At 70.1% G+C, this 48590-nt stretch carries 40 protein-coding genes and 2 pseudogenes; 25 read left to right on the forward strand and 17 right to left on the reverse strand.

Annotated features, from left to right (window positions below; all coding sequences use genetic code 11):
* Positions 1 to 32 precede the first annotated feature (32 nt).
* The gene (glpX, locus tag ACH4DZ_RS10910; RefSeq protein WP_398286692.1) at positions 33 to 1064 is read right to left on the reverse strand and encodes a class II fructose-bisphosphatase; all 1032 of its coding nucleotides are present in this window, start codon (positions 1062 to 1064) and stop codon (positions 33 to 35) included.
* Positions 1065 to 1189: 125 nt separating this feature from the next.
* Between glpX and ACH4DZ_RS10915 the strand changes: the two genes are divergently transcribed.
* Entirely contained in the window at positions 1190 to 1708 is a 519-nt protein-coding gene (locus ACH4DZ_RS10915) for a DUF4245 domain-containing protein (RefSeq protein WP_398286693.1), read from the forward strand.
* Positions 1709 to 1819: 111 nt separating this feature from the next.
* Here the strand turns inward: ACH4DZ_RS10915 and ACH4DZ_RS10920 are convergent, their stop codons facing one another.
* The 4 genes from ACH4DZ_RS10920 to ACH4DZ_RS10935 all read right to left on the reverse strand — a co-directional run bounded on the left by ACH4DZ_RS10920 (position 1820) and on the right by ACH4DZ_RS10935 (position 6088).
* Positions 1820 to 2410, reverse strand: coding sequence for a malonic semialdehyde reductase (locus ACH4DZ_RS10920; RefSeq protein WP_398286694.1), 591 nt, complete (start codon positions 2408 to 2410; stop codon positions 1820 to 1822).
* A gap of 203 nt (positions 2411 to 2613) precedes the next feature.
* Positions 2614 to 2871 carry an exodeoxyribonuclease VII small subunit gene (locus ACH4DZ_RS10925; protein ID WP_398286695.1) on the reverse strand — a complete coding sequence of 86 codons (258 nt, stop codon included), beginning with the start codon at positions 2869 to 2871 and terminating at the stop codon, positions 2614 to 2616.
* A 221-nt stretch (positions 2872 to 3092) separates the two neighbouring features.
* On the reverse strand, positions 3093 to 4301 hold the full coding sequence (gene xseA, locus ACH4DZ_RS10930; RefSeq protein WP_398286696.1) for an exodeoxyribonuclease VII large subunit: 1209 nt from the start codon (positions 4299 to 4301) through the stop codon (positions 3093 to 3095).
* Between the two features lie 425 nt (positions 4302 to 4726).
* Positions 4727 to 6088 (reverse strand): APC family permease, encoded by a 1362-nt coding sequence (locus ACH4DZ_RS10935; RefSeq protein ID WP_398286698.1) that lies wholly within the window; start codon positions 6086 to 6088, stop codon positions 4727 to 4729.
* A gap of 105 nt (positions 6089 to 6193) precedes the next feature.
* Here ACH4DZ_RS10935 and ACH4DZ_RS10940 point away from each other — a divergent pair, with 105 nt between their 5' ends.
* Entirely contained in the window at positions 6194 to 7210 is a 1017-nt protein-coding gene (locus ACH4DZ_RS10940; RefSeq protein ID WP_398286699.1) for a 4-hydroxy-3-methylbut-2-enyl diphosphate reductase, read from the forward strand.
* A gap of 29 nt (positions 7211 to 7239) precedes the next feature.
* Entirely contained in the window at positions 7240 to 7986 is a 747-nt protein-coding gene (gene ppgK, locus ACH4DZ_RS10945; protein ID WP_398286701.1) for a polyphosphate--glucose phosphotransferase, read from the forward strand.
* Positions 7987 to 8084: 98 nt separating this feature from the next.
* Here ppgK and ACH4DZ_RS10950 read toward each other — a convergent pair whose 3' ends face one another.
* Complete coding sequence (locus tag ACH4DZ_RS10950; RefSeq protein ID WP_398286702.1) at positions 8085 to 8642, reverse strand: DUF6542 domain-containing protein; 558 nt, start codon at positions 8640 to 8642, stop codon at positions 8085 to 8087.
* 185 nt (positions 8643 to 8827) lie between these two features.
* Here ACH4DZ_RS10950 and ychF point away from each other — a divergent pair, with 185 nt between their 5' ends.
* From ychF to ACH4DZ_RS10965, 3 genes and pseudogenes are all read left to right on the forward strand, one after another.
* Positions 8828 to 9916: a redox-regulated ATPase YchF gene (ychF, locus tag ACH4DZ_RS10955; protein WP_398286703.1), complete on the forward strand. Its 1089-nt coding sequence runs from the start codon at positions 8828 to 8830 to the stop codon at positions 9914 to 9916.
* Positions 9917 to 9994: 78 nt separating this feature from the next.
* Positions 9995 to 10234: a type II toxin-antitoxin system Phd/YefM family antitoxin gene (locus ACH4DZ_RS10960; protein WP_398287070.1), complete on the forward strand. Its 240-nt coding sequence runs from the start codon at positions 9995 to 9997 to the stop codon at positions 10232 to 10234.
* Positions 10231 to 10293 (forward strand): annotated as a pseudogene (locus ACH4DZ_RS10965) (Txe/YoeB family addiction module toxin); the annotation flags it as partial. The gene ACH4DZ_RS10960 and the pseudogene ACH4DZ_RS10965, both read left to right, overlap by 4 nt.
* 537 nt (positions 10294 to 10830) lie before the next feature.
* Here the strand turns inward: ACH4DZ_RS10965 and ACH4DZ_RS10970 are convergent.
* Positions 10831 to 11439 (reverse strand): TetR/AcrR family transcriptional regulator, encoded by a 609-nt coding sequence (locus ACH4DZ_RS10970; protein WP_398286704.1) that lies wholly within the window; start codon positions 11437 to 11439, stop codon positions 10831 to 10833.
* Positions 11440 to 11541: 102 nt separating this feature from the next.
* On the opposite strand from ACH4DZ_RS10970, the gene ACH4DZ_RS10975 reads away from it, so the two are divergent.
* On the forward strand, positions 11542 to 12381 hold the full coding sequence (locus ACH4DZ_RS10975) for an SDR family NAD(P)-dependent oxidoreductase (RefSeq protein ID WP_398286705.1): 840 nt from the start codon (positions 11542 to 11544) through the stop codon (positions 12379 to 12381).
* 162 nt (positions 12382 to 12543) lie between these two features.
* Entirely contained in the window at positions 12544 to 13467 is a 924-nt protein-coding gene (locus ACH4DZ_RS10980; protein ID WP_398286706.1) for a lysostaphin resistance A-like protein, read from the forward strand.
* Positions 13468 to 13569: 102 nt separating this feature from the next.
* Here ACH4DZ_RS10980 and ACH4DZ_RS10985 read toward each other — a convergent pair whose 3' ends face one another.
* The 3 genes from ACH4DZ_RS10985 to ACH4DZ_RS10995 are packed head-to-tail and all read right to left on the reverse strand — an operon-like array spanning position 13570 to position 16315.
* Positions 13570 to 14232, reverse strand: coding sequence for a response regulator (locus ACH4DZ_RS10985; RefSeq protein ID WP_398287071.1), 663 nt, complete (start codon positions 14230 to 14232; stop codon positions 13570 to 13572).
* Between the two features lie 8 nt (positions 14233 to 14240).
* Positions 14241 to 15482 (reverse strand): sensor histidine kinase, encoded by a 1242-nt coding sequence (locus tag ACH4DZ_RS10990; RefSeq protein WP_398286707.1) that lies wholly within the window; start codon positions 15480 to 15482, stop codon positions 14241 to 14243.
* Positions 15479 to 16315 (reverse strand): lysostaphin resistance A-like protein, encoded by an 837-nt coding sequence (locus ACH4DZ_RS10995; protein WP_398286708.1) that lies wholly within the window; start codon positions 16313 to 16315, stop codon positions 15479 to 15481. Before ACH4DZ_RS10995 ends, ACH4DZ_RS10990 begins: the two co-directional genes overlap by 4 nt.
* A gap of 255 nt (positions 16316 to 16570) precedes the next feature.
* Here ACH4DZ_RS10995 and ACH4DZ_RS11000 point away from each other — a divergent pair, with 255 nt between their 5' ends.
* The 3 genes from ACH4DZ_RS11000 to ACH4DZ_RS11010 all read left to right on the forward strand — a co-directional run bounded on the left by ACH4DZ_RS11000 (position 16571) and on the right by ACH4DZ_RS11010 (position 21761).
* Complete coding sequence (locus ACH4DZ_RS11000) at positions 16571 to 17185, forward strand: rhomboid family intramembrane serine protease (protein ID WP_398286709.1); 615 nt, start codon at positions 16571 to 16573, stop codon at positions 17183 to 17185.
* 412 nt (positions 17186 to 17597) lie between these two features.
* Positions 17598 to 19427, forward strand: a complete 1830-nt coding sequence (locus tag ACH4DZ_RS11005; RefSeq protein WP_398286710.1) for a helix-turn-helix domain-containing protein — start codon at positions 17598 to 17600, stop codon at positions 19425 to 19427.
* Positions 19428 to 19532: 105 nt separating this feature from the next.
* Positions 19533 to 21761 carry a DEAD/DEAH box helicase gene (locus ACH4DZ_RS11010; RefSeq protein WP_398286711.1) on the forward strand — a complete coding sequence of 743 codons (2229 nt, stop codon included), beginning with the start codon at positions 19533 to 19535 and terminating at the stop codon, positions 21759 to 21761.
* A 223-nt stretch (positions 21762 to 21984) separates the two neighbouring features.
* Here ACH4DZ_RS11010 and ACH4DZ_RS11015 read toward each other — a convergent pair whose 3' ends face one another.
* Complete coding sequence (locus ACH4DZ_RS11015) at positions 21985 to 23094, reverse strand: threonine synthase (protein WP_398286712.1); 1110 nt, start codon at positions 23092 to 23094, stop codon at positions 21985 to 21987.
* 273 nt (positions 23095 to 23367) lie between these two features.
* On the opposite strand from ACH4DZ_RS11015, the gene ACH4DZ_RS11020 reads away from it, so the two are divergent.
* The 7 genes from ACH4DZ_RS11020 (at position 23368) to ACH4DZ_RS11050 (ending at position 32032) form a co-directional block, all read left to right on the forward strand.
* Positions 23368 to 24975 (forward strand): S8 family peptidase, encoded by a 1608-nt coding sequence (locus ACH4DZ_RS11020; RefSeq protein ID WP_398286713.1) that lies wholly within the window; start codon positions 23368 to 23370, stop codon positions 24973 to 24975.
* A 276-nt stretch (positions 24976 to 25251) separates the two neighbouring features.
* Positions 25252 to 26508 carry a DUF4190 domain-containing protein gene (locus ACH4DZ_RS11025; RefSeq protein ID WP_398286714.1) on the forward strand — a complete coding sequence of 419 codons (1257 nt, stop codon included), beginning with the start codon at positions 25252 to 25254 and terminating at the stop codon, positions 26506 to 26508.
* 146 nt (positions 26509 to 26654) lie between these two features.
* Positions 26655 to 27407 carry a GntR family transcriptional regulator gene (locus tag ACH4DZ_RS11030; protein ID WP_398286715.1) on the forward strand — a complete coding sequence of 251 codons (753 nt, stop codon included), beginning with the start codon at positions 26655 to 26657 and terminating at the stop codon, positions 27405 to 27407.
* A gap of 313 nt (positions 27408 to 27720) precedes the next feature.
* On the forward strand, positions 27721 to 27903 hold the full coding sequence (locus ACH4DZ_RS11035; RefSeq protein ID WP_398286717.1) for an SPOR domain-containing protein: 183 nt from the start codon (positions 27721 to 27723) through the stop codon (positions 27901 to 27903).
* A 56-nt stretch (positions 27904 to 27959) separates the two neighbouring features.
* Entirely contained in the window at positions 27960 to 28451 is a 492-nt protein-coding gene (locus ACH4DZ_RS11040) for a (deoxy)nucleoside triphosphate pyrophosphohydrolase (protein WP_398286718.1), read from the forward strand.
* 263 nt (positions 28452 to 28714) lie between these two features.
* Positions 28715 to 29113 carry an ATP-binding protein gene (locus ACH4DZ_RS11045; protein WP_398286719.1) on the forward strand — a complete coding sequence of 133 codons (399 nt, stop codon included), beginning with the start codon at positions 28715 to 28717 and terminating at the stop codon, positions 29111 to 29113.
* Between the two features lie 261 nt (positions 29114 to 29374).
* Positions 29375 to 32032, forward strand: coding sequence for a SpoIIE family protein phosphatase (locus ACH4DZ_RS11050; RefSeq protein ID WP_398286720.1), 2658 nt, complete (start codon positions 29375 to 29377; stop codon positions 32030 to 32032).
* Between the two features lie 26 nt (positions 32033 to 32058).
* On the opposite strand, the gene ACH4DZ_RS11055 is transcribed toward ACH4DZ_RS11050, so the two are convergent.
* From ACH4DZ_RS11055 to ACH4DZ_RS11070, 4 genes are read right to left on the reverse strand one after another with little or no spacing between them, the layout of a single operon-like run.
* Positions 32059 to 32835: a succinate dehydrogenase/fumarate reductase iron-sulfur subunit gene (locus tag ACH4DZ_RS11055; RefSeq protein ID WP_398286721.1), complete on the reverse strand. Its 777-nt coding sequence runs from the start codon at positions 32833 to 32835 to the stop codon at positions 32059 to 32061.
* Complete coding sequence (locus ACH4DZ_RS11060; protein WP_398286723.1) at positions 32832 to 34784, reverse strand: fumarate reductase/succinate dehydrogenase flavoprotein subunit; 1953 nt, start codon at positions 34782 to 34784, stop codon at positions 32832 to 32834. The genes ACH4DZ_RS11055 and ACH4DZ_RS11060 overlap by 4 nt, the downstream gene beginning before the upstream one ends.
* An 18-nt stretch (positions 34785 to 34802) precedes the next feature.
* On the reverse strand, positions 34803 to 35624 hold the full coding sequence (locus ACH4DZ_RS11065; RefSeq protein WP_398286724.1) for a hypothetical protein: 822 nt from the start codon (positions 35622 to 35624) through the stop codon (positions 34803 to 34805).
* 19 nt (positions 35625 to 35643) lie between these two features.
* Positions 35644 to 35934 (reverse strand): hypothetical protein, encoded by a 291-nt coding sequence (locus ACH4DZ_RS11070; RefSeq protein ID WP_398286725.1) that lies wholly within the window; start codon positions 35932 to 35934, stop codon positions 35644 to 35646.
* Positions 35935 to 36275: 341 nt separating this feature from the next.
* Here ACH4DZ_RS11070 and ACH4DZ_RS11075 point away from each other — a divergent pair, with 341 nt between their 5' ends.
* The 7 genes from ACH4DZ_RS11075 (at position 36276) to ACH4DZ_RS11105 (ending at position 47261) form a co-directional block, all read left to right on the forward strand.
* On the forward strand, positions 36276 to 38513 hold the full coding sequence (locus tag ACH4DZ_RS11075) for an ABC transporter family substrate-binding protein (RefSeq protein ID WP_398286726.1): 2238 nt from the start codon (positions 36276 to 36278) through the stop codon (positions 38511 to 38513).
* Between the two features lie 236 nt (positions 38514 to 38749).
* Positions 38750 to 40657, forward strand: a complete 1908-nt coding sequence (gene typA, locus ACH4DZ_RS11080; protein WP_398286727.1) for a translational GTPase TypA — start codon at positions 38750 to 38752, stop codon at positions 40655 to 40657.
* A 383-nt stretch (positions 40658 to 41040) separates the two neighbouring features.
* Positions 41041 to 42078: an ABC transporter permease gene (locus ACH4DZ_RS11085; protein ID WP_398286728.1), complete on the forward strand. Its 1038-nt coding sequence runs from the start codon at positions 41041 to 41043 to the stop codon at positions 42076 to 42078.
* A 100-nt stretch (positions 42079 to 42178) separates the two neighbouring features.
* Positions 42179 to 43981, forward strand: coding sequence for an ABC transporter substrate-binding protein (locus ACH4DZ_RS11090; RefSeq protein WP_398286729.1), 1803 nt, complete (start codon positions 42179 to 42181; stop codon positions 43979 to 43981).
* Positions 43982 to 44086: 105 nt separating this feature from the next.
* A complete protein-coding gene (locus ACH4DZ_RS11095) occupies positions 44087 to 45064 on the forward strand; it encodes an ABC transporter permease (RefSeq protein ID WP_398286730.1) in 978 nt (325 codons plus the stop codon).
* A 10-nt stretch (positions 45065 to 45074) separates the two neighbouring features.
* On the forward strand, positions 45075 to 46136 hold the full coding sequence (locus ACH4DZ_RS11100) for an ABC transporter ATP-binding protein (protein WP_398286731.1): 1062 nt from the start codon (positions 45075 to 45077) through the stop codon (positions 46134 to 46136).
* 12 nt (positions 46137 to 46148) lie between these two features.
* Positions 46149 to 47261 (forward strand): ABC transporter ATP-binding protein, encoded by a 1113-nt coding sequence (locus ACH4DZ_RS11105; protein WP_398286732.1) that lies wholly within the window; start codon positions 46149 to 46151, stop codon positions 47259 to 47261.
* Between the two features lie 138 nt (positions 47262 to 47399).
* Here ACH4DZ_RS11105 and ACH4DZ_RS11110 read toward each other — a convergent pair whose 3' ends face one another.
* Together ACH4DZ_RS11110 and ACH4DZ_RS11115 are read right to left on the reverse strand one after the other, a co-directional pair.
* The gene (locus ACH4DZ_RS11110; protein ID WP_398286733.1) at positions 47400 to 47948 is read right to left on the reverse strand and encodes a hypothetical protein; all 549 of its coding nucleotides are present in this window, start codon (positions 47946 to 47948) and stop codon (positions 47400 to 47402) included.
* A gap of 14 nt (positions 47949 to 47962) precedes the next feature.
* Positions 47963 to 48590, reverse strand: a pseudogene (locus ACH4DZ_RS11115) (hypothetical protein); the annotation flags it as partial.

Below are 48590 nucleotides of genomic sequence, written 5' to 3' on the forward strand. Positions count from 1 at the left end.
GGGCCGGCAAAGGCGGGCCAAACCCGGCGGAGCTACTTCGCCCTGTCGAAGTCGATCGCGCTGTAAGCCCGCAGCTTCGCCAACCGATGCTCCGAGCTGATCTGCCGAACGGTCCCCGACTTCGACCGCATCACGATCGAGTCGGTGGTCGCGGTCTCGGGCCGGTACCGAACCCCCCGCAGCAACTCCCCGTCGGTGATCCCCGTCGCCACGAAGAACACGTTCTCCCCGGACACCAGGTCATCGGTGAGCAGCACCCGGTCCAGATCGTGCCCCGCGTCCACGGCCCGTGCCCGCTCCTCGTCGTCCTTGGGCCACAACTTGCCCTGGATGGTGCCGCCGAGGCACTTCACGGCACAGGCCGAGATGATGCCCTCGGGCGTACCGCCGATGCCGAGCAGCAGATCGATGCCCGTGCCCTCGCGCAGCGCCAGGATCGAGCCGGCGACATCCCCGTCGGAGATGAGCTTGATGCGCGCGCCGGTCTCCCGGATCTCCTGGATGATCCCGTCGTGCCGCGGCCGGTCGAGGATGACGACCGTGACGTCCTCGGGCGTGACGCGCTTGGCCTTGGCGACCCGGCGGATGTTCACGGACACCGGGGCGTTGATGTCGACGAAGTCGGCGGCCTCGGGCCCGGTGACCAGCTTGTCCATGTAGAAGACCGCGGACGGGTCGAACATCGTGCCGCGGTCGGCGGCGGCCAGCACGGCGATCGCGTTGGTCATGCCCGCCGCGGCGAGGGTCGTCCCGTCGATCGGGTCGACGGCGATGTCGCACGCGGGACCCGTCCCGTCGCCGACGTTCTCCCCGTTGAAGAGCATCGGGGCCTCGTCCTTCTCGCCCTCCCCGATGACGACGACGCCGTTCATCGAGACGGTGGAGACGAGGGTCCGCATGGCCCGGACGGCCGCGCCGTCGGCGCCGTTCTTGTCGCCGCGGCCGACCCAGCGGCCCGCGGCCATCGCGGCGGCCTCGGTGACCCGGACGAGCTCAAGGGCGAGGTTGCGGTCGGGGGCCTCGGAGGGGACCTCTAGTTCGGACGGCAAGTGATGCTCGGTCATCGGAGCGCACCTTTCTGATACGGCGACGGCCGGATGAGGGTTCGGGCCGACTCTATCCTCAGTCCGACAAAATGAGCAGGGGGCCCCACGGATGAGCGGGGCAGTGCACCTGCGACGATGGGGGAGTGGCAGGCAGAAAAGGCAAGCAGTCGGTCCGGGACATGGTGCTGTCCCTGGGCCTGATCGGCATCGTCGCGGGCTTCATCTACGTCTTCATCCCCAAGGACGACTCGGAGCCCCCTCTCGAACGGGTCGACTACCGCGTGGAACTCCTCACGGCACGCCGTGCGGCCACCTATCCGGTGGCGGCGCCCGAGGGTCTGTCCACGGAGTGGAAGGCGACCTCGGTGCGGTTCCGTGGAGACGACTTCGACGCGTGGCACCTCGGCTTCCACGACCCCGACGGGGAGTACGTGGCGATCGAGCAGTCCACTCAGAAGCCCGTCACGTTCATCGAGGACGCCAGCCAGGGCGCCCAGGAGACGAACGTCACGCAGCGCATCGCCGAGAAGTCCTGGAAGCGGTACAAGGGTGCGAAGTACGACGCCCTCGTGCTCCGGGAGAAGAACTCCACGACCGTGGTCACCGGCACGGCGTCGTTCGCGAAGCTGACGAAGATGGCGGAGTCGCTCAGGACGTCGTGAGCACGGGCGGACGAGCGGACGGACGGACAGGCGAGAGGCCCCCAGCGATGCTGGGGGCCTCTCGCAGGGCTGGTGTCCTGTCCGCCCGTCCTGTCCGGGATCCCGTCCGGCTCAGACCGTCGTGATGACCTGGTCGGCCTCAAGGCGCGGGGAGCGCGGGAACCAGGCGTCCTCGGCGGGTCGGCCGATGTTGACCACCATCAGCGGGGTGTGGTCGCCGTCGAGGAACTCCTTCTGGACGCCCGCGAAGTCGAAGCCCGTCATCGGGCCGGCGGCCAGACCCGCGGCACGGACACCGATGATGAAGTACGCGGCCTGCAGCGCGGCGTTGAGCGCGGCGGCCCCCTCACGGGCCGGGCGCTCGGCGAAGAAGAGGTCCTTGGCCTGCGGGAAGTGCGGGAGAAGGGCCGGCAGTTCCTCGTGGAACTCGTTGTCAGCGGAGAGGATCGCGACGAGCGGGGCGGTGGCCGTCTTCGGCTGGTTGCCCTCGGCCATGTGCCGCACCAGGCGCTCGCGGGCCTCGGCGGAACGGACCAGGGTGATCCGCAGCGGCGACTGGTTGAAGGCGGTCGGGCCGTACTTGACCAGGTCGTAGATCGCCTGCACCTGCTCGTCGGTCACCGGCTCGTCGGTGAAGGCGTTGGCGGTACGGGCCTCGCGGAACAGCAGGTCCTGGGCGGCGGGGTCAAGAACGAGAGACATGAACAAAACCTTCTCGGAGCGTGCGTCGGATCCCGGGGGATCGGCTGGCTTGTACGACGCTACGCCGGTTAGGTTTAACTTTCAACCAAAACTGGACCAGGGTGATCCGCTTCACAGAATGCATGGCCAGACCAATTACCGCGAAGCGGGACGGCTGCCTGCGCCGGTGTCCCCATCGGGCACCCGGACATCGCCTCGGACGCCTACTCGGAGTCGGCGCCCTCCGCCGACTCGTCCTTCTCTTCCTCCGCCAGCGCCGCGTCGAGGCGGGCGCGGGCCCCGTCCAACCAGCGCCGGCACACCTTGGCCAGCTCCTCGCCGCGCTCCCACAGGGCGAGCGACTCCTCAAGCGTCGTACCGCCCGTCTCCAGGCGGCGTACGACCTCGATGAGTTCGTCCCGCGCCTGCTCGTACCCGAGCGCCTCGTCCGTCGTGCCGGCCGTGCCGGTCCTGCTGGTCATGCGTCCACCCTAGGGCCTGTCTGACAATTCCCGCCTGCCTCGCGACGCCATGCACGCACTCTCGCCGCACCGGACACAGAGCCAAGTACGTCCAGTACGAGGCCCTGCGCCCGGCACTCCCCCAGCCTCCGGCCGGGGGGACCCCCAGAGCACGCGCCCGACGCCGCGAGGCCGCCCTCCGGGCGACGACGGGAATTGCCAGACAGGCCCTAGGGCCTGCCTCAGACATCGACTCGTACCGTGAACTCGCCCTCGGCGACCCGCGCCCGCAGGCTCTCGTCGGCCGTCACCTCGTCCGGGGACCGGACGGCGTGGCCGTCGGACTTCTGCAGGACCGCGTAACCCCGCTTCAGGGTCGCGGCGGGGGAGAGGGCCACCACGCGCGCGTGGGTGTGGGTCAGCTCCGAGTCGGCCCGGTCCAGGAGATGCCCGAGCGTGCGGCGACCGCGGTCCAGGAGCGCGGCGACGTGGTCGGCCCGCTCGTCCACCATCCGGTGCGGATCCTCTATCGAGGGGCGGGCCAGCGCGTGCGCGAGCCCCCGCTCCTCGCGCTCGATGAAGGACCCGACGCACCGGCGGGCGCGGTCCCGCAGGAACCGGACCCGCTCGTACTCTTCCCCCACGTCCGGTACGACCTTCTTCGCGGCGTCGGTCGGGGTGGAGGCACGCAGGTCGGCCACATGGTCCAGGAGGGGGTTGTCGGGCTCGTGGCCGATGGCCGACACGACCGGCGTACGGCAGGCCGCGACCGCCCGGACGAGCTGCTCGTCCGAGAACGGGAGCAGGTCCTCCACGCTGCCGCCGCCGCGTGCCACGACGATCACGTCCACGTTGTCGAGCGCGTCCAGGTCCTTGACCGCCTGGACGACCTGCGGGACCGCGTGGACGCCCTGTACGGCGACATTGCGCACCTCGAAGCGGACGGCCGGCCAGCGGTGGCGCGCGTTCTCCAGGACGTCCCGCTCGGCGGCGGAGGCGCGACCGGTGACCAGCCCGACGAGCTGGGGCAGGAACGGGAGCGGCTTCTTGCGCTCGGCGGCGAACAGCCCTTCCGCGGCGAGGGACTTCTTCAACTGCTCCAGCCGGGCGAGTAGTTCGCCGACGCCGACCGGCTTGATCTCGACGGCTCTCAGTGACAGCTGCCCGCGCGGCGCGTACCACTCGGGCTTCGCGTGGACGACGACGCGGGCGCCCTCGCTCACCACGTCGGCGATGGCGTCGAACACCTGCCGGTAGCAGGTCACGCCCACGGAGATGTCGTGCGAGGGGTCGCGCAACGTCAGGAAGACGACGCCGGCGCCCGGGCGGCGCGACAGCTGGGTGATCTGCCCCTCGACCCACACCGCGCCGAGCCGGTCGATCCATCCCCCGATGAGCCGGGACACCTCACCGACGGGGAGGGGGGCGTCGGCGGACGTATTGAGAGCCATGCGTCGAGCGTAGCCGCACTCTCTGACACCGCGGCCCGGTTGTTTTAGGGTGCGGGCCCGGTGGGGGCTGGCCGCGCAGTTTCCCGCGCCCCTAAAAGATTGCGCTGTTCCCCGCGCCCTCTGAAGGCCAAAGACTGCGCCGTTCCTCGCGGCCCTGAAGGCGAGAGATTGCGCTGTTCCTCGCGCTCCGAAGGCGAGGGATTGGGCCGTTCCTGGCGCACCTGAAGCCGAAAGACTGCGCTGCTCCCTGCGCTCCTCGTGGGGCGAAAGCCGGGGCACAGCCCCGCTTTCGAGGGGCGCGGGGAACTGCGCGATCAGCCCCCACCGGGCCCGCACCCACCCGACCGAGCCCACCCACCCCCAAGGGGGCAAGGGGCGCAGCCCCAGGGGCGAGCAAACGCAAGCTCAGCCCGCCCCCGCCCCCGCTACCGCCCCCGCCCGCGCTGAGCGACCAGCACACCCACCCCCACCAAGAACCACACCGCCCCCACCACCTGCGCCGCCCCGGACGCCTCGAAGATCACCAGCACAGTGATCCCCGCCCCCACCACGGGCACCACCACATGCCGCCACCACACGACAGGCCCACCCCGCCGCCGCACGGCGAACCACCCCACCACGCTCGCGTGCAGCAGCGTGAACGCGGTCAGCGCGCCCACGTCGACCACCGACACCAGATGGTCCATCCCGTCGTCGCGCCGCGCCGCCCACACCGCGGCCACCAGCGTGATGACGGCCGCGCAGAGCAGCGCCACCCGCGGCACCCCGGAGTCCGTCTTCGACAGCGCCCGCGGCAGCCGCCGTTCCCGGGACATCGCGAACAGCAGCCGGCCGGCCGCCGCCTGCCCGGCCAGCGCCGCGAACGCCGCCCCGATCGCCTTGCTGACGGCCACCAGGTCGTGCAGCCACGTGCCGACGGAGGCGTCCACGGCATCGTAGAAGGCGGATCCCTGCTTGACCGGATCGTCGGCGAGCTGCGCCGACGACAGCGGCTCCAGGAGGGCGACCAGGTACGTCTGCGCGATGAACAGCACACCGGCGAGCGCGAGACAGAACAGCACCGCCCTGGCGACCTTCTCCGAGCTGCCGGTGACCTCCTCCGCGAAGGAGGCGATCGCGTCGAAGCCGAGGTACGACAGCACCGCGATCGACACCGCTCCGAGGACCGCGGACAGCGCGAACGCCCCCTGCGAGCCGTCCCCGGAGAACGGCGACAGCCAGCCCCGCTGCGCCCCGTCGCGCGCGAGGACGACGATCGCCGACACGAAGAAGACGAGGAGGACCACGATCTCCATCGCGAGGACCAGGAAACCGACGCGCGCGGCGGCCCGTACGCCCCACAGGTTGAGCAGGGTCGTCACGACGACCGCGAGCGCCGTCCACACCCAGCGTGAGACGCCGGGGACCAGGGAGTTCATCGCGATCCCGGAGAAGAGGTACGCGACCGCCGGGATGAGGAGGTAGTCCAGCATCGCCATCCACCCGGCGATGAACCCGGCCTCCTTCCCGAGCCCCACGCGCGCGTAGGCGAACACCGAACCCGCCTGGGGGACGACCCGCACCATCTGCGCGTAGCTGAACGCGGTGAACGCCATCGCGACCGTGGCGACCACGTAGACCAGCGCGACCGCCCCGTGCGACCTGGCGTCGAGGGTCCCGTAGACACCGACCGGCGCCATGGGGGCGATGAACAGCAGCCCGTACACGACCAGGTCGCGGAAGCCGAGACTGCGCCGCAGGCCCTGTTCGCCGTCGGCCGTGCGGGCCGGTGAATCCGTACCGGACATCCATGCCTCCCGAGAGTCGTGCCGCCTGCGCCCCCTCTCGGCTCCCCAGCCTCCGACCAGTCTCCCCAAAGAGGTGATCTCCGACCTGTCGGGAGCGGCCTTACGATGGGACGCATGACTGCTTCGACTGGCCGCCGTGTCCTGCTCGCCGCCCCCCGTGGCTACTGCGCGGGTGTCGACCGTGCCGTGATCGCCGTCGAGAAAGCCCTGGAGCAGTACGGGGCCCCGATCTATGTCCGCCACGAGATCGTCCACAACAAGTACGTCGTGCAGACCCTGGAGAAGAAGGGCGCGATCTTCGTCGAGCGGACCGCGGAGGTCCCCGAGGGGTCCATCGTCATGTTCTCGGCGCACGGCGTCGCCCCCGTGGTCCACGACGAGGCCGCGGCCGGGAAGCTCGCCACCATCGACGCGACGTGCCCGCTGGTCACCAAGGTCCACAAGGAAGCCGTCCGGTTCGCGGACGACGACTACGACATCCTCCTCATCGGTCACGAGGGCCACGAGGAGGTCATCGGCACGTCCGGAGAGGCGCCCGACCACATCACGCTGGTCGACGGCCCCGGTGACGTGGCCAAGGTCGAGGTCCGCGACCCGTCCCGGGTCGTCTGGCTCTCCCAGACCACGCTGTCGGTCGACGAGACCATGGAGACGGTGGACGCCCTCAAGGAGAAGTTCCCGCAGCTCATCTCCCCGCCGAGCGACGACATCTGCTACGCCACGCAGAACCGCCAGCTCGCGGTGAAGCAGATGGGCGAGCAGGCCGAGCTCGTCATCGTGGTCGGCTCGCGCAACTCCTCCAACTCCGTACGGCTCGTCGAGGTCGCCAAGCTCGCGGGCGCGCGGGAGGCGTACCTCGTGGACTTCGCCGACGAGATCGACGACAGCTGGTTCGAGGGCGTCTCCACGGTCGGCGTCACCTCCGGGGCCTCGGTGCCGGAGATCCTCGTCGAGCAGGTCCTGGAGTACCTCACCACCCATGGTTACGAGGACGTCGAGCTCGTGAAGGCGGCCGAGGAGTCCATCACGTTCTCGCTGCCCAAGGAGCTGCGCCGCGACCTGCGCGCGGAGGCGGCGGCCCTGGTGGCGCAGCGCACCGGAACCACCCCCTCGGCCGAGTGACTGTCCGTCCCACGACGTAACGTAGAGCCATGCAGATCTTCGGCGTGGACATCGGCGGTTCAGGGATCAAGGGCGCTCCCGTGGACCTGGACAGGGGCGACCTGGCGGAGGAGCGCTACAAGGTGCTCACGCCGCATCCGGCGACGCCCGACGCGGTGGCGGACGGTGTGAAGGAGGTCGTCGGCCACTTCGGCTGGACGGGCCCGGTAGGCATCACCTTCCCGGGGGTGGTCACCGGCGGTTCCACCATCCGCACGGCGGCCAACGTGGACAAGGACTGGATCGACACCGACGCGCGCGCCCTGCTCGGCGACCGGCTGGGCGGGCTGCCGGTGACCGTCCTGAACGACGCGGACGCGGCGGGCGTCGCCGAGATGCAGTTCGGCGCGGGCAAGGGCCGCAAGGGCACGGTCTTCCTCCTCACCTTCGGTACGGGGATCGGCAGCGCCCTCTTCGTGAACGGCACCCTCGTCCCCAACACGGAACTGGGCCACCTCGAACTGAACGGCCACGACGCCGAGAAGCACGCCTCCACGAAGGCCAAGGAGGACCACGACCTCTCCTGGGAGCACTGGGCGCACCGCGTCCAGAAGTACCTCGCCCATGTGGAGATGCTCTTCTCGCCCGAGCTGTTCATCATCGGCGGCGGCGTCAGCCGCAAGTCGCAGAAGTTCCTGCCGCTGATCGAGGGCATCAAGGCGGAGATCGTGCCGGCCCAGCTGCAGAACAACGCGGGAATCGTGGGCGCGGCGATGCGGGCGGCCCAGACGGACTGAGTGCCCGGCCGGCCCCCACCGGCCCACAGCTTCGCCACCGCCGGCCGGTCGGGCAGTCGGATCACCCAGCCGGGCGGTCGGATCGCCTCGCCGGGCGTTCAGACCGCCCGGCGTCGCTGTGCGGCCTTGCGGGTCATCATCCGCGCCTTGCGCACGGTCACGATGACCCCGGCCAGCAGGGTGCCGCCGTACAGCCACCCCGCGTGCATCGCGAGTGCGGTGACGAGGCCCATCAGCCGGCCGCCGAAGCCGCCGTCGCTGTCGGCGATCGGCAGGAGGCCGACGGCGAAGGCGATCGGAACGGCGACGACCGCGGTGACGAGGTCGGCCCGCCGCACCCACACCGCGGTCAGTACGCAGACCGGCAGGAACAGCACTCCGTAGACGACGATCGACGCCCCGAACAGCAGTTGGATCAGACAGGCCAGCGCGAACATCGAGGCGGTGCAGAACAGCCCGCTGCCCAGCCCGGTGAGCCGGGGATTGGGAAACCGGCGTACCGCCTGCACGAACGGGGAGACGGACGTCGCGGTACGGGGGACACCGGCCCCTGCCTGCCGGGCCGTACGGGCACCGCCCCGCCCGGCCTGCGGGGGAAGGGGCGAGCCGCCTCGCGAGGGCGGTGACTGGGGAGGACGTGTCCTGTGTTGCTCCACTGGTCCAACTTAGGTCGGGTTATGTGCGGAATGACCTCCTAGACACGCGCTTTGGCCGACCTTGGCCAAGCGTTCGATACGTCGCCGGTGCGAGGTGCGGCACGCCGTAGACTGATGAATCGGCCCGAGCATCCCTCCTGGCCCCCAGTCATCGCCCCACACCCTCACGTACGGGAAGTCGCAACGTGTCGCTCACGATCGGAATCGTCGGTCTGCCGAATGTTGGCAAGTCGACCCTTTTCAACGCCCTGACCAAGAACGACGTGCTGGCGGCCAACTACCCGTTCGCCACGATCGAGCCGAACGTGGGCGTGGTCGGTGTCCCCGACGCCCGGCTGGCCAAGCTGGCGGAGATCTTCGGCTCGCAGAAGGTCCTGCCCGCCACCGTGGACTTCGTCGACATCGCGGGCATCGTGCGCGGCGCGAGCGAGGGCGAGGGCCTGGGCAACAAGTTCCTCGCGAACATCCGCGAGTCGGACGCGATCTGCCAGGTCATCCGCGCCTTCCAGGACGAGAACGTCGTGCACGTGGACGGCAAGGTCTCGCCCAAGGACGACATCGAGACGATCAACACCGAGCTGATCCTCGCGGACCTGCAGACCATCGAGAAGGTCCTGCCGCGCCTCCAGCGGGAGTCGCGGATCAAGAAGGACGTCGTGGCGAAGGTGACCGCGATCGAGGCGGCGAAGGAGATCCTGGACGGGGGCCAGACGCTGTTCGCGGCGGGCATCACCCAGGGCTCCGAGCAGGAGGCCCTGCTCCACGACCTGCACCTGCTCACGGTCAAGCCGTTCCTGTACGTCTTCAACGTCGACGAGGACGAACTGACCGACGACGGGTTCAAGGCCGAGCAGAGCGCGCTGGTCGCCCCCGCCGAGGCGATCTTCCTCAACGCCAAGCTGGAGTCGGACCTCGCGGAACTCGACGACGAGGAGGCCATGGAACTCCTCCAGTCGGTCGGAGTCGAGGAGCCGGGCCTGGCCAGGCTCGCGCACGTCGGCTTCAACACCCTCGGCCTGCAGACCTACCTCACGGCAGGCCCGAAGGAATCCCGCGCCTGGACCATCAAGAAGGGCGCGACCGCCCCCGAGGCCGCCGGAGTCATCCACACCGACTTCCAGAAGGGCTTCATCAAGGCGGAGGTCATCTCCTTCGAGGACCTCGTCGAGACGGGCTCGGTCGCGGAGTCCCGCGCCAAGGGCAAGGCGCGCATGGAGGGCAAGGACTATGTGATGCAGGACGGGGACGTGGTGGAGTTCCGCTTCAACGTGTGAGCGGACGAAACAACACCGTGCTGGCAGCCTGACATGCACGCAGGTCAAATGGAGTCGGCTCTTCCGGGAGCCGGCTCCATGCTGTTCTCCGTACTGGGATGGCGCTGTTTTCCTGAGATCGTTTCCAAGCATGGCAACGCCATGCTCGTCTCGGCCGAGGACTACGCGGCGCTGCGCGAGGGCTCGTACCTGCTGTGCTCGCCTGCGAACGCGATGCGGCTGCTCAAGGCGTACGAGAACGCCCTGGGCCACGTCAACGTGTCGGAGCGAGAGCTGATCGATCCGGATGCGGCGGATCCTGCAACGGGTGCCGCGTGAGGCTCGTCTTCGAGGATCAGGGCTGGGAGGACTACACGTCCTGGCTCAAGAACGACCGCATGGGAGATCGTGATCCTCGCGGCTCGCTGTCACTACTGACCACAGGGCCGTGCGGGCCGGGTTGCCGCTGGTGGGGCTCCCTGCCTGGCAGGCCCTTTTCGATCACGCCGAGCTGATGGCGATGGCGATGGTCGACTCGGGCGAGCTGCACGGCAAGACCATCATCGTCGTGCCCATCGCCTGACACGACCGCCCGACTCGGCGGACTCTTTGGAGTCGTCACTTCGGGCGGCGGACGAATTGAGCCCACGTCGCCGACGGCGGCGGTCCGCCCCCGCACCGGCACGACTTGCGAAACGTCTCGGATGTGCCCGCCCGCATGCTGTGCATGCGCACCCCAGCGGGCCAGGGCGAGCGCGTCACGCGCATTGGCGATGTCGTCGCGGGCAGGGACGCCCCGACGCCACGGCTGTCGCAGGACGAACTCGCGGAGTGCCGCCGCCGCGCGGCGAGTTGGCCTCGGCCTGCCGGAGCGAGTTCCTGGTGCCCGCGAGCGGCTTCCGCTCGGCGGTCCGGAATCTCCCGCGTCGGTCGCGTCAGGCCGACGGCCAGCCGCGCAGCGCCATGTCCGCCACCAGTTGGAGTTCCTCGCGGGTGGCGCCGCCGGCTGCCTGGACGGCGATGCCGTTCCCGACGGTCATGAGGTAGCGGGCGAGCAGGGCGGGATCCAGGTCCGGCGGCAGGTCGCCCTCGTCGACGGCTCGCCGGAAGCGGTCGCGGAGCAGGGTGATGCCCTCGTCGCGCCAGGCGACGAGGGCGTCCCGGGCGTTGCGTCCCGGATCGCCGGCGGCGAGGGCGCCCTGGACGCCGAGGCAGCCGGCGGGACAGCCGGGTTGGGTGGTCGCCCGGACGGAACCGTCGAGGAACGCGGTGGCCACCCGCCGCGCGGTCGGCTCCCGCGTGGCCCGGACGCCGTACGAGGCGGGGCCCTCGGTGTAGCGCTCCAGGGCCTTGCGGAACAGGTCCTCCTTGTTGCCGAAGGCCGCGTACATGCTCGTACGGGTGATGCCCATCGCGCTGGTCAGGTCGGTGAGGCTGGCGCCTTCGTAGCCCTGCTCCCAGAAGACCCGCATCGCGCGCTCAAGGGCCTCTTCGGTGTCGAAGCCTCTCGGTCGGCCGATCGGTGCCTTCTGTCGCGTCTCCATGCGACCACCCTACCTTTCCGTACCGGTCGGTGCGGATGTGTTACGGTCCCTCTCAATGGCAATCGGTACCGATCGGTACTGATGTTTATGGAGGTCATTCACATGGGACAGCTCGAAGGCAAGACAGCCGTCGTCACCGGCGGCAGCACCGGGATCGGCCTGGCGACCGCGAGACGACTCGCGGCCGAGGGCGCGCACGTGTTCATCACCGGCCGGCGCAAGGGCGAGCTGGACGAGGCCGTCGAGGCCATCGGGCCGGAGAGGACCACCGCGGTGGCGGGTGACATCTCCGACCTGGCCGACCTGGACCGGCTCTACGACGCGGTCCGCGCCCGGGGCCGGGGCCTGGACGTGGTCTTCGCCAACGCCGGCACCGCGTCGTTCGCGACGCTGGAGCAGATCACCGAGGAGCACTTCGACCGGATCTTCGGCGTCAACGTCAGGGGCACGGTGTTCACGGTGCAGAAGGCGCTGCCGCTGCTCAACGACGGCGCCTCGGTGATCCTCAACTCCTCGGTGCGCGCCGATGACGGTGTCGCCGCGTTCGGCGTGTACGCGGCCTCCAAGGCGGCGATCCGGTCCTTCGCCCGGACCTGGGCCAATGAGCTCAAGGACCGCGGTATCCGGGTCAACGCGATCTCCCCGGGCACGATCGACACTCCCGGGCTCGACGCCGTTGTCGCCACACCGAGCACGCCGGACACGACAGATACGACGGATACGACGGGTACTGCAGGCGCTGGGGAGACAGCGGGCACGTCGGACGCGTCCGGCACATCCGACGCACCCGTCACCAAGGCGCAGTTCGCCGCGGCCGTCCCGCTCGGCCGGATCGGGCGCCCGGACGAGGTCGCCGACGCGGTGGCCTTCCTCGCCTCCGGGCAGAGCGGTTTCATCCTCGGAGCCAACCTCTACGTCGACGGCGGCGAGAACCAGATCTGACGGACGCGACCTCCGCCCGGCCGCTCCCCGAGAGCCGCGTTGTCCCCCACGCGAGCGACAAGCAATGCCCACCCCGGCGGGACGTTGCGAGGTACCCCCTGCTCATAGCGTTCCTCTCGATGCAGGGGCGGCCGGGCCGCCGGTCGAGGAGGGGAAGATCTGATGTCGCTCTGGAACACGCGGGCCGTGCGGTGGGTCAAGGACCAGTACGCGCAGTCGCACGTCGAGCCCACGCGCAAGGTGTGGCCGGTCGGGGTGCGGCTGGTGGTGATGGTGGTGCTGTTCGTCCTGGTGACGGGGCTCGCCGCGGGGATGAGGAGCGTCGCGGGCGACAACCCGGTGCTGTCCCTGCTGTTCGGCGCGGCAGCCGCGGTGCTCGCCCTGACGGTCTACGCGGCGGCGGTACGGTTCCTCGAACAGCGCCCGGCGACCGAGCTGGACACCGCCGCCGCCGGGTCCGGTCTGCGCGTCGGCATCGCCACCGGTGTCGGCCTCTTCGTCGCGACGCTCGCCCTGATCGCCCTGTTCGGCGGATACGGCACGAAGGGCGGGGTGTCCGTCGGCGGTGCCCTGACCGTCCTCGGGATGATGGCAGGGGTCGCGGTCGTCGAGGAACTCCTCTTCCGCGGCATCGTCTTCCGCCTCGTCGAGGAACTCACCGGTACGCGGGGTGCGATGGTGGTCTCGGGCGTGCTGTTCGGGGGCCTGCACCTGGTCAACTCCGGTGCCACCGTGTGGGGCGCGCTGGCCATCGCCATCGAGGCCGGCCTGATGCTCGGCGCCGTCTACGCGGCCACCCGCACCCTGTGGATGCCGATCGGTCTGCACTTCGGCTGGAACTTCGCCCTGAGCGGCATCTTCGGCGTCACGGTCTCCGGCAACGACGACATGCCCACGGGCCTGCTCCACGGAGTGCTGTCCGGTCCCGAGGCGATCACCGGCGGTGGCTTCGGCCCGGAGGCCAGTATCTTCGCCATCCTCGTCTGCACCGTCCCCACGGTCGTCTTCCTGCGCCTGGCCAAGCGCCGGGGCCGCCTCTACACGCGCCGGCAGCTCCGGTCCGCGGGGACGACCGCCTCGTCCTGACCAAAGGTCCGGGACAGTCCGGGACGGTCCGGGACAACCGGCCCCGCCGGACGAAGAGCGCCTACGGAAGTCCGTGGGCGCTCTTGCCTCTGTGCGTCCGGGTCAGGTCACCAGCCCCTGGCGGTACGCGTACACCACCGCCTGCACCCGGTCGCGCAGGTTGAGTTTCGCGAGGATGCGGGAGACGAAGGTCTTGACCGTCTCCGGGCTGATCACGAGGGTCGCGGCGATCTCGCTGTTGGAGAAGCCGTTCGCGATGAGGCGCAGGACCTCCAACTCGCGCGGTGTCAGCGGGATGTCGTGCGGCGCGCCGCTGTCGGCGGGGCGGATGCGGGCGGCGTAACGGCCCACGAGACGGCGGGTCACCTCGGGGTCCAGCAGGGCCGCGCCCGCGCCCACGGTCCTGATGCCGTGCAGGAGTTGGGCCGGGGGCGCGTCCTTGAGCAGGAAACCGCTCGCCCCCGCGCGCAGCGCCTCGTACACGTACTCGTCGAGGTTGAACGTGGTCACCACGAGCACCTTGACGGGATGCGGCACCCCGGCGCCGGCCAGCAGGCGGGTGGCCTCGATGCCGTCGAGCACCGGCATGCGTACGTCCATCACCACGACGTCCGGGCGCACCCGGGCGGCGAGGTCGACCGCGGCCCGCCCGTCCTCGCACTCGCCCACCACCTCCAGGTCCGGCTGGGCGTCGATGATCGTCACCAGGCCGGTGCGGATCAGCACCTGGTCGTCGCAGACCAGGACCCGGATCGGTGAGGTCACGGGTGCGGTCACGAAGGGCTCCCGGCGGGTATGCGCGCGCGTACGACGAAACCGCCGGACGTTCGCCGGCCCGCGCTGAAGTCGCCGCCCAGGACGTCCACCCGCTCGCGCAGACCGGCGAGGCCCCGCCCGCTCCCGCCCGGGGACCCGGCCCCCGAGCCGGAACCGTCCGTACCGACCTCCACGGTGATCTCCCTTTCGGCGTGCCGTACCCGGACCGAGGTGCGGCTGCCGTGAGCGTATTTGAGTGCGTTGGTCAGGGCCTCCTGTACGACCCGGTAGGCCACGAGTTCGGCGCTGCCGGCCGGCTCCGCAGGAGTCCCCTCCTCGGTGAACTCCACCGGCTGCCCGGCCAGACGCGTCTGTTCCACGAGCGTGAGCAGCGTGCCGCCGGACGGTGCCCGCGGCCCGGTGGCCCGGCCGGCGGCCCCACCGACGCCCTGGTCGGTGCCGTGGCCCGTGCCGTGGTCGGGGTTGAGCAGGTCGAGCAGGTGCCGCAGATCGGAGATGGCCCGGCGGCCGGTGTCCGTGACGGCGGTCAGGGACTGGTCGAGGCGGTCGGGCGAGGCGGTGAGATAGCGCGCCGCCTCGGCCTGCACGACCATCGCCGTCACATGATGGGTCACGACGTCGTGCAACTCCCGGGCGATACGGGTGCGTTCGGCGGTCCGGGTGTCGTCGGCGATACGGAGCCGGTGCTCGGCGTCCGCGACCCGGGTCGAGCGCAGCCACGCCCCGATGCCCCATGCCAGGACCGTCGCCAGATAGAACGTCACGAGTTCGCTCGGTGGCTCACCGGGATCGAGCCGGGCGAACGCGACCGCCAGCGGCACGTACGCCACGGAGAAGACGATCGCGACGGTACGCCGGTGCCGTTCCAGGTGGGCCCCCACGCTCAGCAGCGCGATCGGCAGGGCGGTGCCCGCGAACGAGTGGTACCCGCGGAGCTGGTCGACGGCGAACCCCGCCGTCACCAGGGCCAGACAGACGACCGGCCAGCGGCGGCGCACGGCGAGCGGGAGGCTCTGGAGGGCGATCACCAGGAGGGCCAGGGCGTCGAAGGGACGGGTCGGCAGACCGCCGACCTGCGTCCCGTGGGACTCCGGCAGGAACGAGACGGCGAGGAACAGCAGCCCGAGCGGAAGGTCCCGGACGGTGACATCGGATCGTCGCCACCACTGCGGGGCCCGCCGCCGGACCAGGGCGGGCCACCGCTTCCGGGCCTGCCGCAGAGTGAGCGTCCCGATCATCGGGGGAGTGTAGCGGTGGCGCCGGCGCGCTCGGCGCGCCTGCGACGCGGCACCACACGGCCGCGCCGGTGGGCCAGCCACAGGAACGCGATCGTCGCCAGCACGCAGAACAGCACCGAGTACACACTTCCCTCCGGGCCGAAGTCGCCGCCGGTGAGCGCCGACGGGCCCGACATCGAGGAGTCCAGCAGCCCCGGAGGGGTGTCGTTGCCGGAGACTTCGGTACTGAAGACGCCGGACGCGGCGAAGTTCCAGCCGAAGTGCAGTCCGATGGGCAGCCACAGCGAGCGGGTGGCCACGTACGCGGCGGTGAGCATGCCGCCCGCCTCGACGGCGATGGCCGTGGCGCCCCACCAGGTGGCGTTCGGGTTGAGCAGGTGCGACAGGCCGAACAGCGTGCCGGTCAGCACCAGCGCGATCCAGGTGCCGACGCGCTCCTCGGCGATACGGAACAGGACGCCGCGGAAGATCAGTTCCTCCGTCACCGCGGCGGCGGCCATGAAGCCGAGCAGGCCGACCGCGCCCGTCACGGAATCGATGCCGTCGACCTCGTAGTAGCCGGAGGTGAAGAGGTTGACGATGACGGCCCCGAACAGCGCGACGCCGATCAGCGTTCCGCGACCCAGCGTTGCGGGGGCTCCTTCCAGGGCCAGTTCGGTGACCGGGCGCCGCTCGGTCCGCCCCACCACCCACCGGTAGACGAACACCGCGAGCACGGCCGCCGGTACGCCGACGAGCAGTTGGAGCCACGGTCTGCCCTCCGCCGCCGTGACTCCCTGACCACCGACGAAAGCGACGGCGGCGACGGCCAACAGTTGCCAGACGAACCTCATGAGGACTCCTGCACCAGAGCCGCGACCGAGCGCCGCGGGCTGTGCAGAAAGCTATGGAGGTGGCGGCCGGAAATCGTCACCGTGCGGTGGACACCTGCGCGTAGCTCGGACGGGGGACAGAGACGGGGACGGACCTGCGCGGCCGGCGTACGCGCCTTTTCCCGCCCCGTGACGGGAACCGGCCCGAGTCCTCCGTGCGTTGAGCGGTACACAGGGACCGACAAGGGACCGACAAGGGACCGGCGGGGGGCTTCCATGACGTACGAACGGCAGGGCGTGAGTCTTCCCGCTCCGATGTCGCGCGGTGAGCGGGCCAGGAGCGCGGGCCTGCTGGTGGGCGGCTGGGTCGCCCTGCTGTGGGTGCTCGAAGGCATCGACGCGGTGAGCGGGCATGCGCTGGACACGTTCGGCATCAGCCCGCGCGAGTTCGGCGAGCTGCGTGACATCGTGCCCGCCGCCTTCCTGCACTTCGGGTTCGACCATCTCGCGGCGAACAGCCTGCCGCTGCTCGTCCTCGGCTTCCTGACCGCCCTGTCCGGCATCCGCCGCTTCCTCGCCGTCGTCACCATGACGACCCTCGTCAGCGGCCTGGGCGTCTGGCTGACCGCGCCCGCCCACTCCCTGACCGCGGGCGCGTCCGGCGTCGTGTTCGGCCTCTTCGGCCACCTGCTGGTACGGGGATTCGTGGACCGCCGCCTCGGTGACGTGGCCGTGGGACTCCTCGTCGGCGCGGTGTACGGCTCGATCCTGTGGGGCGTCCTGCCGACGGCGACCGGGGTCAGCTGGCAGGGGCATCTCTTCGGGCTGGTGGGCGGGGTGGCCGCGGCCTTCGCGTTCCGTCGCCCTCGCGAAGCCCGAATACGCGTGTAGCCGGCGCCCGAACCCGACCGGCGTACGAGCCCGGGTTTGCGAGCCGGTCCGGAGCGCCCCCCCATGCGCCCCGGACCGAATGCGCCCTGTCCCGACTCCGACCCCAGGACGGACAGGACGTCGCCGACGAGCTTCTTCCCCCAAAGAGCGCCCGTCGGCGACGAACTCGTGCGGCCCGTCCGGTCAGGCCGCACCTGCGCGGGTCACCGGCACTCTGCGACAAGGCCGGAGCGACACCGTGCGGACACGTGGGTGCCGCCGGTGGCCGGTGCTCCTGTCTGCCGGTGACCAAGCCCTTGCCCCCGATAGGCTCCGCACGGACAGGTTCGTTCATATTCGCGGTGATGTGGAGTGGTCTGCTGTTGCCAGTGCGTATGTGGCAACACGAGGCGGACAGCGGACTGTTGGGGGGATGACGATCGAGGACAACGCCTTGGGTGCCGAGCTGCGCCGCCGTCGCGTCGCAGCAGGACTGTCGCTCAGTGAACTGGCCCGCAAGGTGCACTGCAGCCGCAGCTTCCTGAGCCGGGTCGAGACCGGTCAGCGACGGGCGTCCGTGGAGCTGGCACACCTGTGTGAGCAGGTGCTGGACGCCAAGGGGGTGTTGACGGCCCTGGCTCCGCCGAGCCTCGACTCCTTACCGAGGCCGGTCAGGACCGGACCCGGAAGACGGGCGTCCGGACCGGCCGGCGGAGGTCACGCGGCGGGGGCCGGTGCCCGGCGGCGCCCCGAGTTCGACCGGCTGCTCAGACGCGGCGACCTGAGCCACACCACCGGTGACATGCGGGAGGCGGACCGTCTCTACCGGGCCGCGCTGCACGGTGCCGCGGGGGACCCCCGGGCACAGGCCGAGGCCGTGATCCGGATGGCCCGTCGCTGGTCGGACCCCGGACAGGTCGACCACGAACTGCTGCATCTGATCAGGACCAGCCTGGCCGAGTTACAGGGCGACGGCGGGGCCGAGGCCGCGGGCCTGCGGCTGCGCCTCACCGCGCACCTGGCCAAGAAGGTGGCCATGGCGGTCAGCGAGGACACCGCGACCGGCCGGGTGGGCCCCGAGGAAGGGGCCGGACTCGCCGACGACACACTGAGCCGCTTATCGGCGGACGGCAGAGACGGCAGAGACGGCAGAGACGGCAGAGACGTTCGGAACGGCAGAGACGTTCGGGACGACGAGGTGCGCTGCGAGGTGCTCACCGAATGCCGCTGGGCGCGCTACGACTTCACACCGGCGGCCGACGCCCTGGCGCTGTCCCGGCAACTGCACGACGCCGCGGTCCGGCTCGACTCCCCCTACTTCCACGGCGAGGCGCTCATGGCCCTCGTCATCGACCAGTTGCGCACCGGCAGGGTCTACAGCGCGATGGCCACCGCGAGCCAGTACCGCAAGTACGCCGCCGACACCCGCAGCGTCCTCGCCACCTGGCAGCGGCACACCCTGGACGCCCTGCTCGACCTGTGGCACGGCAGGTTCGACGTGGCGGCGGACTGGATCCTCGGCGAGTCGCAGAAGTACATCGAAGGACTGCACGCCGATCTCGCGGTACCCGCCGACACCCTGCGCCAGACCCGTCTGGGCCAGGCCTTCTGGCTGCTGCGCGAACAGGGCCGGATGGCGGACCTGTTCACCTCGGAGCTGGCCGAGGACGTCGAACGGCACGCCTACTTCCCCATCTGGCGGGCCGGCCTCGCGCTCGCCTTCTGCGAGACGGGGCAGCACGCCGAGGCGGCGGACCTGCTGGTGGGCTTCGCCGCCGACACCGACGCCTTCAGCCGGTTCCCGCCCTCCGGCTGGGCGGTGCCCACCCTCGTCGTACTCGCCGAGGCCTGCGCGGCCCTGGACATCCAGGGGGGATACGAGAGCGGGCTGAGGGAGCTTCTGCCGGGGCTGCGCGAGCGGTTGGCGCCGCACGACGGACAGCAGATCGCGCTCGCCGGCTGGCCCACCGTGCTGGTCGGCTCGACCGCGCGGGCCCGTGGTCTGCTGGAGCTGGCCGCGGGAGAGCCGGAGACCGCACTCGGCCACTTCCGGCAGGGCGCCGTACCCGCCCGCTCGTCGCAGCCGGAACTCGCGCGGCTCCGGCTGGCCCAGGCGCGTGCGCTGCGCGGTGTCGGCGGTGCAGGCAACGAGACCCAGGCGCGGAGCCTTCTGCAGGAAGCCCTGCGCAGCGCACGGGCCTACGGCATGGCGGGACTCGCGGCACAGTGCGGGCGGCTTCTGGAGAGTCCCGGCCGGGACTGACCGCGCGTTCGCGTTCGGCCCGCGCGGTTCACGCTCCGGCCCGGTTGTCGTACCCCCGTGCAAGGATGACCGCTCGATCGGGGTCTGCGGGGTATGAGGGGCGTCATGGCGGAGGGCGAGAGGGCTGTCGGCAGCCCCGTGGCGGTGGGGCGCAAGGCGCGGGAGGTCGTCGCGCGCGGCGAGCGGCTGGGCGGGCTCGCACGGAACGTGCTCGCCGACCACGTCCGGGCGGTGGAGCAGGTACGGGCCGCCCTCGCCCCGCTCCTCGCCGAGCTGGTGGCCCAGGAGCTGGAGGGCATCCCCGTCTCCCGGCTGAAGGACGTCACCGAGGGGCGGCTGCGGCTCGGGGCCCTGGAGACCGCCGGATTCGGCAGCGTACGGCCGGTGTTCGAGGCGAGCCGGTACGAGCTGCGGCAGATTCCGGGAGTCGGCGCGCAGACCGCCGACCAGGCGCTCGCCGCCGCCCGGCAGATCGCCCGCGCCCTGGAAGAGACCGTGTCCGTACGGATCGACGTGGACCACCCGGAGCCGCGGACCACCGCCCTCGTCATCGCGCTGCGGCGGATCGTCGAGGCGGGGCCCGATCTGCGCCGGGCCGTGGACGCGGCCCGGGGACTGGAGCGACAGCTCGCGGGGCTCCTTCCAGCGGCTCGGCCGGCCGGCGGACGTCTGCGGATGGCGCTCCAGGGCAGGGCCGGGCGGGAGAGCGCGCTGGCGGCGGTCGCCGAGTTGCGCGCGCTCGTCGCCGACGCCGTCTCCAAGGGCGTACCGATGCTGCTCACCCAGGCCTCCACCGACCTGCTGCGGGAGTCCTCGTCCGACGCCGGGGCGTGGGTGGACTTCGAGCTGCGGTCCGCGGAGTACTACAGCCAGCTCGCCGAGATCGCCGGCAGCGCGCCCGATGTCGAGGCGTCCGAGGGCTTTCTGCCGGCGGAGGTCGCCGAGCGGGTGCACGCGCAGGGGCTCGACGACACCCACCGCCGGGTCTCGCTGCGCGGCTACCAGTCCTTCGGCGCGCGGTTCGCGCTGGCCCAGCGGCGGGTGGTCCTCGGTGACGAGATGGGGCTCGGCAAGACGATCCAGGCCATCGCGGTCCTCGCGCACCTCGCCGCGGACGGGCACCGGCACTTCCTGGTGGTGTGCCCGGCGAGCGTACTGATCAACTGGACGCGGGAGATCGGCTCCCGCAGCACCCTGCGGGCGGTGCCCGTGCACGGCCCGGACCGGCTGGACGCGTACGCCGAGTGGCGTGAGCGCGGTGGGGTCGCGGTCACCACCTTCGACGTGCTGCACAGCCTGCCGGACCCGAAGAAGGCCGAGAAGCACCCGCTGGAGGCGCCCGCCGCGCTCGTCGTCGACGAGGCTCACTACGTGAAGAACCCCGAGGCCCGCCGGTCCCGGGCGGTCGCGCGCTGGACGAACCGCTGCGAGCGCGTCCTGTTCCTCACGGGTACGCCCATGGAGAACCGCGTCGAGGAGTTCCGTACGCTCGTCCGCTATCTCCAGCCCGATCTGGTGCCGAGGATCCAGGGCAGTGACGCCGTCGCGGGGCCGCACACGTTCCGCCGGTCCGTCGCCCCCGCCTACCTGCGGCGCAACCAGCAGGACGTGCTGACCGAACTGCCCGCGCTGGTGCAGGTCGACGAGTGGGAGGAGTTCAGCGCGGCCGACGAGGACGCCTATCGGGAGGCGGTCGCCGCGGGGAATTTCATGGCGATGCGCAGGGCCGCGTACGCGCACGCGGAGAAGTCGGCGAAGCTGCAGCGGTTGCGTGAGCTGGTGACCGAGGCCGCCGCGAACGAGTTGAAGGTGGTCGTCTTCTCGTACTTCCGTGATGTGCTCGCCGCTGTGCAGCGGGCTCTGGGAGAGGGCGGTGGTGAGGGTGGCGGTGGCGTTGTGCTGGGGCCGCTGGCCGGGGGTGTGCCGGCGGTGCGGCGGCAGCAGCTCGTCGACGAGTTCGCGGACGCGGCCGGGCACGCGGTGCTGCTCTGTCAGATCGAGGCGGGCGGGATCGGGCTCAATCTGCAGGCCGCGTCCGTGGTGATCCTGTGCGAACCGCAGGTCAAGCCGACGCTGGAGCATCAGGCTGTCGCGCGGGCGCACCGGATGGGGCAGGTGCGGTCGGTTCAGGTGCATCGGTTGCTCGCGACGGACAGCGTGGACGATCGGTTGTTGCGGATTCTTGAGAGCAAGGCGCGGCTTTTCGATGCGTATGCTCGGCGTAGTGATGTGGCTGAGGCTTCGCCTGATGCGGTTGATGTCTCTGACGGGGCGATTGCTCGGCGGATCGTGGAGGAGGAGCAGGAGCGGTTGGCTTTGGCGCCCGGCGGTTGAGTGGGCGCGGTTTTGGCGCCCCGGGGAGCGGCGAGCTAAAAGATTGCGCAGTTCCCCGCGCCCCTAAAGACGAAAGACTGCGCTGCTCCCCGCGCCCCTGATGGGCGGAAGGCGAAAGATTGCGCCGTTCCCCGCGCCCCTGATGGGCGGAAGGCGAAAGATTGCGCTGTTCCCCGCGCCCCTGACAGGGGAAAGACAGAAGACTGCGCCGTTTCCGGCGCTCCTAGGTGGGGGTTGTCGGGGGTGATTTCAGGCCTGCTCCGCATAGGGGGAGTACTGCTGTGCGGGGGCCGAGGGCGCCCTCTCGGACCGCTGCCCAGCATGCGACCCCTGTCGATTCCACGTACAGGCCCTGGGACGCCAGGTCGGTCTGGGCGTGGCGGATCTGGTCCTCCGTCACGGTGAGGAAGGTGCCGCCCGACTCGCGTACCGCGCGCAGGATCTGGCGGGCCCTCGGCGGGTGCGGGATCGCGATGCCCTCGGCGAACGTGGGGGCGGCCGGGGTGACCCCGACCAGGTCGTCCGCCCCGTCGTGCCAGGCGCGGGCGAGCGGCGCGACGGCGGCGGACTGGACGGCGTACAGCGCGGGCCGGCGGTCGATCAGGCCCGCCGCGTGCAGTTCGGCGACGGCGAGTGCCGCGCCGAGCAGGAGCGTGCCGTTGCCGACGGGTACGACCAGCACCTCGGGGAGCCGGCCGCCGAGCTCCTCCCACACCTCGTGGACGTACGTCTTCGTGCCGTGCAGGAAGTACGGGTTGAAGACGTGCGAGGCATAGAACGTGCCCTCCTCGTCCGCCGCCTTCCGGGCCGCCGCCGCGGTCGCCTCACGGTCGCCCGGGACCAGCTCAAGCCGGGCCCCGTGCGCCGCGATCTGCTCCAGTTTCTTGGCGGACGTGCCCTCGGGGACGTACACCGTGCACGACAGCCGGGCCCGGGCGCAGTACGCGGCGACGGCCGTGCCCGCGTTGCCGCTGCTGTCCGCGACGACCCGCCGGGGCCGCAGCCGTAGGGCCAGCTCGGCGAGCATGACGGCCCCGCGGTCCTTGAAGGAGAGCGTCGGCATGAGGAAGTCGAGTTTGGCCGAGACGCCCTCCCGGAGCGGGACCAGCGGGGTGCGGCCCTCACCCAACGACACCGAGGGGGCCGGCAGCGGCAGGCACTCCGTGTACCGCCAGAGTGAATTCACCCGTCCGGTCAGGGACTTGAGGGTCGCGGGCGTCGGTGCGAAGTCCAGGTCGAGCGGGCCGCGGCAGACCGGGCAGCACCACGCGAGGGAGTCCGTGGGGACGCGCGTGCCGTCCACCGGGCAGAAACAATCCGGCAAGGGAGTCATTCCCGCAGGTTAGATGCCCCGGTTGGTGACGGGTTGTCATGGTGGGCATATGTCAGCCCCGTTGCGTCGGCGCATGGCTCTTGTGCATTTCCTGTGAGAGCCGCAATCTTTCTGGCTGAGCGCATGGTTCGGCGTGCTGAACAAGCCGGAGCGAACCTGCCTTCGGCGCGCCCGTGCGACCCGCACCACCTTGTGAGTGCACGACCGCACCCCTCTCATCACCGCACCACCAGCGCACCACCAGCGCACCACCGATTGAGGAGGATCCCTCAGATGGCAGTGATGCGTCATGCCCGGCGAAGACTTGCCGGTGGAAGATTCGCCGGCGGAAGATGTGCCGGTATCGCTCTCGGTATCGGCTCGGCGGCCCTCGTCGGCGGCCTCGTCTCCGCGCTCCCGGCCCAGGCCGCGGGCTCCGAAGGTGTCATCCAGTACGCGGGCTCGCCCGGCGTGATCGCGGACAGCTACATCGTGACGCTCCGCGCGGACGCCGCGAAGGTCGGTTCGGCCGAGGGCAGGGCCCTGGCCGAGGCGTACGGCGCGACAGTCGAGCGTACGTACGAGAAGGCGCTGAACGGGTACGCCGTCGAGGCGAGCGCGGCCGAGGCGAGGAGGTTCGCCGCCGACCCGGCCGTCGCCTCCGTCGTCCAGAACCGTGTCCTGTCGATCGAGACGACCCAGCCCAACCCGCCCTCCTGGGGCCTGGACCGTATCGACCAGGCGGCCCTCCCGCTGAACCAGAGCTACACCTACGACGACACCGCGGGTGAGGGTGTCACCGCGTACATCATCGACACCGGTGTCCGTATCAGCCACACCGACTTCGGCGGCCGGGCCTCCTACGGCTACGACGCCGTCGACAACGACAACACCGCCCAGGACGGCCACGGCCACGGCACGCACGTCGCCGGCACGGTCGGCGGTACGGCGTACGGCGTCGCCAAGAAGGCGAGGATCGTCGGCGTGCGCGTGCTCAACAACTCGGGCTCCGGAACCACCGCCCAGGTCGTCGCGGGCATCGACTGGGTGACGTCCAACGCCGTCAAGCCGGCCGTCGCCAACATGAGCCTCGGCGGCACCGTCGACACGGCGATCGACACCGCCGTACGCAACTCCATAGCCTCCGGCGTCACCTACGCCGTCGCGGCCGGCAACGAGAGCACCAACGCCTCGACCCGCTCGCCCGCGCGGGTCACCGAGGCCATCACGGTCGGCGCCACCACCAGCACCGACGCCCGAGCGAGCTACTCCAACTACGGCGCCGTCCTCGACCTCTTCGCCCCCGGCTCGTCCATCACCTCCGCCTGGGGCACCGGCGACAGCGCGACCAACACCATCTCCGGTACGTCGATGGCGACCCCGCATGTCGCCGGGGCCGCCGCACTCCATCTGGCGGACAACCCGACCGCCGCGCCGGCCGCCGTGCAGAGCGCGCTGGTCGCCGCGGCCACGACCGGGGTCGTCACGAGTCCCGGCACCGGGTCGCCGAACCGGCTGCTGCGGGTCGGCGAGGGGGGTACGACGCCGCCGCCGACCGGTTCGTACTTCGAGAACACGGCGGACTACGCGATCGCCGACAACTCGACCGTCAACTCGCCCGTGACGGTGAGCGGGGTCACGGGCAACGCGCCCGCGGCGCTGCGTGTGCCGGTGGACATCGTCCACACGTACATCGGTGACCTCCAGGTCCAGTTGGTCGCTCCCGACGGGACCGCGTACACGCTGAAGGCGTACGGGACGGGTGGGTCCACGGACAACATCAGCACCACGTACACGGTGAACGCGTCGGCCGAGGTCGCCAATGGGACGTGGACGTTGCGGGTGAGCGACAACGCTTCGCTCGACACGGGGCGTATCAACGCGTGGGGTCTGCAGTTCTGACCCAGGGCCCGTTTCCTCGCCCCCGCCGCCCCTACCCTTCCCGTCACTGACTCGGGGGCGCCGCCCCCGAACCCCCGGTCCTCAAACGCCGGACGGGCTGGAAACCCAGCCCCCATGCGTGGACGATGGGGGTCCCCCCGGTCGAGCGAAGCCGAGACTGGGGGAGGGTAGGGGCGGCGGGGGCGGGGGAAAACGCTGTTCCGCCGCGCCCGCACGCCGCTTACCATGCGCTTTGTCGCCGCACACAGTTCCACCCGGACGAGGAGCACAGCACCAGTGGAGATACCCCCGCCCGGGTACGGGCCGCAGCAGCCGCAGGCCCCGTACCCGGGCCAGGGGCCGTACCCGGGCCCGGGACCGTACCCGCCGCAGGGACCCGCCCCGTACGGGTACCAGCCCTGGGGGCACGGCTACTCCCCGTACAACACCCCGGCGCCCGTCAACGGCCTCGCCATCTCCGCGCTGGTGCTCGGCATCCTGTGCTTCCTGCCGCTGGTCGGCCTGGTTCTCGGGCTCGTCGCGCTGGGGCAGATCAGGAGGAGGGGTGAACGCGGCAAGGGCATGGCGATCGCCGGGATCGTCCTGTCCGGCCTCGGCACGGCGATCCTCGCGCTCGCGCTGGCCACCGGCGGCGCGGCCGGCTTCTGGGAGGGGTTCGAGGAAGGCGCGCGCGACGCGGGCGGCAGCGGCGCCGTCTTCTCGCTGGAGAAGGGCCAGTGCTTCGACACGCAGGGCGATTCCCTGGAGGGCATGGCCTACGACGTCGACACGGTGTCCTGCGAGGGCGAGCACGACGGAGAGGTCTTCGCGAACTTCCCGCTGCCGGACGGCGGTTACCCGGGCGACGACGCCGTCACCGAGGCCGCCGACGACAAGTGCTACTCGCTCCGGTACGCGTACGCGATGGACTCCTGGGCCGTCCCGGACGACGTCGACATCTACTACTTCACGCCCACGAGCGACAGCTGGAGCTTCGGGGACCGCGAGATCAGCTGCGTCTTCGGCAACATGGACGAGAAGGCCACCCTGACCGGCTCCCTGCGCCAGGACGCGACGACCCTCGACGCCGACCAGGTCGCCTATCTGGAGGCGGCCGAGGTCCTGAACGAGGCGATGGACTCGGCGCCCGAGGAGGAGTACGTCGAGGACGACCTGCCCGGTCACCAGGCGTGGGCGACGCGGGTCTCGGGTGCCCTCACCGAGCAGGTCGGCCTGCTGCGCGGTCACCGGTGGCCCGCCGACGCCGAGAAGCCCGTCGCCACGCTCGTCGGGCACCTGGAGTCCGCGAAGAAGGAGTGGGCCGACGCGGCGAAGACCTCGGACGTGGACACCTTCTACGAGCACTACGACAGGGCTCTGGACCTCACCGACGCCAAGAAGTCCGTCACGACACGCAAGGCCCTGGGTCTTGAGTCGACCCCGCCGCCCGCGTACGAGGACGGCGGCGGTGACGACAGCGGTGGCGGGGACGGTGGCGGTGAGGACGCCGGGTCGGGGGACGGTGGCTCGGGAGGCGGCGGCGCCGAGGTGTAGAGCCCGCCCTAGCGGAAAGAAACTGCCTGCGTAAAGCCCCTGAAGGCGCTAAGTCATCACATCGAGTGATTCTCTGGCCTTTACTTGCCTGGTACAACCCACGGTTGCCACCCTGTTGCTGTCTGTACAACCTGAGGGAGTGGCCAGTGACATTCGGTGAGCAGCCGGCGTATCTGCGTGTCGCCGGCGATCTTCGCAAGAAGATCGTCGACGGATCGCTGCCACCGCACACCAGACTCCCGTCGCAGGCCAGAATCCGCGAGGAGTACGGGGTCTCCGACACGGTCGCCCTGGAGGCCCGCAAGGTGCTGATGGCCGAGGGGCTGGTCGAAGGCCGCTCCGGATCCGGGACGTATGTGCGCGCGCGCCCGGTGCCCCGCCGTGTCGCCCGTTCCGGGTACCGCGCGGACAGCGCCTCGACCCCCTTCCGCCAGGAGCAGGCCGACCCGGCCGCGCGCGGTACGTGGGAGTCGCACAGCGCGCAGGCGGAGGCGAGCGTCGCCGTCGCCGAGCGGCTCGGCATCGAGGCCGGCGAGCGGGTGATGTGCACGAAGTACGTCTTCCGGGACGCGGGCGAGGCGATGATGCTCTCCACCTCCTGGGAGCCCCTCGCCGTCACGGGCCGCACTCCGGTGATGCTCCCCGAGGAGGGTCCCCTCGGCGGGATGGGCGTGGTCGAGCGCATGGCCGCCATCGACGTGGTCGTGGACAACGTCACGGAGGAGGTGGGCGCCCGGCCCGGCCTCGCCGAGGAGCTGTCCGCGCTGGGGGGAGTGCCGGGCCATGTCGTGCTCGTCATCCAGCGCACGTACTACGCGTCGGGCCGGGCGGTGGAGACGGCGGACGTGGTCGTGCCGGCGGACCGGTACCGGATCGCGTACCACCTGCCGGTGAAGTAGGGCCTGCCGGCGGCTGTCCGGCCGGTGGCCCGCCGGTGTAATCCGGTCGTTCTCGTAGCCCTCTCCGGGCGGGGCGGGGGCCGGTCTTCGTCCCGTCGACGGGGCGCATCGGGGGTGGCAGGGGGTGTCAGGGGGCGTATCCAGGAGGATGCGTCCTCTTCGTGCTGGCCGGTTGCTTACGCCGTGCGTACCTCTTTGTGAAAAGCCGTATTCGCTGCGTGAAGGTTAGGCGTAGGCTCCGGCATATGCGGATTGCGGTTTCCTTATGGAACGGGGCTGGGCGCGAACCGGGGGCGGGGAGTGGAGGGACGCGATGAACGACGGCACGATCACACTTCCCTGGCTCGTCATACGACAGGACGACAACGGCAATCGCTACCGCGTCGGCAGGTATGCGACCAGGGCCGAGGCCCAGAAGATCGCGGACAGCCTCGACGACCAGGGGCGCAAGCAGTTGTACTGGGTCGAGCGGATCGCGCAGAACGGCGCGAGGTGACGGCCGTCGGGTGAGCGGCGCCGGAGGGTTCCCGCGGCTCCCGTAGGCTCCCGCGCATGACCGAACCGATCGTGGTGGTGGGGGCCGCCGTGCTGAGCGACGGGCGCCTTCTCGCCGCGCGTCGCAGTGCGCCTGTGGAGTTGGCCGGGCGCTGGGAGCTTCCCGGGGGGAAGGTCGAGCCCGGGGAGAGTCCTGAGCGGGCTCTGGTGCGCGAGCTTCGGGAGGAGCTGGGGGTCGAGGCGGAGGTGGTGGGGCGGGTGCCGGGGGAGTACGCCCTGCGGTCGCCGTACGTCCTTCGGGTCTGGACCGTCCGGCTGCGGGCCGGGTCGCCCGGGCCGATCGCCCTTCAGGACCATGACGAGCTGCGCTGGTTGACGGCGGATGAGGTGTGGGACGTCGACTGGCTGGACCAGGACGTGCCGGCTGTCGCCGAGGTCGCTCGGGTGGTGTGGGGAGCTTTTCCCTCGCCCCCGCCGCCCCTGCCCTCCCCGTCACGTACTCAGGGGCTCCGCCCCCGAACCCCCGCTCCTCAAACGCCGGACGGCTGAGAAGACTCTTCGGCCTGTGCGGCGTCGCAGCCCCAGGGGTGGGAGCCGTGGCACGAAACAACCGCGTGCGGGGGTGCGATCGGCGCGTCGTACGTGGGACGCTCGCCCCCGCGGGGCGCGTGTGGAGAGTGATGCGGGCCCGGAGTACGCCGTTCGCGCCACGGCACGCCCGCGCGCGCGGTACTTCGCCCGGGATATCGGGTATGTGCCCATTAACCCGATGAAGTCGGACATGGTCCGCCGCAGGCCTGGGAGTGAGCTGCGTGATTCACACCGAGGGCGATGTCGCCGAGTGGACCTTCCCCGCGGAGCCGGGCGCCGTCGGAACAGCCCGGGCCGTGGTCCGCGGCCAACTGCGCGCCTGGGCGCTCGACCCCCTGAGTGATGTGACGGCGCTGCTGGTCAGTGAGCTGGTGACCAATTCCCTGCGGCACGCGACCGGCCCCATCGGTGTCCGCCTCGTCCGTCCCTCGGGTCTCCAGGACGCTCTCCTGGTGGAGGTTTCCGACCCGCTGCCCGACCCGCCCCGGGAGCGCTCCGCCCAGCCCGACGACGAGACCGGCCGGGGGCTCCAGCTGGTGGCGAACTCCGCGCGCCGCTGGGGCACCAGACCAGGCGAAACGGGCAAGACGGTGTGGTTCGAGCTGGCCCTCCCCAGCTGATCGCCGGCCCTTCGGCGGAGTCCGCGGGTGGTCCGGTCCGTCTCGGGTACGTCTCGCGTACAGAGACGGACCGCGTCGGTGGTTCGACGGGGTGCCACGTGGTTAGAAGACTGGGAGTGTTTGTCGCAGCCGGTCCTAAAAGCATCGGGACCGTGCTGTGATCGTGAACACCGTGTTGTGCGGCTCCGTAGTGCTGGATACTGCGGGCAGCCGCTTTCGGTGACCGGTGCCGGGCGCGGTGAGCTGGAGGGGACGGTTCGCGTGAGCGAGATACCAGCGAAGGCCACGGAGTCCGAGGATCCGTCGGGCGGCGCGATGGCTGATGCGACGACTGGCGATGACGCCACGCCCGCGGCGGGCAGGACAGCGGCCGGAGCGTTGGACAGAACGTCGGACGGAGCGTCGGGCGACATGTCCGGTGAGGTCGTGTGGCAGAGCAGTCCGCCCGGATCGATCTACGACTACATCAAGGTCGCCTCGTTCTCGATCGGCCCCGACGGCCTCGTCGACCAGTGGAGCCTGCGCGCCGAGCAGCTCTTCGGCATCACGACCGACCGCGCCGTGGGCATGGACCCCATCGAGGCCTTTGTCGCGGAGGACCGGCGCGACTTCGGCCAGCGCAAGATGGCCGAAGTCCTCGACGGCAGGGAGTGGACCGGTGTGGTCCCCTTCCGGCTGCCCGACCCGGCCGGCAGCGGCCGGATCACCGAGGGACTCGCCGAGGTCTACGTCATGCCGACGCGGACCGAGGAGGGCGAACGGGCCGCCGTGTGCATCGTCGTGGACGTACGCACGCTCCGCAGCATCGAAACCGACCTCGCCGCCTCGCAGGCAATTTTCGGCCAATCTCCCTTCGGTTTCCTCCTGATCGACCCGGACCTGCGGATTCGCCGCGCCAACCAGCGGTTCGCCTCGACCTTCGGCGGCACCGTCGACGACCACCGCGGCCGCACGGTCAAGGACTATCTGTCGCCGGGCGAGACCGATCGCGTCTCGGCGATACTGCGCCGGGTCCTGGAGACGGGCGACTCCGTCACCGAGATGCTGGTCACGGGCACCGTTCCCGGTTCCACCGAGCGCCGCCACTGGTCCATCAACCTCTATCGCGTACACGGCGGTTCGGGCCGTCCGATCGGGATCGCGTGGCTGGGTACCGACATCACCGCGCGCCGCGCCGCCGCCCGTGAGGCCGCGCAGGCCCGGCGCAATCTCGCCCTGCTGAACGAGGCGGGAGCGCGTATAGGGAACTCGCTCGATCTGGAGACCACGGCCCGCGAACTCCTCGACGTGGCCGTCCCCGGCTTCTGCGACCTGGCCTCCGTCGACCTCTACCAAGGTCTGCTCGCCGGTGACGAGACCCCGCCGGGCCTCGCCGACGGCAGCGCCGAACTGCGCCGGGTGGCCTACGCCAGCGCGGTGTCCGACGCGCCCTTCGTCGGCGGACGCAAGCTGGTGAGCGTCGGCGCGGTGCACCACTTCGCCTTCAACTCCACCTGCGCGGACGCCCTGCGCACCGCCAAGCCGCAGTTCGTCGCCGCCGAGGAGGGCGACCTGATCCAGTCCACGCTCGCGGTGCCGATGGTCGCCCACGACACGGTCGTCGGCATCGTCCAGTTCTCCCGTACGAAGGGCAGCGAGCCGTTCGGGGAGCGCGACCGGTCCCTGGCGGTCGAACTGGCCGCGCGGGCCGCCGTCTGTATGGACAACGCGCGCCTGTACCGCCGCGAGCACGAACGCGCCCTGATCCTCCAGCGCTCCCTGCTGCCCCCGGGCGACCCGGAGGCCTCCGGCCTGGACATCGCCTGCCGCTACCTGCCGGGGAACGCGGCCACGGAGGTCGGCGGCGACTGGTTCGACGTCATCGAACTGCCGGGTCACCGGACCGCGCTGGTCGTCGGTGACGTCATGGGGCGCGGCCTGCGCGCGGCCGTGGCGATGGGTGAACTGCGCACGGCCGTACGCACCCTGGCACTCCTCGACCTCGAACCGGCCGAAGTGCTCTCCGCGCTGGACGAGATCGCCCGCGGTCTGGGCACACCGGGCGGCACCCAGCAATCTACGCGCGGTGCCCGCCAATCCCGGGACGCCGACCTCTCCGAGGTCTACCTCGCCACCTGTGTGTACGCGGTCTACGACTCCGTGACCCGCCGCTGTACGTTCGCCAACGCCGGCCATCTCCCGCCGGTCCTGGTCGAGCCCGGCGAGAGCGCGCTCATGCTCGACGTACCGCCGGGCATGCCCCTCGGAGTCGGTGGCGAGCCGTTCGAGGAGGTGGAGGTCGACCTCCCGGAGGGCTCTCTCCTGGCGCTCTACACGGACGGTCTCGTCGAATCGCGTGACCACCCCCTCGACGAGGGCCTGCAGGCCCTCGTGGGCGCTCTGGCCGACCCCTCCGACCCGCTGGAGGACGTCTGCGACCACGTCCTCAGCACCCTCGACACCCATCACGGCGAGGACGACATCGCCCTGCTGATGGCACGTGTCCAGGGGCTGCCCGCCGAGTCGGTGGGCGACTGGACACTGCCGCGCGAGCCCCGAAGCGTGGGCCGCGCCCGCGAGTTCGCCCGCAACCAGCTGAACGGCTGGGACCTGGAGCCGCTCGTCGACACGGCCGAACTGCTCGTCAGTGAGCTGGTCACCAACGCCCTGCGCTACGGAGAGGGCGAGATCCGCCTCCGCCTCCTCCTCGACCGCACGCTGGTCTGCGAGGTCTGGGACGCCGGTCTGGTCCAGCCGCGCCGCCGCAGGGCCCGTGACACCGACGAGGGCGGCCGTGGACTCCAGCTGGTGGGGCTCCTCAGCGCCGCCTGGGGCTCGCGCCGCACACCCCGGGGCAAGACGGTGTGGTTCGAACTGCCCCTGCCCAACGGCGGAACAGGCCTCGCGGACCCGGCGGAGGCCCTGCTGAGCCTGTTCTAACCTGTTCCCGGCCCCCGCCGCCCGTCTCACTTTCCCGTGGGACGCCTGCCGATCTTCGACCCCAGCCAGACCAGCGGGTCGTACTTGCGGTCGATCGCGCGTTCCTTGAGGGGGATCAGCGCGTTGTCCGTGATCTTGATGCCCTCGGGGCAGACCTCGGTGCAGCACTTGGTGATGTTGCAGTAGCCGAGCCCGTGCTCGTCCTGGGCGGTCTTCTTACGGTCGAGGCCGCTCTCGTCGGCCGCGTCCAGCGGATGCATGTCCAGCTCGGCCACCCGCATCAGGAAGCGCGGCCCGGCGAACGCGGTCTTGTTCTCCTCGTGGTCGCGCACCACATGGCAGGTGTCCTGGCACAGGAAGCACTCGATGCACTTGCGGAACTCCTGCGACCGGTCCACGTCCTCCTGCATCATCCGGTACTCACCGGGTCCGAGACCGTCCGGCGGGACGAAGGCGGGCACCTCCCGCGCCTTGGCGTAGTTGAAGCCGACGTCGGTGACGAGGTCGCGGATCACCGGGAAGGCCCGCAGTGGAGTGACGGTGATCGTCTCCTCCCGCGTGAACACCGACATCCGGGTCATGCACAGCAGCCGCGGCCGGCCGTTGATCTCCGCCGAACACGAACCGCACTTGCCCGCCTTGCAGTTCCAGCGCACGGCGAGGTCCGGGGCCTGGGTCGCCTGGAGCCGGTGGATGATGTCGAGGACCACCTCGCCGTCGTTCACCTCGACCCCGAAGTCCTCCAGGCCGCCGCCCCCGACGTCCCCGCGCCACACCTTGAAGCGGGCCTCGTAGCTGCTCACTCGTAGAGCTCCTCTTCGGCGAGGTACTTGACCAGCTCTTCCTTCTCGAAGAGGGCGAGCAGGTCGGGTCGGATGGGTTCGGTGGTCTCCCGGACGAGGTCGATCTGGCCGTGCACCGGGTCCGTCGCCGCCAGGCCGCCGGTGGGATCGGTCAGCCGGCAGAGCAGGTTGACGCGCCGCCACGCCCGGTCCATCGCCGGGTGGTCCTCCCGGGTGTGGCCGCCGCGCGACTCGGTGCGTTCCAGCGCGGCCCGCGCCACGCACTCGCTGACGAGCAGCATGTTCCGCAGGTCGAGCGCGAGGTGCCAGCCCGGGTTGAACTGCCGGTGCCCCTCGACGCCGGCCCGCCGCGCCCGTACCCGCAGGTCCGCGAGTTTCTCCAGGGCCGCCCCCATCTCCGCCTCCCGGCGGATGATGCCGACGAGGTCGTTCATCGCCTGCTGGAGCTCCTGGTGGAGGGTGTACGGGTTCTCCGCCGGCCGGCCGTCCTCCTCGCCGGGCGCGGGCCCCTCGGCCGAGAAGGGCCGCAGCGCCTCGGCGGCGGCCGCGTCGACCTCGGCGTCGTCCACGAGGGGACGCCCGCCGGTGGGCCCGGTGAGCCCGGTGGCGTACTCCGCGGCGTGCAGTCCGGCCCGCCGTCCGAAGACCAGCAGGTCGGAGAGCGAGTTCCCGCCGAGCCGGTTGGAGCCGTGCATCCCGCCCGCGACCTCACCGGCCGCGAACAGTCCTGGCACCCCGCGGGCCGCCGCGGTGTCCGACTCGACCGCGATACCGCCCATCACGTAGTGGCAGGTCGGCCCGACCTCCATCGCCTCGGCGGTGATGTCGACATCGGCGAGTTCCTTGAACTGGTGGTACATGGACGGCAGCCGGCGCCGGATCACCTCGGCGGGCATCCGGGTGGAGACATCGAGGAAGACTCCGCCGTGCGGCGAGCCGCGGCCCGCCTTGACCTCGGAGTTGATGGCCCGTGCCACCTCGTCCCGGGGGAGCAGTTCGGGCGGGCGCCGGTTGTGGTCCGGGTCCTCGTACCAGCGGTCGCCCTCCTCCTCGGACTGCGCGTACTTCTCCTTGAACACGTCCGGGATGTACTCGAACATGAACCGCTTGCCCTCGGAGTTCCTGAGCACCCCGCCGTCCCCGCGCACCGACTCCGTGACGAGGATCCCCTTCACGGACGGTGGCCAGACCATGCCCGTCGGGTGGAACTGCACGAACTCCATGTTCAGCAGCGGCGCCCCGGCGAGCAGCGCCAGCGCGTGCCCGTCGCCCGTGTACTCCCACGAGTTCGACGTCACCTTGAAGGACTTGCCGATGCCGCCGGTGGCGACCACGACCGAGGGCGCCTCCAGGACGAAGAAGCGGCCGGACTCCCGCTGGTAGCAGAAGGTCCCCGCGACCCGGCTGCCGTCTTTCAGGACCCGGGTGACCGTGCACTCCTGATAGACCTTCAGGCGCGACTCGTAGTCACCGGTCTCCTTGAAGTCCTCCTGCTGGAGCGACACGATCTTCTGCTGGAGCGTGCGGATCAGCTCCAGGCCCGTACGGTCGCCGACGTGCGCGAGTCTCGGGTACTCGTGCCCGCCGAAGTTGCGCTGGGAGATGCGCCCGTCCGCCGTACGGTCGAAGAGGGCGCCCCAGGTCTCCAGCTCCCACACGCGGTCGGGGGCCTCCTGGGCGTGCAGCTCGGCCATCCGCCACTGGTTGAGGAACTTGCCCCCGCGCAGGGTGTCGCGGAAGTGGACCTGCCAGTTGTCGCCGGAGTTGACGTTGCCCATGGCCGCCGCGATGCCGCCCTCGGCCATCACGGTGTGCGCCTTGCCGAACAGCGACTTGCAGATGACGGCCGTACGCGCGCCGCGTTCCCGCGCCGCGATCGCCGCACGCAGGCCGGCTCCTCCGGCACCGACCACGACGACGTCCCACTCCTGCCGGTCGACCACGGACATCAGAAGCACCTTTGTCTGTTAGAAGAAGGTCGGATCACTGAAGGCACCGGACGCGACCAGGTACACGTAGAAGTCGGCGAGCGCCACGCTCACCAGCGACGCCCAGGCGAGCTGCATGTGCCGGGCGTTGAGGCGGCCGACCAGCCGCCAGGCCCGGTAGCGCACGGGGTGCTTGGAGAAGTGCTTGAGCTTGCCGCCGACGATGTGCCGACAGGAGTGGCAGGAGAAGGTGTACGCCCAGATCAGCACGATGTTGACGAGGAACACGAGCGTGCCGAGCCCCATGTGGCCCCACTCGTAGTCCTCGTTCCGGAAGGCGAGGACCGTGTCGTACGTGAGGATCCCGGCGACCGGCACGGCGGCGTAGAAGAAGTAGCGGTGGATGTTCTGCAGGATGAGCGGGAAGCGCGTCTCACCGGAGTACTTCTTGTGCGGCTCGGCGACCGCGCAGGCCGGAGGGGAGGCCCAGAAGCCCCGGTAGTAGGCCTTGCGGTAGTAGTAGCAGGTCAGCCGGAAGCCGAGCGGGAAGATCAGGACGAGCAGGGCGGGCGACAGGCCCCACCAGCTGCCGAAGAGTTCCCAGTTGGGGCCGTTCCTCATCGGCTCGCAGTTGTCCGCCAGACACGGCGAGTAGAACGGCGAGACGTACGGGGCGGCGTAGTAGTCGCTGTTCGAGAACGCCCGCCAGGTCGAGTAGACGACGAAGGCCAGCAGCCCGGCCGCGGTCGCGGCGGGCGCCAGCCACCAGCGGTCGGTCCGCAGATGCGGGGCGGTGATCGCGGCGCGCGTACCGTTCCGTACGCCGCCGCTCTTCATTTGAGGTTCCGTACCAGTGGCCAAGGAAAGCTCCGGTCGGGGATCAGGGTGCGTGGCGGTCGCGGGCGCCGAGACCCTCGTCGTCGGAGTCCGTCCACAGGGTCGTGTCGTACGGGGTGTCGGGGATGGACACGAGGTCGGGGCGCTTGGGCCTGGCGATGCCGGGTGCGGCCTCGCGCAGCAGCGCCACGCTCTCGCGCAGGTGATCGGCGTCGGTGCGCACCCTGCGCATCTCCAGGCCGCCACCGTCCAACTGCTGTTCCAGGCGCTTCACCGACCTCACCAGGTCGTCGAGGCAGCGCTGGACTGACGTCAGTTCGTCGTGCACGGACATGACTTGCCCTCACTTCCGCGGACCCATCGGCCCAAGGCGGCAACGTTCATGCGCCTGCGAGTGTCGCGCGTCACACCGGCTGGTGGGAAGGGATGTGCATGGATTGGGAAGATCCGGCAGAAGCCCTCCGGGGGCGTGCGGGTACAGAGCCCGCTCCGGCGCGCAGGCCCGGGGCATTGCGCCGCACGGGTGGGCTTCCCCGGGCCCGCCGCCGTGTCGCCGCCCGGTGCCGGAACCTTTCCTCTTCAGTGGCCGCATAGATCTGATCAACTCCAAATACCGCCAAACGTGATCAGACCACCCGTGTTCACCCGTGGAGCGGCCCCCCGGAGGTACCAGTCATGTCCCACGACGGCGTCGGACTGCGCGCGGTGACGCGCTCGGTAGCGTTCCTCACGGCGGGCGTCCTCGCGGTGCCCGCTCTCGCCGGGTGCAGTGAGCAGGACGAGGCCGGCAAACCCGCCGCCGGCCAGGACATCGCGTCCGCGAAGCGCGATCGGATCGCCGACGGCGGCACCCTGCACTGGGCCGTGGACAACGTCCCCGAGACCCTCAACACCTTCCAGGCGGACGCGGACGCCGCCACCTCCCGGGTCGCCGGCGCCGTACTGCCCTCCCTGTACCGGCTCGACACGAACGGCCGCGCCCGGCGCAACCCCGACTACCTGGAGGGCGCGAAGGTCGTCGAGCGCGAGCCCCGGCAGGTCGTGCTCTACAAGCTCGACCAGCAGGCCGTCTGGAGCGACGGCCGCGAGATCGGCGCCGCGGACTTCTCCGCCCAGTGGCGCGCCCTGTCCGGCAGGGACACCGCGTACTGGACCGCCCGCAACGCCGGCTACGACCGCATCGAGAAGATCGAACGCGGCAAGAACGACCTGGAGGTGCGGGTCACCTTCAAGAAGCCGTACGCGGACTGGCAGTCGCTGTTCTCGCCACTGTACCCGAAGGACGTCATGGGCACCCCGGACACCTTCAACGACAGCGCCCGGCGCGGGCTGAAGGTCACCGCGGGCCCCTTCGCCGTCGACTCGGTCGACCGCAGGTCGGGTGACGTCACCCTCAAGCGCAACCCCCGCTGGTGGGGCCGGCCCGCCAAGCTCTCCGAACTGGTCCTGCGGGCCGTGCCCCGGGAGAAACGTGCCGCCGCGCTCGCCGGCGGCCGGCTCGACCTGGCCGAGATCGACGCGTCCGAGGCCCACCGCATCACGTCCGCCGACCGGGAGGCGAAGGGCGGCGGGGGCGGCAAGGGCGCTCCGCTCACCCATGGCCCCGGCGCCGCCCTCACCCCGGGCAGGGCGCTGCGTTCCTGGGCGATCGCGCACGGCTCCGACGAGGAGGCGGCCGACCAGGAGACCACGGCCCGCAAGAAGCGCGCCAAGGCGGTGGCGAAGTACGCCGGCCAGCAGTCCGCCCTGCGCGATTTCGTGGTCCGCAAGTCCCTCGAACCGGCCTTCACCCAGCTCGCGCTGAACGGCTCCGAGGGCCCCCTCGCCGACGAACGGGTGCGCCGGGCCGTAGCCCGCGCCCTCGACCGCGAGGAGCTCGCCAAGGCCGTGCTGGAGCCGCTGGGCCTGCCCGCCGAGCCGGTCGGCAGCCACCTCGCGCTCGCCGGACAGCACGCCTACGCCGACAACAGCGGAGCGCTCGGCGACCAGGACACCCGGGAGGCGCAGGCCCTGCTCTCCGACGCCGGCTGGGTGGTGGGCGGCTCCGTGAAGGAGAAGAAGAAGCCCAAGAAGGCGGCGGGCGCCGAGGCCTCGAAGGCGGCCAAGGGCAAGAACGCCAAGGACTCCAAGGACTCCAGAGACACGGACGACGCGGACGGCTCCGGGGACGACGGCACGTACATCGTCGGCGGGGCGGACGACAAGCCCGCCGGCGACGAGAGTCCCACCGTGCTCGCGCCCGGCAGGCGGGACGGGGCGAGCGGGGCGGAGAAGCACCTCGCCCAGGACGGACAGCAGCAGCTGAAGCCCGGCGGCGCCCCGGGGGCGTACGCGCCGAAGGGTACCCGCGCCCCGGGCCCCGCGGCCGTGGGACCGCTCGCGAAGAACGGCAAGCCGCTGTCGCTGCGCTTCGTGCTCCCCTCGGGCCCCGGATCCCAGTCGCTGCGGGCGGTCGGGGACCGGATCGCCCGGATGCTGGACCGCGTCGGCATCCGCACGGAGATCTCCAAGGTCGCCGACGACAGCTACTTCAAGGACCACATCGCCTCGGGCCAGTACGACCTGGCGCTGTACTCCTGGCCCGTGTCCGCGTTCCCCGCGACCGACGCCCGCCCCATCTACGCCAAGCCGGTCCCGGCGGCGGACGGCTCCCTGAACGTCGAACAGAACTTCACACGGGTCGGTACCGACCAGGTGGACCAGCTCTTCGACCAGGCCGTCGCCGAACTGGACGCGGACGAGTCCCGCTCCCTGGTCCGCAAGGCGGACTCCCGCATCTGGGCCGCCGCGGCCTCGATCCCCCTCTACCAACGCCCCCAGCTGACAGCGGCCCGTAACGGTCTGGCCAACGCGGGAGCATTCGGTTTCCAGACCCCGGTCTACGAGGACATGGGCTATCTGAAAAAGAGCTGAACCCGCAGGTGAGCCGCGCCCCGGGCCCCGTGAGGGGCGCGGGGCTGTGACATCTGCGGCTCCGCCGCGGGGCGCGATCGGCCCCCACCGGCCCGCACTGTGGCCACCGGCCGAAGCCCTGTCGAGCCCAAGCGGCAGCGCACCCGTACCATGGGGTAAGGCCGTGGCACGTTTCAGCCCGGCAGGGCCCCGCGCAGCGGATGGCCGTCAACTCACTCCGGGAGAAGCGCCTCAATATGGCCACGCGCCACGACATCCGCAACGTCGCCATCGTCGCCCACGTCGACCACGGCAAGACCACCCTGGTCGACGCCATGCTCAAGCAGGCCGGTGCCTTCGCCGCGCACGCCGCCGAGTCGCTCGACGACCGCATGATGGACTCGAACGACCTGGAACGTGAGAAGGGCATCACGATCCTGGCCAAGAACACGGCGGTGAAGTACCACCCGAAGGATGGCGGCGACGTCATCACCATCAACATCATCGACACCCCCGGTCACGCCGACTTCGGTGGTGAGGTCGAGCGCGGTCTGTCGATGGTGGACGCGGTCGTCCTCCTGGTCGACGCCTCCGAGGGCCCGCTGCCCCAGACCCGCTTCGTGCTGCGCAAGGCGCTGCAGGCCCGCCTGCCCGTCATCCTGTGCATCAACAAGACGGACCGCCCGGACTCCCGTATCGACGAGGTCGTGAACGAGGCGTACGACCTCTTCCTCGACCTGGACGCCGACGAGGAGCAGATCGAGTTCCCGATCGTCTACGCGTGCGCCCGTGACGGTGTCGCCTCGCTGACCAAGCCGGAGAACGGCACGGTCCCGGCCGACAGCGACAGCCTGGAGCCCTTCTTCTCCACGATCCTGTCGCACGTCCCGGCCCCGTCCTACGACGAGGAGGCCCCGCTCCAGGCGCACGTCACCAACCTGGACGCGGACAACTTCCTCGGCCGTATCGCGCTGCTCCGCGTCGAGCAGGGCGAGCTGCGCAAGGGCCAGACGGTCACGTGGATCAAGCGTGACGGCACCATGTCGCCCGTCCGCATCACCGAGCTGCTGATGACCGAGGCGCTCACCCGCAAGCCCGCCGAGAAGGCGGGCCCCGGTGACATCTGTGCCGTCGCCGGTATCCCGGACATCATGATCGGCGAGACCCTCGCCGACCCCGAGAACCCGATCGCGCTGCCGCTCATCACGGTGGACGAGCCGGCCATCTCGATGACCATCGGCACGAACACCTCCCCGATGGTCGGCCGCGGCGCGACCGGCAAGGGCGCGGACAACAAGGCGGCCGTCAAGGACCGCAAGGTCACCGCCCGCCAGGTCAAGGACCGCCTGGACCGCGAGCTGGTCGGTAACGTCTCGCTGCGCGTCCTGGACACCGAGCGTCCCGACGCCTGGGAGGTGCAGGGCCGCGGTGAGCTGGCGCTGGCCATCCTGGTCGAGCAGATGCGCCGTGAGGGCTTCGAACTGACCATCGGCAAGCCGCAGGTGGTCACGCAGGTCATCGACGGCAAGGTGCACGAGCCGGTCGAGCGCATGACGATCGACGTGCCCGAGGAGCACATGGGCGCGGTCACGCAGCTCATGGGCGTCCGCAAGGGCCGGATGGACAACATGTCGAACCACGGCTCGGGCTGGGTCCGGCTGGAGTTCGTCGTGCCGTCCCGCGGTCTCATCGGCTTCCGTACGGAGTTCCTGACCGGGACGCGCGGCACGGGTATCGCCCACTCGATCCACGAGGGCCACGAGCCGTGGTTCGGTGTGCTGACGACCCGTAACAACGGCTCGCTGGTCGCCGACCGCTCCGGCGCCGTCACCGCGTTCGCGATGACGAACCTCCAGGAGCGCGGTGTGCTGTTCACCGAGCCCGGCACCGAGGTGTACGAGGGCATGATCGTCGGTGAGAACTCGCGCGCCGACGACATGGACGTGAACATCACCAAGGAGAAGAAGCTCACCAACATGCGGTCGGCCGCGGCCGATTCCTTCGAGGCGATCGTCCCGCCGCGCAAGCTCTCGCTTGAGCAGTCGCTGGAGTTCTGCCGCGACGACGAGTGTGTCGAGGTGACCCCGGAGGCCGTGCGCATCCGCAAGGTCAACCTGGACGCCCGTGAGCGTGGTCGCGCCGCGAGCCGCGCCAAGCACGGCTGATCCCGCCCGAGAAGTGCCCGGTTCCCCGCACGGCGGGGGGCCGGGCCTTCGGCGTACCCGCAGACCGAAAAATCGGCTCAGTTCGGACAACGACGGAAAGGATGCGGCGGCGTTCGCATATCGGTCAATGCCCAATCAAGTTTCGGACACGTAAACGAAATTTTCTTGGCAGTTGACCGAATTGCCGGAATCTCATCTCACCTGTCAAGCGCGCGCAGGTGTCATTCTCTGCAATTTTTGCTCAAAATTTCGACGGTAGGGAGATCCCTATGTCTTCCGCCCTTGACGCGCGTTGACCCACTTGGTGAAAGTTCCCTGAAACCACAGAACCTGCCGGTATCTGTGCTGCGCTCAACTCTCCATCCCCCGGGGGAAGAACAAAGATGACCAGTCCAACCAAGGCCGAGGGCTCCGGGCCGTCGGCGGCCTTGGACCCCGAGCTCGCGTCGAACGCCGAGCCCGCCGAGGCCGTGCAGCTCGAAGGCCGTTCCCCCGGGCAGCTGATGTGGCATCGGTTCAAGCGAGACCGTACCGGAGTCATCTCCGCGTGCGTGGTGATTTTTTTCTTCGCGGTCGCCGCCCTCGCCCCGGTCATCTCGTCCCTGTACGGCAAGGACCCCTACACGCTGTACGCGCAGGAGCCCGACTACCCCTTCCTGCTCGACGACTTCGCCATGCCCACCGGATCCTTCGGGGGCATGTCCCCGGACTTCTGGTTCGGCGTCGAGCCCAAGCTGGGCCGCGATGTGTTCACCATGCTGCTGTACGGCATGCGCACCTCGCTCTACATGGCCGTGCTCGTCACGGTGTTCAGCGTGCTGACCGGCGTCGTCCTCGGCATGATCAGCGGCTACTTCGGCGGCAAGGTCGACTACTGGCTGGGCCGGATCACCGACTTCTTCCTGGCCTTCCCGCAGCAGCTGTTCTTCATCGCCTTCATGCCGGTGGTCACCGCGATGTTCGTCTCGCCGACGGACGAGACCCCCACCTATCTGCGTGCGGTGGCGATCATCCTGGTGATGTGGTTCCTCGGCTGGATGGGCATGGCCCGTCTGGTGCGCAGCTCTGTACTCTCCCTGCGGGAGCGGGAGTTCGTGGAGGCGGCGAAGGTCTCGGGTGCCTCTCCGGCGCGTATCGTGCGCAAGGAGATCCTGCCGAACATCGTCACACCGATCCTGGTGCAGGGCACGTACATGCTGCCCAGCTCGATCCTCTCGATCGCGTTCCTCAGCTACGTGGGTGTGGGCTTCGTCGAGCCGACGCCCGACTGGGGGCGGATGTTCGCCATCGGCTCCGGGATCTATGAGCAGGACCCGATGTTCATGTTCTTCCCGGGCATCGCGATGGTGGTCTTCGTGCTCGCCTTCAATCTTCTCGGCGACTCCGTCCGGGACGCATTCGACCCCAAGACCGGACGCTAAACGTCCATTGGTGGTGGGGGGGCTGCCACCCCCGTTCCGGCTCGTCCGGACCGTCAGGCAGCACTCGTGGACAACTATCGACAGGTAGGTCATCGGCATCATGAACCCGATAAGAATGCGCACTGTCCGCGCCATAACCGTCGCCGTCGCGGCGGGGTCACTGGCACTGACCGGCTGCAGCGACAGCGGCAAGGACAGCGGCAAGGACGACTCCAAGTCCAAGGAGGACGCCAAGGCGCAGTCGAAGCCTGTCGCCTACGGTGACGCGCAGGCGTCGAACGGTCCGGCCGAAGCGGTGGCCGGGGCCAAGACCGGTGGCACCATCAACGTCTACCAGCAGTCCGACCTGTCCCACATGGACCCGGGTCAGATCTACGTCAGTGACGCCGGCCAGTTCGCCAACCTGATCCACCGGGGTCTGACGAACTTCCAGGAGGACGAGAAGGGCAACCTGACCGTCGTCGGCGACGTCGCCACCGACTCGGGCAAGTCGTCCGAGGGCGGCAAGACCTGGACGTACACGCTGAAGGACGACGTCAAGGACGAGGACGGCAACGTCATCACGTCCGCCGACGTCCGGCACACCATCGAGCGGCAGTACTCGAAGGTGATCTTCGACGGTCCGACGTACGTCCAGACCTGGCTCTCGGGCTCCGACTACCGCAAGGCGCTGCCCGACGGCCCGTACAAGGGCAAGCACCTGCCGGACTCGGTCCTTGAGACCCCGGATGACAAAACGGTCGTCTTCCACTTCAAGACCGCCCAGCCGGACCTCCCGCAGGCCCTGGCCATGGCCGGTTACGCCATCGTGCCCGAGAAGCAGGACACGAAGGAGAAGTACGACAAGGCCCCCGCCTCCCTCGGCCCGTACAAGATCGCCGAGTACAAGGCAGGCAAGTCCCTCAAGCTGGTCAAGAACGACCAGTGGGACGAGAAGACGGACTCGGTGCGCCACCAGTACGTCGACGGCTACAACTTCACCAACACCATCGACCAGGCCAGCCAGACCAAGCGTCTGATCGCCGACAAGGGCGAGGCCAAGAACGCCATCCAGTTCACCGACTCGGTGGACCCGGCGCAGCTGTCGACGGTCATCGGCAACGCCAACGCGAAGAAGCGCACCATCCAGGGCTACCAGGTCTACGTCTGGGCCCTGAGCTTCAACCTCGACAGCGCCCAGATGAAGGACAAGAAGATCCGGGACGCGATCACCTACGCGATCCCGAACCAGTCCATGGTGCAGGCGGACGGCGGCCGGTACGGCGGTGAGGTCGCGGGTGGTCTGCTGGCCCCGACCCTGCCCGGCTTCGACCCGAAGTACGACCCCTTCGGCAAGCTGAAGAAGCCCAACGGTGACCCGGCGAAGGCCAAGGAGCTGCTGAAGGAAGCGGGCTTCAAGGAGGGCACCAAGCTCAGCTACGCCTACTCCAACACCCCGCGCGGCCAGGCCCAGATGGTCATCATCAAGGACGCGCTGAACAAGCTCGGCTTCGATGTCCAGGCCAAGGAGATCGACCGCGCGACCTTCTACGAGCAGGTCGGCAAGCTCAAGAACCCGTACGACCTGTACATGACCGGCTGGGGCCAGGACTGGCCGTCGCCGTCCACGGTCATCACCCCCGTCTACGACGGTGACCTGGTCGCCGACGGTGCTCCGAACTACTCGCACATCGACGACCCGAAGGTCAACGACCTCATCAAGAAGGCCGTGACGCAGGAGCCCGAGGAGGCCGCCAAGACCTGGGAAGAGGCCCACCACGCCATCGTGGAGGACACCAACCCCAGCGCCCCGGTCTACTACTCGAAGCAGATGCAGCTCTACGGTTCGAACATCGGTGGCGCCCGGTTCAGCACGGAGTCGAGCTACATCGACATCAACGACCTGTTCCTGAAGCAGCCGTAACACCCATGCTCGGCTGATCCGCGGGGGTGTGCGCCAGGCGGAGCGCACCCCCGCGGTCGGTATCCCCCTCCTGCCGCCGCGTTTCGAAGAGAGCACCCACCCGCCATGCTTCAGTTCCTCATCCGCAGGCTGAGCGGCGCCGTCGTGATCATGTTCCTGATCGGCGCCTTCACGTTCTTCCTGTTCTATACGATCCCCCAGGACTTCGCGCAGCTGTCCTGCGGCAAGAACTGCTCCCCCGAGAACATCGCGGTCATCCGCGAGAACCTCGGCCTGGACAAGCCCATCACCACCCAGTTCTGGGAATTCATGATGGGCATCGTGTCCGGCCGGGACTTCCCGCAGGGACACTGCGCCGCCCCGTGCCTGGGTGTCTCGTTCGACAGCGGCGACTTCGTGTGGGACTCCATCATGGACCGCTTCCCGCTGACGCTCTCGCTGACCGTCGGCGGCCTGGTGATCTTCCTGCTGTTCGGCCTCGGTACGGGTCTGATGGCGGCGTGGAAGCGCGGTACCGCCCTCGACAAGGTGGTCAGCGGTTCCTCGATGGTGCTCAGCTCGTTCCAGATCTACTTCCTGGGCCCCATCGTCCTCAGCCTCCTCGTCTACAACACCGGCTGGCTGGAGAGCCCCAAGTACGTGTCCTTCACGGAGAACCCGGGCAGCTGGTTCATGGGCATGCTGATCCCGTGGGCCGTGATGGCCACCATCTTCACCGCCCAGTACACACGTATGGCACGCTCGACGATGATCGAGCAGCTCCAGGAGGAGCACGTCAGGACCGCGCGCGCCAAGGGCATGCGGCAGCGGTACGTCTTCTTCCGCTACGCCTGGCGCGGTTCGCTCATCCCGATCGTCACGATCATCGGCATGGACCTCAGCGCGCTCCTGTCGGGCGCGGTGGTCACGGAGTTCACCTTCGACCTTGCCGGTATCGGGCGTCTCGCGGTCGAGGGCTCGCTGACCAAGGACCTTCCGCTGACGATGGGCGTCATGCTGTTCGGCGCCTTCTTCATCCTGATCCTGAACATCGTCGTGGACCTCGCCTACGCCTACATCGACCCGCGCGTGCGCCTCGCCTAGGAGAAATACCGTGACCACACTGACCAAGACCGAAGGCGAGAGGGCCCCGAGCGGGCCGGAGGCCTTCCTCTCGGTCCGCGACCTGCGGGTGCGGTTCTCCACAGAGGACGGCATCGTGAAGGCCGTCGACGGGCTCTCCTTCGACGTCGAGCGCGGCAAGACGCTCGGCATCGTGGGGGAGTCGGGATCGGGCAAGTCCGTCACCAACCTGACCGTCCTCGGACTGCACAACCCCAAGACCGCCACCGTCGAGGGCGAGATCGTCCTGGACGGCAAGGAACTGGTCACCGCGACCGAGAAGGAGATGGAGAAGCTTCGCGGCAACAAGGTCGCGATGATCTTCCAGGACCCGCTGACCGCGCTCTCGCCGTACTACACGGTGGGCCGGCAGATCGCGGAGCCCTTCATGAAGCACACCGGCGCCTCCAAGAAGGAGGCGAAGGCACGCGCCGTCGAGATGCTCGACAAGGTCGGCATCCCGCAGCCCGCGATGCGCTTCGAGGACTACCCGCACCAGTTCTCCGGCGGTATGCGCCAGCGCGCGATGATCGCGATGTCGCTGATCTGCAACCCGGACCTGCTCATCGCGGACGAGCCCACCACGGCCCTGGACGTGACCGTGCAGGCCCAGATCCTGGACCTGCTCAAGGACCTCCAGCAGGAGTTCGGCTCGGCGATCATCTTCATCACCCACGACCTCGGCGTCATCTCCAAGGTGGCCGACGACCTGCTGGTGATGTACTCGGGCCGGGCCGTGGAACGCGGCAGCGTCCGCGAGGTACTGCGCGCCCCCCAGCACCCGTACACCTGGGGCCTGCTGAGTTCCATGCCGCGACTCGGCGGTGACACGGCGCAGGCGCTCACCCCGATCCCGGGGACACCGCCCAGCCTGCTGAACCCGCCGTCCGGCTGCCCGTTCCACCCCCGGTGCGGCTTCACGTCCGAGGTCGGCGGCGACCGCTGCTCCGGCGAGCGACCGGAGCTGCCCGCGGGCCGCGGCGCCGCCTGTCACCTGGACGACGCGCAGAAGTCGACCTTTTTCATCGAGCAGATCAAGCCCCGGCTGGGCTAGGGAGAACGACTCATGAGCGACAAACTCACCCTGCCGAAGCCGCAGGGCCCGGTGGACGGAGCAGCCGAGCCGCTGCTCTCCGTCGAGGGCCTGACGAAGCACTTCCCGATCTACGGCGGCTTCCCGATCAAGCGCAAGGTCGGGGCCGTGCAGGCCGTCGACGGGGTCGACCTGGCCGTCGGAGTCGGCGAGAGCGTCGGCCTGGTCGGCGAGTCCGGCTGCGGCAAGTCGACGACCGGCCGGCTCATCACCCGGCTCCTGGAGCCGACGGCCGGCAAGATCACCTACGCGGGCCAGGACATCTCGCACGCCTCGCGCCGGCAGATGGCGCCCGTACGGTCCGAGATCCAGATGATCTTCCAGGACCCGTACTCCTCGCTGAACCCCCGGCAAACCGTCGGCACCATCATCAAGTCGCCGATGGAGGTCAACGGGATCAACCCGAAGGGCGGCGTCGAGAAGCGCGTACGCGAACTGCTGGAACTGGTCGGGCTCAACCCCGAGCACTACAACCGCTTCCCGCACGAGTTCTCCGGCGGCCAGCGCCAGCGCATCGGGGTGGCCCGCGCGCTGTCCCTGAACCCGAAGCTGATCGTGGCGGACGAGCCGGTGTCGGCCCTGGACGTGTCGATCCAGGCGCAGGTCGTCAACCTGCTCCAGAAGGTCCAGGAGGAGATGGGCATCGCCTTCCTCTTCATCGCCCACGACCTGGCGATCGTCCGGCACTTCTCGCAGCGCCTCGCGGTGATGTACCTGGGCAAGGTGGTGGAGGTCGGCGACCGCGACTCCATCTACAACCGGCCCCGTCACCCGTACACGCACGCCCTGCTGTCGGCGGTCCCCGAGGTGACGCTCGACGACGAGACCGAGGACCGGGAGCGGATCCGGCTCTCCGGCGACGTCCCCTCGCCGATCCACCCGCCGTCCGGCTGCCGCTTCCGCACGCGCTGCTGGAAGGCGCAGGACAAGTGCGCGACGACCGAGCCGCCGCTCGTCCAGATCTCCGGCAACCGCGAGAACCACCTGACGGCCTGCCACTTCCCGGAGGACCCGACGACGGAGGCCCGGGACGAGGACATCGTGCTGGACCCGGCGCTGGCGGCACTGGAGAAGGAAGCGGAGTAGGTGGTCGGGGGCGCTGCCCCCGGGCCCCCGGTCCTCAGACTCCCCCGGCCACCGCCGGGAGGTGCCCCCGGACGGGCTGAAGATTTCGCGGACGCGCCGCGATTCTTCAGCCCGTCCGGCGTTGCGGGACACGGCCGTTCAGCCCGACCACGGACCGCCGGGCTCGTTCTGCCAGCGGTGGACCACCGCTCCCGTGTCGTCGACGCCGAAGACGGCCATCCCCGAGCCGTGGTCCACGACCGACGGTACGCCGGTACTGACGCGCGGGGCCGGCAGGGAGGGCGTGCCCGTGGCCTCCCTCGCCTCGTCGAGGAGAGCGCGGGCCTTCGCCTCGGCCTGGTCGTACCGGTCCGGGAAGGCCGAGCGCTGCACCTTCTGGGCCGTCTGCCCCGCGGTGAGCCGCGGCGACTGTTCCTCGACCCGTACGGCGCGGACGAAGAACTGCCGGGCCGCGTACGGCACGTGCCGGATCTGTTCCGGGGTTCCCCAGCCCTGGCTGGGGCGTTGCTGGAAGACGCCGAGGGAGTCGCGGTCGCCGCAGTCGAGGTTGTTCATGTGCGACTCGACCCAGCCGGCCTCGAAACCGGCGAGCATCACCTTGTCCGAGACCTGGAGTTCGAGGCCGACGAGGTAGACGGCCTTGGTCACTTCGGGATCGTGGTGGGGCGGGATGTGGCACGCGGCCATCCTGGGGCTCCTGATCAGTGAGAGGAGTCGGCCGCCGGGGCCGGGGTCCGGGCCGGGGTGCGGGGAGAGGTGAGTACGTCGGCGGCGGCGGGGCCGTCGGGATCGGCGGCGAGGCTGCCCTCCATGTCGACCCAGCTGTCGTTCCAGGCATGCCCGTTCTCCGGGCCGCGCTGCCAGGTGTGGGTGACACGGCCCCGCGGGTCGCGTCCGAAGACGGAGAGGTCGCCGCTGGGGTTGAGGACGACGGCCGGGTCGGTGGTGAGGTGTCCGCCGAGGGGGCTCCAGTCGGACCAGGGGCCGCCGGTGCCGGTCTGCCAGCGGTGGTGGAGGGCGTTGTCGGTGCCGCGTGCGAAGAGGACCATGCCTCCGTCGCGGCCGACGAGCACGGTGGGGCGTCCTTGTGTGGCGCCGCCCATGTCGACCCATGAGCCGTGCCAGCCGTGGCCGTGTTCGGGACCGCGCTGCCAGGTGTGGGTGATACGCCCCTCGGGCCCGCGGGCGAACACCGACAGCGCGCCGTTCGGGCTGAGGACGACGGCCGGGTCACTGGTGAGGTGTCCGCCGAGGGGGCTCCAGTCGGACCAGGGGCCGCCGGTGCCGGTCTGCCAGCGGTGGTGGAGGGCGTTGTCGGTGCCGCGTGCG

Source organism: Streptomyces sp. NPDC017991 (assembly GCF_044328075.1).
Lineage (GTDB): Bacteria > Actinomycetota > Actinomycetes > Streptomycetales > Streptomycetaceae > Streptomyces.

Coding starts and splice junctions, on each gene's coding strand:
- glpX (WP_398286692.1), bottom strand. CDS start 1,064: ATGACCGAGCATCACTTGCCGTCCGAACTAGAGGTCCCCTCCGAGGCC.
- ACH4DZ_RS10920 (WP_398286694.1), bottom strand. CDS start 2,410: ATGTCTCTCGTTCTTGACCCCGCCGCCCAGGACCTGCTGTTCCGCGAG.
- ACH4DZ_RS10925 (WP_398286695.1), bottom strand. CDS start 2,871: ATGACCAGCAGGACCGGCACGGCCGGCACGACGGACGAGGCGCTCGGG.
- xseA (WP_398286696.1), bottom strand. CDS start 4,301: ATGGCTCTCAATACGTCCGCCGACGCCCCCCTCCCCGTCGGTGAGGTG.
- ACH4DZ_RS10935 (WP_398286698.1), bottom strand. CDS start 6,088: ATGTCCGGTACGGATTCACCGGCCCGCACGGCCGACGGCGAACAGGGC.
- ACH4DZ_RS10940 (WP_398286699.1), top strand. CDS start 6,194: ATGGGACGCATGACTGCTTCGACTGGCCGCCGTGTCCTGCTCGCCGCC.
- ppgK (WP_398286701.1), top strand. CDS start 7,240: ATGCAGATCTTCGGCGTGGACATCGGCGGTTCAGGGATCAAGGGCGCT.
- ACH4DZ_RS10960 (WP_398287070.1), top strand. CDS start 9,995: ATGCTGTTCTCCGTACTGGGATGGCGCTGTTTTCCTGAGATCGTTTCC.
- ACH4DZ_RS10970 (WP_398286704.1), bottom strand. CDS start 11,439: ATGGAGACGCGACAGAAGGCACCGATCGGCCGACCGAGAGGCTTCGAC.
- ACH4DZ_RS10975 (WP_398286705.1), top strand. CDS start 11,542: ATGGGACAGCTCGAAGGCAAGACAGCCGTCGTCACCGGCGGCAGCACC.
- ACH4DZ_RS10980 (WP_398286706.1), top strand. CDS start 12,544: ATGTCGCTCTGGAACACGCGGGCCGTGCGGTGGGTCAAGGACCAGTAC.
- ACH4DZ_RS10990 (WP_398286707.1), bottom strand. CDS start 15,482: ATGATCGGGACGCTCACTCTGCGGCAGGCCCGGAAGCGGTGGCCCGCC.
- ACH4DZ_RS10995 (WP_398286708.1), bottom strand. CDS start 16,315: ATGAGGTTCGTCTGGCAACTGTTGGCCGTCGCCGCCGTCGCTTTCGTC.
- ACH4DZ_RS11000 (WP_398286709.1), top strand. CDS start 16,571: ATGACGTACGAACGGCAGGGCGTGAGTCTTCCCGCTCCGATGTCGCGC.
- ACH4DZ_RS11005 (WP_398286710.1), top strand. CDS start 17,598: ATGACGATCGAGGACAACGCCTTGGGTGCCGAGCTGCGCCGCCGTCGC.
- ACH4DZ_RS11010 (WP_398286711.1), top strand. CDS start 19,533: ATGGCGGAGGGCGAGAGGGCTGTCGGCAGCCCCGTGGCGGTGGGGCGC.
- ACH4DZ_RS11015 (WP_398286712.1), bottom strand. CDS start 23,094: ATGACTCCCTTGCCGGATTGTTTCTGCCCGGTGGACGGCACGCGCGTC.
- ACH4DZ_RS11020 (WP_398286713.1), top strand. CDS start 23,368: ATGGCAGTGATGCGTCATGCCCGGCGAAGACTTGCCGGTGGAAGATTC.
- ACH4DZ_RS11035 (WP_398286717.1), top strand. CDS start 27,721: ATGAACGACGGCACGATCACACTTCCCTGGCTCGTCATACGACAGGAC.
- ACH4DZ_RS11040 (WP_398286718.1), top strand. CDS start 27,960: ATGACCGAACCGATCGTGGTGGTGGGGGCCGCCGTGCTGAGCGACGGG.
- ACH4DZ_RS11060 (WP_398286723.1), bottom strand. CDS start 34,784: ATGTCCGTGGTCGACCGGCAGGAGTGGGACGTCGTCGTGGTCGGTGCC.
- ACH4DZ_RS11070 (WP_398286725.1), bottom strand. CDS start 35,934: ATGTCCGTGCACGACGAACTGACGTCAGTCCAGCGCTGCCTCGACGAC.
- ACH4DZ_RS11075 (WP_398286726.1), top strand. CDS start 36,276: ATGTCCCACGACGGCGTCGGACTGCGCGCGGTGACGCGCTCGGTAGCG.
- typA (WP_398286727.1), top strand. CDS start 38,750: ATGGCCACGCGCCACGACATCCGCAACGTCGCCATCGTCGCCCACGTC.
- ACH4DZ_RS11085 (WP_398286728.1), top strand. CDS start 41,041: ATGACCAGTCCAACCAAGGCCGAGGGCTCCGGGCCGTCGGCGGCCTTG.
- ACH4DZ_RS11090 (WP_398286729.1), top strand. CDS start 42,179: ATGAACCCGATAAGAATGCGCACTGTCCGCGCCATAACCGTCGCCGTC.
- ACH4DZ_RS11095 (WP_398286730.1), top strand. CDS start 44,087: ATGCTTCAGTTCCTCATCCGCAGGCTGAGCGGCGCCGTCGTGATCATG.
- ACH4DZ_RS11105 (WP_398286732.1), top strand. CDS start 46,149: ATGAGCGACAAACTCACCCTGCCGAAGCCGCAGGGCCCGGTGGACGGA.
- ACH4DZ_RS11110 (WP_398286733.1), bottom strand. CDS start 47,948: ATGGCCGCGTGCCACATCCCGCCCCACCACGATCCCGAAGTGACCAAG.